Source organism: Micromonospora sp. DT63 (assembly GCF_049841615.1).
Taxonomy (GTDB): domain Bacteria; phylum Actinomycetota; class Actinomycetes; order Mycobacteriales; family Micromonosporaceae; genus Micromonospora.
This window is the reverse complement of sequence record NZ_JBNCKQ010000002.1, coordinates 1-55,684: the sequence shown is the minus strand read 5'-3', so window position 1 is coordinate 55,684 and position 55,684 is coordinate 1. Positions and strand designations below refer to the sequence as shown.

Annotated in this window: 53 protein-coding genes and 2 tRNA genes (1 of these 55 cut by a window edge); 40 read left to right on the top strand and 15 right to left on the bottom strand. The window is 71.9% G+C overall.

Features of this window, described 5'->3' with window-relative positions; all coding sequences use genetic code 11:
* The 3 genes in view from cobC to cobA are tightly spaced (at most 31 nt apart) and all read left to right on the top strand, a layout consistent with a single transcriptional unit that may run on beyond the window.
* On the top strand, window positions 1-636 hold the 3' portion of the coding sequence (gene cobC / locus ACLQ27_RS06960) for an Rv2231c family pyridoxal phosphate-dependent protein CobC (RefSeq protein ID WP_357575712.1). The gene continues 447 nt to the left of window position 1, outside the view; the window shows 636 of its 1,083 coding nt (coding positions 448-1,083); the start codon falls outside the window, past its left edge; the stop codon is at window positions 634-636.
* On the top strand, window positions 636-1,715 hold the full coding sequence (gene cobT / locus ACLQ27_RS06955; protein ID WP_357496269.1) for a nicotinate-nucleotide--dimethylbenzimidazole phosphoribosyltransferase: 1,080 nt from the start codon (window positions 636-638) through the stop codon (window positions 1,713-1,715). The genes cobC and cobT overlap by 1 nt, the downstream gene beginning before the upstream one ends.
* A 31-nt stretch (window positions 1,716-1,746) precedes the next feature.
* On the top strand, window positions 1,747-2,979 hold the full coding sequence (gene cobA / locus ACLQ27_RS06950; protein WP_357496174.1) for a uroporphyrinogen-III C-methyltransferase: 1,233 nt from the start codon (window positions 1,747-1,749) through the stop codon (window positions 2,977-2,979).
* A 323-nt stretch (window positions 2,980-3,302) separates the two neighbouring features.
* Here cobA and otsB read toward each other — a convergent pair whose 3' ends face one another.
* Window positions 3,303-5,864 (bottom strand): trehalose-phosphatase, encoded by a 2,562-nt coding sequence (gene otsB, locus ACLQ27_RS06945; protein ID WP_425866795.1) that lies wholly within the window; start codon window positions 5,862-5,864, stop codon window positions 3,303-3,305.
* Window positions 5,865-5,905: 41 nt separating this feature from the next.
* The gene (locus ACLQ27_RS06940) at window positions 5,906-7,306 is read right to left on the bottom strand and encodes an alpha,alpha-trehalose-phosphate synthase (UDP-forming) (RefSeq protein ID WP_030488230.1); all 1,401 of its coding nucleotides are present in this window, start codon (window positions 7,304-7,306) and stop codon (window positions 5,906-5,908) included.
* Between the two features lie 308 nt (window positions 7,307-7,614).
* Here ACLQ27_RS06940 and ettA point away from each other — a divergent pair, with 308 nt between their 5' ends.
* The 4 genes from ettA (at window position 7,615) to ACLQ27_RS06920 (ending at window position 11,182) form a co-directional block, all read left to right on the top strand.
* Window positions 7,615-9,291 carry an energy-dependent translational throttle protein EttA gene (gene ettA, locus ACLQ27_RS06935; RefSeq protein ID WP_234582137.1) on the top strand — a complete coding sequence of 559 codons (1,677 nt, stop codon included), beginning with the start codon at window positions 7,615-7,617 and terminating at the stop codon, window positions 9,289-9,291.
* The gene (locus tag ACLQ27_RS06930) at window positions 9,291-9,737 is read left to right on the top strand and encodes an acyl-CoA thioesterase (RefSeq protein ID WP_357496178.1); all 447 of its coding nucleotides are present in this window, start codon (window positions 9,291-9,293) and stop codon (window positions 9,735-9,737) included. Before ettA ends, ACLQ27_RS06930 begins: the two co-directional genes overlap by 1 nt.
* A complete protein-coding gene (locus ACLQ27_RS06925) occupies window positions 9,734-10,465 on the top strand; it encodes a hypothetical protein (RefSeq protein ID WP_357575711.1) in 732 nt (243 codons plus the stop codon). The genes ACLQ27_RS06930 and ACLQ27_RS06925 overlap by 4 nt, the downstream gene beginning before the upstream one ends.
* Window positions 10,466-10,597: 132 nt before the next feature.
* Window positions 10,598-11,182, top strand: a complete 585-nt coding sequence (locus ACLQ27_RS06920; protein WP_234582140.1) for a YbjN domain-containing protein — start codon at window positions 10,598-10,600, stop codon at window positions 11,180-11,182.
* A 33-nt stretch (window positions 11,183-11,215) separates the two neighbouring features.
* On the opposite strand, the gene ACLQ27_RS06915 is transcribed toward ACLQ27_RS06920, so the two are convergent.
* From ACLQ27_RS06915 to ACLQ27_RS06905, 3 genes are all read right to left on the bottom strand, one after another.
* Entirely contained in the window at window positions 11,216-11,605 is a 390-nt protein-coding gene (locus tag ACLQ27_RS06915) for a globin (RefSeq protein WP_357575710.1), read from the bottom strand.
* Between the two features lie 108 nt (window positions 11,606-11,713).
* Window positions 11,714-13,093 (bottom strand): MFS transporter, encoded by a 1,380-nt coding sequence (locus ACLQ27_RS06910; RefSeq protein ID WP_357575709.1) that lies wholly within the window; start codon window positions 13,091-13,093, stop codon window positions 11,714-11,716.
* 234 nt (window positions 13,094-13,327) lie between these two features.
* Window positions 13,328-14,386, bottom strand: coding sequence for a mechanosensitive ion channel family protein (locus ACLQ27_RS06905; protein WP_425866793.1), 1,059 nt, complete (start codon window positions 14,384-14,386; stop codon window positions 13,328-13,330).
* 266 nt (window positions 14,387-14,652) lie between these two features.
* On the opposite strand from ACLQ27_RS06905, the gene ACLQ27_RS06900 reads away from it, so the two are divergent.
* Window positions 14,653-15,189, top strand: coding sequence for an HNH endonuclease (locus ACLQ27_RS06900; RefSeq protein WP_074313833.1), 537 nt, complete (start codon window positions 14,653-14,655; stop codon window positions 15,187-15,189).
* 282 nt (window positions 15,190-15,471) lie between these two features.
* On the opposite strand, the gene ACLQ27_RS06895 is transcribed toward ACLQ27_RS06900, so the two are convergent.
* Complete coding sequence (locus tag ACLQ27_RS06895) at window positions 15,472-17,058, bottom strand: DUF6194 family protein (RefSeq protein WP_425865983.1); 1,587 nt, start codon at window positions 17,056-17,058, stop codon at window positions 15,472-15,474.
* Window positions 17,059-17,113: 55 nt separating this feature from the next.
* Here ACLQ27_RS06895 and ACLQ27_RS06890 point away from each other — a divergent pair, with 55 nt between their 5' ends.
* Entirely contained in the window at window positions 17,114-17,893 is a 780-nt protein-coding gene (locus ACLQ27_RS06890; protein ID WP_357496191.1) for a MerR family transcriptional regulator, read from the top strand.
* On the opposite strand, the gene ACLQ27_RS06885 is transcribed toward ACLQ27_RS06890, so the two are convergent.
* From ACLQ27_RS06885 to ACLQ27_RS06875, 3 genes are all read right to left on the bottom strand, one after another.
* A complete protein-coding gene (locus ACLQ27_RS06885; protein ID WP_425865980.1) occupies window positions 17,839-18,675 on the bottom strand; it encodes a class F sortase in 837 nt (278 codons plus the stop codon). The genes ACLQ27_RS06890 and ACLQ27_RS06885 overlap by 55 nt on opposite strands.
* Window positions 18,676-18,687: 12 nt before the next feature.
* On the bottom strand, window positions 18,688-19,209 hold the full coding sequence (locus ACLQ27_RS06880) for a hypothetical protein (protein ID WP_374109245.1): 522 nt from the start codon (window positions 19,207-19,209) through the stop codon (window positions 18,688-18,690).
* A gap of 319 nt (window positions 19,210-19,528) precedes the next feature.
* Window positions 19,529-19,972, bottom strand: a complete 444-nt coding sequence (locus ACLQ27_RS06875) for an Lrp/AsnC family transcriptional regulator (RefSeq protein ID WP_234582146.1) — start codon at window positions 19,970-19,972, stop codon at window positions 19,529-19,531.
* Window positions 19,973-20,120: 148 nt separating this feature from the next.
* Between ACLQ27_RS06875 and ACLQ27_RS06870 the strand changes: the two genes are divergently transcribed.
* The 14 genes from ACLQ27_RS06870 (at window position 20,121) to ACLQ27_RS06805 (ending at window position 33,209) form a co-directional block, all read left to right on the top strand.
* Window positions 20,121-21,023 (top strand): tryptophan 2,3-dioxygenase, encoded by a 903-nt coding sequence (locus ACLQ27_RS06870; RefSeq protein WP_234582147.1) that lies wholly within the window; start codon window positions 20,121-20,123, stop codon window positions 21,021-21,023.
* A 14-nt stretch (window positions 21,024-21,037) separates the two neighbouring features.
* Window positions 21,038-22,318 carry a kynureninase gene (kynU, locus tag ACLQ27_RS06865; protein ID WP_357575706.1) on the top strand — a complete coding sequence of 427 codons (1,281 nt, stop codon included), beginning with the start codon at window positions 21,038-21,040 and terminating at the stop codon, window positions 22,316-22,318.
* On the top strand, window positions 22,315-23,652 hold the full coding sequence (locus tag ACLQ27_RS06860; protein WP_357575705.1) for an FAD-dependent oxidoreductase: 1,338 nt from the start codon (window positions 22,315-22,317) through the stop codon (window positions 23,650-23,652). Before kynU ends, ACLQ27_RS06860 begins: the two co-directional genes overlap by 4 nt.
* Window positions 23,653-23,675: 23 nt before the next feature.
* The gene (locus ACLQ27_RS06855) at window positions 23,676-25,157 is read left to right on the top strand and encodes a 2-hydroxymuconic semialdehyde dehydrogenase (RefSeq protein ID WP_425866791.1); all 1,482 of its coding nucleotides are present in this window, start codon (window positions 23,676-23,678) and stop codon (window positions 25,155-25,157) included.
* A gap of 20 nt (window positions 25,158-25,177) precedes the next feature.
* Window positions 25,178-25,975 (top strand): 2-keto-4-pentenoate hydratase, encoded by a 798-nt coding sequence (locus ACLQ27_RS06850; RefSeq protein WP_425865977.1) that lies wholly within the window; start codon window positions 25,178-25,180, stop codon window positions 25,973-25,975.
* Window positions 25,972-26,904: an acetaldehyde dehydrogenase (acetylating) gene (locus ACLQ27_RS06845; protein ID WP_234582151.1), complete on the top strand. Its 933-nt coding sequence runs from the start codon at window positions 25,972-25,974 to the stop codon at window positions 26,902-26,904. Before ACLQ27_RS06850 ends, ACLQ27_RS06845 begins: the two co-directional genes overlap by 4 nt.
* Window positions 26,901-28,025 carry a 4-hydroxy-2-oxovalerate aldolase gene (dmpG, locus tag ACLQ27_RS06840; protein WP_425865975.1) on the top strand — a complete coding sequence of 375 codons (1,125 nt, stop codon included), beginning with the start codon at window positions 26,901-26,903 and terminating at the stop codon, window positions 28,023-28,025. The genes ACLQ27_RS06845 and dmpG overlap by 4 nt, the downstream gene beginning before the upstream one ends.
* Window positions 28,022-28,795, top strand: a complete 774-nt coding sequence (locus ACLQ27_RS06835; protein WP_357496202.1) for a 2-keto-4-pentenoate hydratase — start codon at window positions 28,022-28,024, stop codon at window positions 28,793-28,795. Before dmpG ends, ACLQ27_RS06835 begins: the two co-directional genes overlap by 4 nt.
* On the top strand, window positions 28,792-29,214 hold the full coding sequence (locus ACLQ27_RS06830) for a RidA family protein (protein WP_357496204.1): 423 nt from the start codon (window positions 28,792-28,794) through the stop codon (window positions 29,212-29,214). Before ACLQ27_RS06835 ends, ACLQ27_RS06830 begins: the two co-directional genes overlap by 4 nt.
* Entirely contained in the window at window positions 29,211-29,735 is a 525-nt protein-coding gene (locus tag ACLQ27_RS06825) for a 3-hydroxyanthranilate 3,4-dioxygenase (protein ID WP_425865972.1), read from the top strand. The genes ACLQ27_RS06830 and ACLQ27_RS06825 overlap by 4 nt, the downstream gene beginning before the upstream one ends.
* Window positions 29,735-30,742 carry an amidohydrolase family protein gene (locus ACLQ27_RS06820; protein WP_425865970.1) on the top strand — a complete coding sequence of 336 codons (1,008 nt, stop codon included), beginning with the start codon at window positions 29,735-29,737 and terminating at the stop codon, window positions 30,740-30,742. Before ACLQ27_RS06825 ends, ACLQ27_RS06820 begins: the two co-directional genes overlap by 1 nt.
* A gap of 240 nt (window positions 30,743-30,982) precedes the next feature.
* Entirely contained in the window at window positions 30,983-32,446 is a 1,464-nt protein-coding gene (locus tag ACLQ27_RS06815; RefSeq protein WP_425865968.1) for an amidase, read from the top strand.
* A 72-nt stretch (window positions 32,447-32,518) separates the two neighbouring features.
* On the top strand, window positions 32,519-32,815 hold the full coding sequence (locus tag ACLQ27_RS06810; RefSeq protein WP_112584149.1) for an aa3-type cytochrome oxidase subunit CtaJ: 297 nt from the start codon (window positions 32,519-32,521) through the stop codon (window positions 32,813-32,815).
* Entirely contained in the window at window positions 32,802-33,209 is a 408-nt protein-coding gene (locus ACLQ27_RS06805) for a DUF5130 family protein (RefSeq protein ID WP_234582158.1), read from the top strand. Before ACLQ27_RS06810 ends, ACLQ27_RS06805 begins: the two co-directional genes overlap by 14 nt.
* 145 nt (window positions 33,210-33,354) lie before the next feature.
* Here the strand turns inward: ACLQ27_RS06805 and pepN are convergent, their stop codons facing one another.
* A complete protein-coding gene (gene pepN / locus ACLQ27_RS06800; protein WP_357575701.1) occupies window positions 33,355-35,904 on the bottom strand; it encodes an aminopeptidase N in 2,550 nt (849 codons plus the stop codon).
* A gap of 221 nt (window positions 35,905-36,125) precedes the next feature.
* Between pepN and ACLQ27_RS06795 the strand changes: the two genes are divergently transcribed.
* The 4 genes from ACLQ27_RS06795 to ACLQ27_RS06780 all read left to right on the top strand — a co-directional run bounded on the left by ACLQ27_RS06795 (window position 36,126) and on the right by ACLQ27_RS06780 (window position 39,381).
* Complete coding sequence (locus tag ACLQ27_RS06795) at window positions 36,126-36,752, top strand: disulfide bond formation protein DsbA (RefSeq protein WP_234582160.1); 627 nt, start codon at window positions 36,126-36,128, stop codon at window positions 36,750-36,752.
* 224 nt (window positions 36,753-36,976) lie between these two features.
* Window positions 36,977-37,537, top strand: a complete 561-nt coding sequence (locus ACLQ27_RS06790) for a hypothetical protein (RefSeq protein WP_425865965.1) — start codon at window positions 36,977-36,979, stop codon at window positions 37,535-37,537.
* Window positions 37,538-37,625: 88 nt separating this feature from the next.
* A complete protein-coding gene (locus ACLQ27_RS06785) occupies window positions 37,626-38,825 on the top strand; it encodes a DUF1015 family protein (RefSeq protein ID WP_234590971.1) in 1,200 nt (399 codons plus the stop codon).
* An 88-nt stretch (window positions 38,826-38,913) separates the two neighbouring features.
* Window positions 38,914-39,381 (top strand): ribose-5-phosphate isomerase, encoded by a 468-nt coding sequence (locus ACLQ27_RS06780; RefSeq protein WP_234590968.1) that lies wholly within the window; start codon window positions 38,914-38,916, stop codon window positions 39,379-39,381.
* Between the two features lie 16 nt (window positions 39,382-39,397).
* On the opposite strand, the gene ACLQ27_RS06775 is transcribed toward ACLQ27_RS06780, so the two are convergent.
* The gene (locus ACLQ27_RS06775) at window positions 39,398-39,739 is read right to left on the bottom strand and encodes a hypothetical protein (RefSeq protein WP_234590962.1); all 342 of its coding nucleotides are present in this window, start codon (window positions 39,737-39,739) and stop codon (window positions 39,398-39,400) included.
* A 183-nt stretch (window positions 39,740-39,922) separates the two neighbouring features.
* Between ACLQ27_RS06775 and ACLQ27_RS06770 the strand changes: the two genes are divergently transcribed.
* Complete coding sequence (locus ACLQ27_RS06770; RefSeq protein ID WP_234590960.1) at window positions 39,923-40,468, top strand: hypothetical protein; 546 nt, start codon at window positions 39,923-39,925, stop codon at window positions 40,466-40,468.
* 227 nt (window positions 40,469-40,695) lie between these two features.
* Here the strand turns inward: ACLQ27_RS06770 and ACLQ27_RS06765 are convergent, their stop codons facing one another.
* Entirely contained in the window at window positions 40,696-42,843 is a 2,148-nt protein-coding gene (locus tag ACLQ27_RS06765) for a M14 family zinc carboxypeptidase (RefSeq protein WP_425865962.1), read from the bottom strand.
* A 260-nt stretch (window positions 42,844-43,103) separates the two neighbouring features.
* Here ACLQ27_RS06765 and ACLQ27_RS06760 point away from each other — a divergent pair, with 260 nt between their 5' ends.
* From ACLQ27_RS06760 to ACLQ27_RS06740, 5 genes are all read left to right on the top strand, one after another.
* Window positions 43,104-43,610, top strand: coding sequence for a SigE family RNA polymerase sigma factor (locus tag ACLQ27_RS06760; protein WP_234590953.1), 507 nt, complete (start codon window positions 43,104-43,106; stop codon window positions 43,608-43,610).
* Window positions 43,607-44,452: a hypothetical protein gene (locus ACLQ27_RS06755; RefSeq protein ID WP_357496222.1), complete on the top strand. Its 846-nt coding sequence runs from the start codon at window positions 43,607-43,609 to the stop codon at window positions 44,450-44,452. The genes ACLQ27_RS06760 and ACLQ27_RS06755 overlap by 4 nt, the downstream gene beginning before the upstream one ends.
* Window positions 44,453-44,530: 78 nt before the next feature.
* Window positions 44,531-46,102, top strand: a complete 1,572-nt coding sequence (locus ACLQ27_RS06750) for a hypothetical protein (RefSeq protein ID WP_425865960.1) — start codon at window positions 44,531-44,533, stop codon at window positions 46,100-46,102.
* 434 nt (window positions 46,103-46,536) lie between these two features.
* Window positions 46,537-47,148 (top strand): hypothetical protein, encoded by a 612-nt coding sequence (locus ACLQ27_RS06745; protein ID WP_425865958.1) that lies wholly within the window; start codon window positions 46,537-46,539, stop codon window positions 47,146-47,148.
* A 93-nt stretch (window positions 47,149-47,241) separates the two neighbouring features.
* The gene (locus ACLQ27_RS06740) at window positions 47,242-47,592 is read left to right on the top strand and encodes a tyrosine-type recombinase/integrase (protein ID WP_425865956.1); all 351 of its coding nucleotides are present in this window, start codon (window positions 47,242-47,244) and stop codon (window positions 47,590-47,592) included.
* A gap of 92 nt (window positions 47,593-47,684) precedes the next feature.
* Here the strand turns inward: ACLQ27_RS06740 and ACLQ27_RS06735 are convergent.
* Window positions 47,685-47,758 (bottom strand) — tRNA-Gly (locus tag ACLQ27_RS06735).
* 225 nt (window positions 47,759-47,983) lie between these two features.
* Here ACLQ27_RS06735 and ACLQ27_RS06730 point away from each other — a divergent pair.
* From ACLQ27_RS06730 to clpX, 5 genes are all read left to right on the top strand, one after another.
* Window positions 47,984-48,057: transfer RNA gene (locus ACLQ27_RS06730), tRNA-Pro, on the top strand.
* A 118-nt stretch (window positions 48,058-48,175) separates the two neighbouring features.
* Window positions 48,176-49,522 carry a trigger factor gene (gene tig, locus ACLQ27_RS06725; protein ID WP_234590946.1) on the top strand — a complete coding sequence of 449 codons (1,347 nt, stop codon included), beginning with the start codon at window positions 48,176-48,178 and terminating at the stop codon, window positions 49,520-49,522.
* Window positions 49,523-49,718: 196 nt separating this feature from the next.
* Window positions 49,719-50,360, top strand: coding sequence for an ATP-dependent Clp protease proteolytic subunit (locus ACLQ27_RS06720; protein ID WP_007464111.1), 642 nt, complete (start codon window positions 49,719-49,721; stop codon window positions 50,358-50,360).
* Between the two features lie 10 nt (window positions 50,361-50,370).
* Window positions 50,371-51,033 (top strand): ATP-dependent Clp protease proteolytic subunit, encoded by a 663-nt coding sequence (locus ACLQ27_RS06715; protein ID WP_088988028.1) that lies wholly within the window; start codon window positions 50,371-50,373, stop codon window positions 51,031-51,033.
* A 210-nt stretch (window positions 51,034-51,243) separates the two neighbouring features.
* Window positions 51,244-52,539, top strand: coding sequence for an ATP-dependent Clp protease ATP-binding subunit ClpX (gene clpX, locus ACLQ27_RS06710; protein WP_234590933.1), 1,296 nt, complete (start codon window positions 51,244-51,246; stop codon window positions 52,537-52,539).
* Window positions 52,540-52,566: 27 nt separating this feature from the next.
* On the opposite strand, the gene ACLQ27_RS06705 is transcribed toward clpX, so the two are convergent.
* Window positions 52,567-53,187: a helix-turn-helix domain-containing protein gene (locus tag ACLQ27_RS06705; protein ID WP_357496227.1), complete on the bottom strand. Its 621-nt coding sequence runs from the start codon at window positions 53,185-53,187 to the stop codon at window positions 52,567-52,569.
* Window positions 53,188-53,228: 41 nt separating this feature from the next.
* Between ACLQ27_RS06705 and ACLQ27_RS06700 the strand changes: the two genes are divergently transcribed.
* Window positions 53,229-54,062 (top strand): DMT family transporter, encoded by an 834-nt coding sequence (locus tag ACLQ27_RS06700; RefSeq protein WP_357496229.1) that lies wholly within the window; start codon window positions 53,229-53,231, stop codon window positions 54,060-54,062.
* Window positions 54,063-54,101: 39 nt separating this feature from the next.
* On the top strand, window positions 54,102-54,899 hold the full coding sequence (locus ACLQ27_RS06695; RefSeq protein ID WP_357575691.1) for a carbon-nitrogen hydrolase family protein: 798 nt from the start codon (window positions 54,102-54,104) through the stop codon (window positions 54,897-54,899).
* Between the two features lie 4 nt (window positions 54,900-54,903).
* Here the strand turns inward: ACLQ27_RS06695 and ACLQ27_RS06690 are convergent, their stop codons facing one another.
* Window positions 54,904-55,128: a hypothetical protein gene (locus ACLQ27_RS06690; protein ID WP_007464098.1), complete on the bottom strand. Its 225-nt coding sequence runs from the start codon at window positions 55,126-55,128 to the stop codon at window positions 54,904-54,906.
* Between the last annotated feature and the right edge of the window lie 556 nt (window positions 55,129-55,684).

The window sequence follows — 55,684 nt, the reverse complement described above, 5'->3', positions numbered from 1 at the left end:
GTGATGATCGGTAACCCGACGAATCCCACCTCGGTGCTGCACCCCGCGCGGACGGTGGCCGCGCTGGCCCGCCCGGGTCGGGTGCTGGTGGTCGACGAGGCGTTCGCGGACACCACCGGCGGTGCGCACTCCGGCGAGCCGGAGTCGCTGGCCCAGCGGCGGGATCTGCCCGGCCTGCTCGTCCTGCGCAGCCTCACCAAGACGTGGGGCCTGGCCGGCCTGCGGATCGGCTACCTGCTCGGCGCCCCGGAGTTGCTGGCCCGCCTGGCCGCCGTGCAGCCGCTGTGGGCCGTCTCCACGCCCGCGCTGGCCGCCGCCGAGGCCTGCGCCACCGCAGTCGCGGTCGAGGCCGAACGCGCGATCGCCGCCGACCTCGCCGCCGACCGCGACCACCTGGTCGCGCGCCTGGCCGACCTGCCCGGCGTACGCGTCGCGGGGCGTCCGGCCAGCGCGTTCGTCCTGCTGCACCTGCCCGACGCGAACCGGGTCCGGGAGGGCCTGCGCGATCGGGGCTGGGCGGTACGCCGGGGCGACACCTTCCCCGGGCTCGGCCCGGACTGGCTGCGCGTCGCGGTACGCGACCGAAACACCACCGACGCGTTCATCGAGGTGCTGCGCGAGACCATGGAGGCATGATGCTGGAGACCACGATTTCGGCCATCCGGCCACTCGACGAGGCGGCGATGGCCGCCGCCCGCGAGCTGCACGGCCGGCTGACCAAGCCGGCGGGCTCGCTGGGCCTGCTGGAGGATCTGTCGGTACGCCTCGCCGGGCTGGCCGGGGTCTGCCCACCGCCGGTGCCCGAGCCGGCGGCCGTGGCGATCTTCGCGGGCGACCACGGGGTGCACGCCCAGGGGGTCAGCCCGTGGCCGCAGGAGGTCACCGCGCAGATGATCGGCAACTTCCTGGCCGGCGGCGCGGTCGTCAACGCGTTCGCCCGCCAGGCCGGCGCCTCGGTCACGGTTGTCGACGTCGGGGTGGCCAACCCGCTGCCCGTCCCCGAGGCTTCCGGGCCGGTCGACGCGTCCGCGCCCCGACTGGTCGCCGCCTCCGTGCGCCGGGGCACCCGGGATCTCACGGTGACCGCCGCGCTCACCCGGGACGAGGCGTTGGCCGCGGTGTCGACAGGCATCCGGATCGCCGACGAGCTGATCGACGCCGGGGCGGGCATCCTGCTCACCGGGGACATGGGCATCGGCAACACCACCCCGGCCGCCGCGCTGATCGCCGCGTTCACCGGCGTCGACGCGCTCGACTCCACCGGCCGGGGCACCGGGATCGACGACCCGACGTACGCCCACAAGGTTGCAGTCGTGCGGGCCGCGCTGGCCCGGCACACGCCCGATCCGGCCGACCCCCTGGGCGTGCTCGCCGCCGTCGGTGGCCTTGAGCACGCCGCGCTGGCCGGGCTGATCCTGGGCGCCGCGGCCCGCCGTACGCCGGTCCTGCTGGATGGTGTGATCGCGGTGTCGGCGGCGCTCGCCGCCGCCGCGTTCGCACCGGACGCGGTCGGGGCCATGGTCGCCGGGCACCGCTCGGCCGAGCCGGGCGCGACTGTGGCACTGCGCCACCTCGGCCTCGACCCGCTGATCGACCTGGGACTGCGCCTCGGCGAGGGCACCGGCGCGCTGCTGGCGCTGCCCGTGGTCACCGGGGCGGTCCGCGTGCTGCACGACGTGGCCACCTTCGACTCCGCCGGGGTGGCCGAGAAGTGACCACGTTCGGCGGTCGGTCGGGTGGCGCCGGATGAGCGCCAGCCCGTACCCCCTTGGTCTGCGGCTCGACGGCCGGCGGGTGGTCGTGGTGGGCGGCGGCGCGGTCGCCACCCGGCGGGTGCCGGCGCTGCTGGATGCCGGCGCGGACGTCCTGCTGGTGGCCCCGGAGCTGACCCCGGCGCTGCGGGCCCGGGTGGACGCGGGCCGGCTGCACTGGGTGCCGCGCCGGTTCGTGCCCGAGGACCTGGACGGGGCCTGGCTGGTCCAGGTGGCCATCGACGATCCGATGGCGGCGGCTGCGGTGAGCGCCGTCGCCGCCGAGCGGCGGATCTTCTGCGTCCGGGCTGACGACCGGACCGCCGCCACAGCCTGGACGCCGGCGGTGACCCGACACGGCCCGGTCACCGTGGCGGTGCTCGGTGGCGGAGACCCCCGCCGCGCGATGACCGTCCGCGATGCCATCCGCGACCTGCTCGCCGTGCGCGACACCGCGCCCACCCGGGCCCGCCCCGACGTCGAGGCCACTACCGGTGCGACAGCCGGGCGGGTGGCGCTGGTCGGGGCGGGGCCGGGAGACCCGGAGCTGATCACCGTACGGGGCTGGCGGTTGCTCACCGAGGCCGACGTGGTGGTCGCCGACCGGTTGGTGCCCGGTCTGCTCCTGGACGAACTCCGCGCCGACGTCGAGCTGGTGGACGCCTCGAAGATCCCCTACGGCCCGTCCCGGGCCCAGGAGGAGATCAACCGGATCCTGGTCGACCGTGCCCTGGCCGGCGCGGTGGTGGTCCGGCTCAAGGGCGGCGACCCGTACGTCTTCGGCCGCGGCGGCGAGGAGTTGCTCGCGTGTGCGGAGGCCGGCGTGCCGGTCACCGTCGTTCCGGGAGTGACCAGCTCGATCGCTGCGCCCGCGGCGGCCGGGATCCCGGTCACCCATCGGGGGGTGGCGCACGAGTTCACCGTCGTCTCCGGGCACGTGGCACCCGACTCGCCGGCCTCGCTGGTGCGCTGGGACGCCCTCGCGGGCCTGCGCGGCACCCTGGTGATCCTGATGGGGCTGAAGAACCTGGCCGCCATCACGGCCACCCTGATCGCGCACGGCCGGCCGCCGCAGACACCGGCCGCCGTCGTCCAGGAGGGCACGACGGGCGCCCAGCGCGTGCTCCGCGCGACCCTCGCGACGGTCGCCGCCGACACGCTGGCGGCCGACCTCCGTCCGCCGGCCGTCGTGGTGGTCGGCGACGTGGTGGGTGCCCTCGACCGGTGACCGGCAGCACGCTCCACGCAGGTGCTTCGCGGCCCTGGTAGAGCGGCGCGCAGCGGGCCCTTCGGATGCTGCGGGCGGCAGGGACCGACTGGTCCCCGCGCGTCCTTTGCTCTGCTTCAACCGAGGAAACACGGAGAAGGCGTTTGTGTTGCCTGGAGTGAAGCAGAGCAAAGGACGCGCAGGGGGTGGCGGGCGCGAGGGTGGTGACGGCGGCGCTCGGGTGACCGGCGCCGTCGACGCGGTCAGACCGTGGCGCGGCACCGGCCACTACGACGACGGGCCGGAGCAGCGCTGCTCCGGCCCGTCGTCGTAGTGAAGAACAGTTACTGCTTGAGCATGTTGTCCAGCAGCAGGGCGCAGCGGATCAGCCCGAGGTGGCTGTACGCCTGCGGGTGGTTGCCCAGACCGCGCTCGGCGAGCGGGTCGTACTGCTCGGGGAGCAGGCCGGTCGGGCCGGCGGTGAGCACCATCTGCGCGAACAGTTCCTCGGCGTCGGTGCGGCGGCCGGTGCGCAGATACGCCTCGATCAGCCACGCCGTGCAGATGTGGAAACCGCCCTCACGCCCGGGCAGGCCGTCGTCCCAGTGGTAGCGGTAGACGACCGGGCCGCTGCGCAGGTCCGCCTCGATCTTCAGGACGGTGGACAGGAAGCGCGGGTCGTCACCCGGGAGCAGGCCGGAGAGGCCGATCCAGAGCGACGAGGCGTCCATGTCCTCGTCCCCGTACGCGACGCTGTACGCCTCGACGTCGTCGTGCCAGCCGTGCTCCAGCACGTTGGCGCCGATCCGGTCGCGCAGGTCCTTCCACTCCGGCCGGTCCTCGCCGCCGTGCTGGCGCATCACGTGCAGCGCCCGGTCGACTGTCATCCAGCACATCACCTTGGAGAAGACGTGGTGCCGGGGTGGCAGCCGCGCCTCCCAGATGCCGTGGTCGGGCTCGTGCCAACGGCGGCGGACCGCCTCGACCATGTTCTCCAGGACCCGCCACTCGTCGTCGCGGACCGAGCCGCGCGCGTCGGCGACCGCCGCGATCAGGTCGGCGATCGGGCCGAACACGTCGAGTTGGAGCTGGTGGTTGGCGAGGTTGCCGACCCGGACCGGCCGGGAGCCGGCGTACCCGGGCAGCGTGTCGATGACCGCCTCGGCGCCCAGCTCGTAACCGTCGATGGTGTAGAGCGGGTGCAGCCGCTCCGGGTGACCGCCGGTGCGCTCGATGCAGCCGTCGACCCAGCGCAGGAACGCCTCGGCCTCGTCGATGGACCCGAGGTCGACAAGCGCGCGGGCGGTCAGCGCTGCGTCGCGCAGCCAGCAGTAGCGGTAGTCCCAGTTGCGGACGCCGCCCAGCTCCTCGGGGAGAGAGGTGGTCGCCGCGGCCAGGATCGAGCCGGTCGTCTCGTGGCAGAGGCCGCGCAGGGTGAGCGCGCTGCGGGCCACCAGGTCGCGGGAGGTGGACGGCAGCCGCAGCGAGGCCACCCAGTCCTTCCACGGCTGCTCGGCCGCGGCCTGCCGCTCGTGGATCGGCACCCGGTGGTGCTCCAGGCTGTGCGTGCCGAAGCGCAGCTCCAACACGACCTGCCCGCCGGCGGCCGACAGGTCGACGGTCGCCTTGGCGGTCTCGTATCCGCCGTCGTTGTTGACCTGCCACTCGACCCCGGGGGAGTAGAGGGCGACCGGCTCGTTGGAGCCGAGCACCAGCAGGCCGTCGCCGAGCGGCTGCAACTGCACGGCGACCTGACCGAACTCGGGGCGCGGGGCGAACTCCACCCGGACCCGACCGCTGCCGGTGAGCACCCGGACCAGGGTCGAGTCGCCGGTGACCACCGCCGGGCCGTCGGGGGTCGTCTCGCGGGCCGGCTTGTCCAGCCAGTCGGTGACGGTGAGCCCCGACCACCGGGTCTCGACGGTCATCGTGCCCGAGCGGTAGCGCTGGCCCAGCGGGATGCCTCCACGCTCCGGGGCGACGCTGAAGTGGCCGGCGGGGCTGCCGCCGACCAGGTCGGCGAAGATCGCCGCCGAGTCCGGCTTGGGGTGGCAGAGCCAGCTGACCTTCGCCTCGGGCGTGAGCAGCGCGACCGTACGACCGTTGGCGAGCATGGAGTGCCGCTCGATAGGCACCGCCCGCTCGCCGAAGAGCCAGTGGCGGCGGGTCTCCAGCAGCAGCCCGAGCGCGCGGGCGGCCTCGATGGGCTCGGCCACCCGGAAGCCGGCCTTGGTCTCGCCGGGGCCGATCTTGATGCCCAGGTCCGGCCCGTGCAGGTTGCCGAAGGCGTTCTCGTCGGTGACGTCGTCGCCGATGAAGAGCACCGCGCTGGCCGAGAGCTGGGTCCGGAGCTGGTCGACTGCGGTGCCCTTGTGGGTGGCCACCACGGACAGCTCGATGACCTCCTTGCCCTGCGTCACCGTGACGCCGTCGAAGGTGGCCGGGCCGTTGCGGACCGCCTCGATGGCCGCGGCGGCGACCTGCGGGTCGACGCCCCGGGTGTGCACCGCGACGCTGGCCGGCTTGCGTTCCAGCCGGATGCCGGGGTGGTCGGCGGCGATCTCCCGCAGCGCGTTGCGCACCTGCTGACGCACCGCGACCAGCTCGGGGGAGAGGCGCTCGACGAAGCCGATGTCGAACTCGGAGCCGTGACTGCCGACGAGGTGCACCTCGCTGGGCAGCCGGGAGAGCGCGGCCAGGTCCCGTAGGGCCCGGCCGGAGACCACTGCCACGCTCGTCTGCGGCAGCGCGGCGAGCGCGCGGATCGCCGCCACCGACTCGGGCAGCGGTACGGCGGTGCTCGGGTCCTCCACGATCGGCGCGAGCGTGCCGTCGTAGTCGCAGGCGATCAGGAGCTGCGGAACCCGGGCGATCCGGCCGATGGCGGAGCGCAACTCGGGGTCCATCACCCCGGTGGTGATCGCCGCTCCGTCGTTGACGGACGTGTTCACTCGGCCTCCGCCTCGGGAACTCCGAGTTCGGAGAGGAAAGACTTGGCCCAGTGCCCCACGTCGTGGGTACGCAGGTGACGTTGCATTGTCCGCATCCGGCGGCGTGCCTCGGTTTTCTCCACGTGCACGGCCCGGAGCAGGGCGTCCTTGACCGCGTCCGGGTCGTGCGGGTTACACAGGAAAGCCTGGCGCAGCTCCGTTGCGGCGCCAGCGAACTCGCTGAGCACGAGCGCACCGCCCTGGTCGGCGCGTGATGCGACGTACTCCTTGGCTACCAGATTCATACCGTCTCGCAGCGGGGTCACCATCATCACGTCCGCAGCAACGTACATCGCGGCCAGTTCACTGCGACTGTACGACTGATGGAGGTAATGCACGGCCGGCACGCCGACTCGGCCGAATTCGCCATTAATCCGACCAACTTCGCGCTCTACCTTGACCCGTAGTGCCTGGTAGTGCTCGACGCGCTCGCGGCTCGGCGTGGCCACCTGCACCATAACGGCGTCCGGAACTGTCAACTTTCCGTCAGCGAGCAACTCGCGGAAGGCCTTGAGCCGCAACTCGATGCCCTTGGTGTAATCCAGCCGGTCCACGCCCAGGATGATCGTCTTCGGGTCGCCCAGCTCGGCGCGGATCTGCTTGGCCCGCGCCTGGATCGCCGGGTCGGCGGCCATCCGTTCCATCTCCTGCGTGTCGATGGAGATCGGGAAGGCGCCGGCCTTCACCTGCCGACCGTCGACCTGGATCATCTGCCCCTCGTAGCGTAGCCCGAGCAGGTGCCGGGCCAGCCGAACGAAGTTCTGCGCGGCCAGCCGCTGCTGGAAACCCACCAGATCCGCGCCGAGCAGACCCCGCAGGATCTCGGTGCGGAACGGCATCTGCATGAACAACTCGATCGGCGGGAACGGGATGTGCAGGAAGAAACCGATCCGCAGGTCCGGACGCAGCTCGCGGAGCATCGCCGGGACCAGCTGAAGCTGGTAGTCCTGCACCCAGACCGTCGCGCCCTCGGCCGCCACGTCCGCGGCGGCCTCCGCGAACCGGGCGTTGACCAGGCGGTACGCCTCCCGCCAGCGCCGCTTGTACGCGGGCGTCTCCACCGCGTCGTGGTAGAGCGGCCAGATCGTCGCGTTCGACTGGCCCTCGTAGTAGCGCTCCAACTCCTCGGCGCTGAGCGGGACCGGGTGCAGCCGGATGCCCTCCAGGTCGAACGGCTCGGGGGCGGCGCCGGTGCCGCCGGCCCAGCCGACCCAGGTGCCCTGGTGTTCGGCGAGCACGGGATGCAGCGCGGTGACCAGCCCGCCGGGGCTGCGTCGCCACTGCCGTCCCTCGGGTGTGCTCACCTCGTCGACCGGCAGACGGTTCGCCACTACGACAAAGGAGCTACGGACGGTCACGATCGGCCACCTCCGGGTGCTGACGGGTCCACCGCGATGAGCGTACTGAGCGTAGCTGCGGCGTCTTGTGCCCCGTGCCGGAGTCTCCTACCCGCCTCGCCAGCGCCGAATCCTAACGGTGATCTTGTCGACAGCCGCCGCCGTCGTACTCCTCGGGCGGGGTGATGTGGGCGAAGCGCGCCGTACCTGTCAGGATTGACGATGGCGTGCGCGCGGCCGGCTCCCGGCCGGCGGCGGCGGGTGCAGGTCCCAGCCCGCGCCGCGCCGCCGACTCAGGCGACAGCAAACCGACGGAGGTAGCCCGCACCGTGGCCCAGTACATCTACGTCCTGGAAAAGGCGCGCAAGGCGCACGGCGACAAGGTCGTGCTCGACAACGTGACGCTGAGCTTCCTGCCGGGCGCCAAGATCGGTGTGGTCGGCCCGAACGGCGCCGGTAAGTCCAGCCTCCTCAAGATCATGGCAGGGCTGGACAAGCCGAGCAACGGCGAGGCCCGGCTGATGCCCGGCTACACCGTCGGCATGCTCGCCCAGGAACCCCCGCTCAACGACGCCAAGACCGTCCTCGGCAACGTCGAGGAGGCGGTCGCCGAGACCAAGGCCAAGCTGGAGCGGTTCAACAAGATCGCCGAGCAGATGGCTACCGACTACTCCGACGAGCTGATGGAGGAGATGGGCCGGCTCCAGGAGGAGCTGGACCACGCCGACGCGTGGGACATCGACTCCAAGCTCGAACTCGCCATGGACGCCCTGCGCTGCCCGCCGCCGGACGCCGACGTGACCCAGCTCTCCGGTGGCGAGCGCCGCCGCGTCGCGCTCTGCAAGCTGCTGCTGGAGGCGCCCGACCTGCTGCTGCTCGACGAGCCCACCAACCACCTGGACGCGGAGAGCGTCTCCTGGCTGGAGCAGCACCTGGCCAAGTACGCCGGCACCGTCATGGCGATCACCCACGACCGGTACTTCCTGGACAAGGTCGCCGGTTGGATCCTGGAGCTGGACCGCGGCCGGGCCATCGGGTACGAGGGCAACTACTCCACCTACCTGGAGAAGAAGGCCGCCCGGCTCGCCGTCGAGGGTCGCCGCGACGCCAAGATGAAGAAGCGCCTCACCGAGGAACTGGAGTGGGTCCGCTCCAACGCCAAGGCCCGCCAGACCAAGTCCAAGGCTCGCCTGGACCGGTACGACGAGATGGCCACCGAGGCGGAGAAGACCCGCAAGCTGGACTTCGAGGAGATCCAGATCCCGCCGGGCCCGCGCCTGGGCAGCACGGTCATCGAGGCGAACGGCCTCAGCAAGGGCTTCGGCGACCGGCTGCTGATCGACAACCTGTCGTTCTCGCTGCCCCGCAACGGCATCGTCGGCATCATCGGCCCGAACGGCGTCGGCAAGACCACGCTGTTCAAGACCATCGTCGGGCTCGAGGAGCCGACCGGCGGCGAGGTCCGGGTCGGCCCCACCGTCTCGCTGTCGTACGTCGACCAGAACCGGCAGGGCCTCGACGGCGACAAGACCGTCTGGGAGGTCGTCTCCGACGGGCTGGACTACCTGATGGTGGGCAAGGTCGAGATGCCGTCGCGGGCGTACATCGCCGCGTTCGGCTTCAAGGGCCCGGACCAGCAGAAGCCGACAAAGGTGCTCTCCGGCGGCGAGCGCAACCGGCTCAACCTGGCGCTGACCCTGAAGATCGGCGGCAACGTCATCCTGCTCGACGAGCCGACCAACGACCTGGACGTGGAGACGCTCTCCAGCCTGGAGAACGCCCTGCTGGAGTTCCCCGGCTGCGCCGTGGTCATCTCCCACGACCGGATGTTCCTGGACCGGGTCGCCACGCACATCCTGGCCTGGGAGGGTGACGACCAGGACCCGGCCAAGTGGTTCTGGTTCGAGGGCAACTTCGAGGCGTACGAGAAGAACAAGATCGACCGCCTCGGCGCGGAGGCTGCCCGGCCGCACCGGGTGACCTACCGCAAGCTGACCCGCGACTGATGTCCGACCGGTTCGTCTACCACTGCACGTTGCGCTGGTCCGACCTGGACGCGTACGGCCACGTCAACAACTCGCGTTTCCTCACGCTCTACGAGGAGGCGCGGGTGGCGTTGATGTTCGCCGGCGGCCGGGCCTGGGGAGTGGGCTCGTTCGCCGACGGCGTCGTGATCCGTCGGCACGAGGTCGACTACCTGCGCCCGGTCGACTACGCGCTGGGTCGGGCCACCGCGGAGGCCGCGCCCACCGTCCGCATCGAGCTGTGGGTGGAGGAGATCAAGGCATCGCGGTTCACCGTCGCGTACGAGCTGTACGACGGCGACGTGCTCGCCAGCCGGGCCCGCTCGGTGCTGGTGCCGTTCGACCTGACCCGCCAGGTGCCCCGGCGGATCACCACCGAGGAGCGGGACTTCCTGCTCACGTACGCCCCGCAGGGCGGCGGCGCGTGACTCGGCCGGGCACCGCCGGCCCGGACCGCGTCGCGGCGTCACCGTCCGGGCACGGCCTGACCGGCGTGGCCGACGCGGGTGCGTTCCTGGCCCGGCTGGTCCGGCTGGACCCGACGGCGCCGGTCCGGCTGCGGCCGGCCGGCGCTCCCGGCCGGGTCGCGCTGTTCGCCCGGCTGCCCTGGCAGGTGCTGGTGGCCCGGACGGTCGCCGGAGCGGCCGCCGGTGACGTCACAGTGGGCGCCGCCGACCTGCTGGCCGAACTGGAACGCGGTGGGGCGACGCTGCCGGCCCGCCGCGACGCGCAGTGGCGCTGGCCGCTGCCACCGGTGCGCAGCGAGCCGGTGGAGGTGCTGCCGGCCGTCGAGGTGCGGCGGATCGCCGACGCGGCGGCGGGCACCCTGCGCACCGCGAGCGAGCAGGGGGTGGCGGGCCGCGCGGTGGGTCAGCGCGCGCTTCGCGACGCGCTGCTCGACCACGTGGCCGTCCTGGTCACGCCGGACGATCCGCCGGGCCCCGCCGTCGAGGTGTCGCAGCGGCTCGTGCAGGGGCTGGTCCGGATGGGCTTCCTCGGCGCGGTCGACGAGCCGGCCGGGCCTGGCGGTCGCTCCGAGGTCCAGGTGCGGGTGGCGGGCCGTTGGGTGGGCCTGGTGGGACCATACGGAGCGGCCTGGTTGCAGAAGGCCACCGACCTTGCCGTGACACCCCTCGCTACTCGTCCGAACGGCTGACCCCTGCTCATTCTTCTGGGCCGGTGCGGTCGTTGGGGGGGTGCTTCAACCCGGCTGTCCGGGTACCGTCCATCCTCGGATCCAACGCACCGTAGGCGGCTGGATCCGCTGGGGAGTGAGGTGCGACGAGCGATGCCGTGGTGGTCATGGCGCCCCGGTCCCGCCGACGGCGGCGATCCGGAAACCCGAAGCGGGATCACAGTGGAGAGCGCGGTCCGGGTCGGCCCGCCGAGTCCTCGCCAACCGGGGGACGACTGCCCCGGCAGCGACCGTCCCGTCCTGACCGAGATGCCGGCGACAATCGAGCCGGTGAGCCTGCGCCGTGTCTGTGACGCACTCGACCTGCTCGACGTGCGCTACCTGGCCGACGGCGACGGCAACCTGCTGGCCATGTGGGAACGGCACGCCGTGCTGGTGACCCTCGAAGGCCCCGAGGACGAGATCCTGGTGATGCGGGCCCGCCCGCACGCCACGGTTCCGCCGGACTGGGCCGACCGGGCCTATCGGGTGGTCAACGAGTGGAACCACACCCGCCGCTTCTGCAAGGCGTACATCGGCGACCCGACCGAGCGCGGGCAGCTGCCGATCTACGCCGAGTTGCAGGTGCCGCTGGGCGCCGGCACCCACGACGCTCTGCTGGTCGAGATGCTCGACTGCGGCGCGGCGGTGGCCGCCAGCTTCGTGGACTGGCTGCACGACGAGGGCGCCCTGCTCTGAGGCGCCCCGCGGCGTCCGTGCCGGAACGCGCCGTCAGGCGCGCTCGGCCGGGTCCTCCATGACGTTGACCATGAAGAACGCGGCCCGCTCCAGATAGTCCCAGAGGGCGACGGCGAGCTGCGGCTCCAGGTCGAGCCGGTCGACCGCCTGGCGCATGTGCCGCAGCCAGGCGTCCCGCTCGGCCACGCCGATCCGGAACGGCGCGTGCCGCATGCGCAGCCGGGGGTGCCCGCGCTGTGCGGAGTACGTGTTCGGCCCGCCCCAGTACTGCATCAGGAACAGGGTCAGCCGGTCGGCAGCCGGGCCCAGGTCCTCCTCCGGATACATGGGTCGCAGCAGCGGATCGGTGGCGACGCCGACATAGAACTCGTCCACCAGCCGGCGGAAGGTGGGTTCGCCGCCGACCGCCTCGAAGAGGGTCATCGACGCTTCGGGACTGTCGGATTCACCTGCGGGGTTCACCGTTCCATCCTGCCAGGTGCCCCGGCCGCCGACCCGACCCGGAGGCCGTGCGCCGGCTCACGCCGTGGATCAGGTGACCGCGTGCCGGCGGTGGCCGTCGGCGGGCCGGAGGTCGGCGCCGGCCGGCGTGCCGTCGGCGACGGTGGCGCCCCGACCGGGGCTCGGGTCGGCGTTGGCCGCGGCGGCCCTGGCTATGGCGTCGTCCACCGTCTGCCTGTCCGGCCAGCGCAGGGCGACGATCGTCATCAGCACCACTCCAGCGGCGCTCCAGACCCCGACCACCACCGGGATGGAGAACCGCTCGGCGAGCAGCCCGGTGACCAGCACCGCGAAACCCTGGATGACCTGGACGCCGGTGGCCATCACGCCGAACGCGCGGGCCCGGAACCCGTCCGGCAGCGCCTGGACGAAGAGCCCGTTGGCCATCGGCATCATCCCGGCGACCGCGAACCCGCACAGGGCGGCCAGCAACGCCACCACCAGCGGTGGCGGATCGAACAGCGCCGGCACCAGCACCAGCGGGGAGAACACCGCGAGGGGTCGCATCAGGCTCAGGCGGCGGGTCGGGCCGAACAGCCGGCTCACCAGCAGCCCACCCAGGACGTAGCCCACCGGGTTGGCGACCATGATCACCGCCTGCGCGGTGCCCGCGTCCATGCCACCGTGGGAGCCCTTGTTGGCCCAGGCGGCGGCCAGCCCCTCCGGGATGATCGAGAACAGCAGCGCGCTGAACACCAGCACCGCGATGGCCCGCAGCACCGGGGTGCCGAACACGATCTGGAACCCCTGAGCGGTCTCCCGGAGCAGGTGGGAGCGGTGCGCGATGGTCATCGTCGCCGGCCGGTTCCGCACGCCGACGCGGACCAGCAGCGCCGAGAGGCCGAACGTGGCCGCGTTGAACAGCAGTGCGACCGTCGGGTTGATCGAGGCGACGGCGGCACCGAGCAGGTAGCCGACGACCTGGGCCGCCTGACCGATGCTGGCGTTCAGCGACAGCCCGACCACCAGCCGGTCCCCGGCGAGGATCTGCGGCATCAGCGCGGACTTCGCGGCCTGGCTCGGCGGATTGGCCAACGTGGCGGCGAAGATGAGCACCAGCAGCGCCGGAACCGGCAGGTTGGGGAGGGCGATGAGCAGCATCAGCGCCATCCGGATCACGTCGCACGCCACCATCACCCGGCGGTACGGATGCCGCTCGGCCAGGGCGGCGAGCAGCGGGCCCCCCAGCAGCCACGGCAGGTAGCTGACCGCGAACGCGGCGGCGGAGAGCGCGACGGACCTGGTCTGCTGATAGACGAGCAGGGTGACGGCGGCCTTGGCGACGTAGTCACCGACCCAGGACAGAGCCCCGGCCGTGAAGACAACCCGGAACTCGCGCTGGGCGAACACTTCGCGAAAAGTGGCCGGGCCTTCCGCGGAAGGTCGCTCGTCAGGCACCGTCGCCTCCATCGGCCCCCGGAACGACAGCTCGTGGCGGCCGGGCCGGGAACACTCGTCAGATCTCCGGATCAGCGAGGATGTGACCACGCTCCGGCGGGAACGCGTGCTCCGGATTCTGCCCGATCGTCTGACAACTAGCTAGGGCGAACGGATCGTTCGTCGCATCCCCGACTGAACGAACGGACGATACTCCAGGGGCCGGGCGGCTCGCGACCCCTGTATTGCCGGCCAGTCTCGCCGGGGTCAGGTGGCGCCGCCCTGGCCGGTCTCACCCTCGGGCAACGGCCGGCTCGACAGACCGGGATAGATGCGGGCGGCGGCGATCTGCGCGGTGATCCCCGAGTTCTCCAGCGCCTCCGCCAGCCTGCGGCGCAGCTCCCGGCTCACCGCGAACTGGCCGTCGGCAGTCGTCTTCACCACCGTACGGATCACGGCGCCATCCACAGTCACCTGCTCGACGCCCAGCACCTCCGGGGCCTCCACGATCTCCGGCGACAGCTCCGGGTCCAGCGCCACCGAGGCCGCGGCCGTCCGCAGCACGGCGGTGGCCTCCTCCGTGCCGCTGAAGCCGATCGGCAGGTCCACGACCACGAGCGCCCAGCCCTGGCTCTTGTTGCCCACCCGGATGATCTCGCCGTTGCGGATGTACCAGAGCACGCCGCGTCCGTCCCGGACCGTGGTGACCCGCAGCCCGACCGACTCCACGACACCTGTCGCCTCGCCCAGGTCGACGTTGTCGCCCACGCCGTACTGGTCCTCGATGAGCATGAAGAGCCCGGCGATCAGGTCCTTGACCAGGCTCTGCGCGCCGAAGCCCAGGGCGACGCCGGCGATCCCGGCGCTGGCCAGCAACGGGGCGAGGTCGAAGCTGAACTCGCGCAGGATCATCAGCAGCGCGATGCCGAAGACGAACGCGGTGGTCAGGCTGCGCAGCACCGAGCCGATCGCCTCGGCCCGTTGCCGGCGGCGCTCGGGCACGAACTCGGCCGGGTCGACAGCGGCCGTGGGCACCCGCTCGCGCAGCGGCCGCAGCATGGTCGGCACCGCGCCGTCGGTGGTCGTGCGGACCAGCCGGTCGATCGTCCGGTGCAGCGCCCAGCGGGCCACCATCGCCAGCGCCACTATCACCAGCACCCGCAGCGGCTTGAGCAGGATCCAGTAGCTGCCCTCCGCGAACCATTCCGACCTGGTGATCCCGTAGATCCACTCGCAGGAGGTGCTGCCCTGACAGTTCACCGACACGGCGTCGGGCAGGGCAAGGGGCGTTCCGCTGGCGGCACTCACCCTGTCTTCGTACCGCAACGCCCCGGACCGGTCGCCGCCGACCCACCGGCCGGGTGAGATGCGCCCGAGCGGCGGGTCGGACCGGGGCGAACCGGCCATCGTGACAGGTGCGGGAAAGAGCTTCATGTCCGACCCCGGATTAGTACGTGCAATCCGGGGTCCGATCAGGGACTATTGGCGCAACGGACGTCGGTGATCGAACGGGCGTCGACGGTGCGGGCCCTCGTGCCCGGCCCCGGTCGGCGGCGTTTCGCAGCAGCCGCTGAACCGGGAGGGTGAGCGCGATGCCTGACATACGACCCACGGTGGGCTCCGGCGCGCTGGTCCTCAACGCCACCTACGAGCCCCTGTGTGTCGTGTCGGTGCGTCGCGCCGCGATCCTCGTCCTCTCCGCCAAGGCCGTCTGCGTCGCCGATGGCGACGGCATCCTGCACAGCGCCCGGGACGCGCTGCCCGTGCCGTCGGTCGTGCGCCTGACCCGCTTCGTCCGGGTGCCCTACCGCACCCACGTGGGGCTGTCCCGCCGAGCGATCTTCGCCCGGGACGGCTGGCGGTGCGCCTACTGCCGAGGGCCGGCCGAGACCATCGACCACGTCTTCCCGCGCAGCCGGGGTGGGCGGCACGCCTGGGAGAACGTGGTCGCCGCGTGCGCCCGGTGCAACCACACCAAGGGCGACAAGACCCCGGCCGAGCTGGGCTGGCGGCTGCACGCGTTGCCGGCCGCCCCGAAGGGCACCGCCTGGCGGGTCCTCGGGCACCGCGCTCCGGACCCGCGCTGGGCCGACTGGCTCGACCTGCGCGAGCCCGAGGCAGCCGCCTGACCGCACCTGCGCGGCCCCGATGCGGCCGCGCGACCTGACCTCCCGCGCTGACCCCGAGGCGGCCGCCCGACCCGACCTACGCTGGCCTGATCCGACCTGCGCTGGGCTGAGGCGGCCGCCTGGCCCGACCCGACCTGCGCTTGGCCTGACTCGACCTGCGCTGGGCTGAGGCGGCCGCCCGACCCGACCTGCGCTTGGCCTGACCCGACCTGCGCTGGGCTGAGGCGGCCGCCTGGCCCGACCGGGGCCGCGGCGGCCGTCAGCTCGGGAGCGTCGTCGGGCTCAGTCCCGCTGGTCGGTCGCTCGACGGGTCGCGCGCTCGTGCCGCTCGACCGCCCGGGCGTGCGCGACGGCCAACAGCCGGTCGATCTCGGGCAGCATCTGCGGCCCCGGCATCACGATGCTGGCGAAGCCGTACAGCGCGTACCCCGGATGCGGCGTGACAGTGTCCAGCCGGGCGAAGTCGAAGGCGTCCCGGTGCTCCTCGAACGCCTTCGGTGCGAAGCCGAACATCCTCTCGAACTCGGCCCGGCCCAGGTCCAGGTTGAGGCGGAAGACGCCGGGGCGGTCCAGCTGCCCGGCTTCGTCGAAGCCGGGCACGTCGTGCTCCACGATGGTGGCGAACGGCTGGCGGCGGTCCGGGCCGACGTGGAAGAACCGGTCGCCCCAGGCGCCCTCGGGTGAGCCGTCCTCCTCGCTCGCCACCACCTGCTCGACGTCGGGCAGCGCGCTGATCCGGTCGGCGAGCACTGTCGCGTCGAGGCCGGTCGGGATGTGCAGTACCGCGTCGGCGTGGTCGATGGCGGCCTGGTCCAGCGGGAAGTAGCGGTAGTCGTGCGTCCTTCGCTCGGCCGGCTCGATCTCGGCCGCCCGGACGTACCCGGGGAGGGTGAGCTTCTGTGAGAGCCGGCCCTCGTAGGTCGTCGCGGCGGGTACGTCGATGCCGAGCGCGGGGCTCGCGCCGAGGCTGCCGACGATCACCGCGTACCGCTCGCCCAGCAACGCTCCGACGATCGCGCCGGCCCCGGCCCACGACACCTCTGTCGCGCCGATCGTCATCGTGCTCGGGTGGCGCTGGAGGTGCGTGTTGTGCGCGAAGACCAGCGTGGGTCCACGGTGTGCCTCGACCGCCCGGATCGCGAGCAGGTTCTCGGCCATCAGCGCGTCCCGGACGGCGGCCAGGCGGGCGAAGCGTTCCTCCTGGACCAGTGGCGCCGCGGCCGCCGCGTGGTAGCGCAGCACCGCTACCGCCGACGTGGCGTGGACGAAGGCTGCCTGCCAGCCCTCGGGCCGTAGGTGTGCCCGCAGGTACAACTCGGTCAGCAGGTCGTCGGCGAGCACCCGCAGCCGCTGGGCGTCGGACGAGCGTCCAACCGAGCGGCCCGGCTCCCAGATCGCGGCCGTGTCGCTCCAGCGGGCCTCGTCCCCGACGAGGTCGTCGATCTCGGCCGACCTGTCCAGGTCGAGGAATTCGCACACCCGCACCAGGTGACGCCGGGGGCTCGGGACGCCCTCGATCTCCAGCGGGGCGTCGAAGCCGTGAAAACTCAGGCGCTCGGCGGCGGGCCGTCCGTCGTTCCACTCGCGCATCCGCAGCAGCAGGTCACGGTTGGCCGGCGCGGCGCCGAACCCGTGGCTGAAACCCTCGGCGAGCACGCGGTCGAGCGGCACGGCCGCGCCCTGCACGAACGCGTCGGCGAGCAATCCCGCGGCCCGGTCGCTCTCCAGGGCGATCGACCGGTAGCCGTGCTCGGCCAGCGTCAGGAAGGCGTCGTTGCGGATCTGGAGGAACGCGGATTCACCGTGCGTCGGCTCACCGAGCGCGAGCAGCGCCGGCGAGCCGGCAAGCACTTCAACAAGAGTGGTCATTGCATCAACCGTATCGTTGCACCAGCGGTGGAGACTTCAGAGCGAGGGAGCGCAGGTGACAACCACAAAACCCTCAAACCCGGGGGTACGCCGACCGGTCGACCTCGCGCGCCGGCACGGGCTGTCGGCGCAGGCCGTCCGCAACTACGAACGGGACGGCGTGCTGCCACCCGCCGAGCGCACCGCGACCGGGTACCGCCGGTTCACCGAGGTGCACGCCACCGCACTGAGCGCCTACCTCGCGCTCATCGTCGGGCACGGCCACGCGGCCAGCGGCGACATCATGCGGGCCGTCAACCGGGGTGAGATCGACACGGCGTTGCGCACGATCGACAGCGGTCACGCGCTGCTGCAACGCGACCGGGAGACCCTGGACGCGGTCGAGGCGGCCCTCGCGACCCTCACCGCGTCGGAGCCCGCGCCGCAGGGCCGGAAAGCCGTGCCGATCAGTGTGCTCGCCCACCGGCTCGGCGTACGACCCGCGACCCTGCGCAAGTGGGAGTCGGCAGGCATTCTGCGCCCGGAGCGCGATCGGGTGACCCGCCACCGCGTCTACTCGCCCGACGACGTCCGGGACGCCCAACTCGCCCACCTGCTGCGTCGGGGCGGATACCGGCTCGACCACATCGCCGACGTGCTGCGTCGGGTCCGCGACGCCGGTGGCGCAGAACCGCTCGCCGCGTCGCTCGGTCAGTGGCGCCGACGGCTCACCGAGCGCGGCCGGGCCATGCTCACCGGGGCCGCCCGGCTCGCCGAGTACCTCGACGCCGGCGCCGGCGATCAACCACCACGGGCCTTGACCAGCGAGGCGAACACCACCAGGTTGTCCGAGTAGCCCCGCTCGCCGCCCACCCACCGGCCGCCGCAGGTGATCAGCCGCAGGCTGGGGCGGCTGAAGTCGCCGTACACCTCGTCCACCGGCAGTCGGTCCTTGTCGAACCGCTCCACCGAGTCGACCTCGAAGACCGCGACCCGGCCGTCGGAGCGGGTGACCTCGATCTGGTCTCCCGCGCGCAGTTCCCGGAGCTGGTGAAAGACGGCCGGGCCGGTCGTGGTGTCCACGTGTCCCACGATCACCGCCGGCCCGTACTGGCCGGGGGTGGGGCCCTGGTCGTACCAGCCGGCCTCCTGGGCGCGGCCCACGTCGGGCACGGCGATGGTGCCGTCCGGGGCGATGCCCACGTCGTGCAGCGGCGCCCGCAGGTCGATCTTGCTGATCGAGAGAGCGGTCGGGCGGCTGGCCGGCAGCACCGGGAACTTCTTCGGCGGCGGTCGCAGGCCCGCGCTGATCCGGTCCGGCAGCAGACTGACCCCGGTCACCTGCTCGATGCCCAGCATCGCCACGATCAGCACCATCAGCGTGGCCACGGCCAGGACCGGCAGTCCCGGCCCGGTGCCGAGCCGACGCCGGGTCAGCGGCGACCCGACGGGACGGCTCGGCGGCAGCGGGCGGGCGTCCGGATCAGTGGTGGCGACGCTTGCGGACACCGCCTGCCCGGCGACCCGGCGCAGCCGGACCGAGGCCCGGGCCACCAGCCGTCCGGTGGCGCGCAGGGCCGCCGCGGCCCGGACGCGGGCACGGTGGTCCGACCGCGCACGCGCGGATCTGCGGGTCATGGCAGCTCCGGCTCAGGAGCCGGCTCCGGTCCGACGCCGACCGCCCGCCATGCCGAGCGCGACCGCGGCGGCCACCAGGGCCACGCCGCCGAGGACCAGGACCGAGCCGGTGCCCCGGCCGCCCGCGGTGCCGCCGCCGCCCGTCGCCGGTCCCTTGCTGGGCGAGGCCATGTTGAGCACGGTCAGCATCGTCTGGGCCGTCTGGTTGTTCTGGCAGCGCAGGTCGACCTGGTAGTCGCCGGGTTCCTTGTTGCCCGGAACGGTGACCTCCCCCTTGAGGAAGCCGTTGTCCGGTCGGAGCATCACGTGCCCGAACGCGTCGGATTGCACGTTGGCCTGTCGATCGTTGTTGTTGTCGCAGCTCGCGCGGATCGTGACGCGGCTGCCCGCCGGGACGCTGTTCGGCGTCACCTCGACGAAGGTGTTCTCACCGGCACGCGCCGGTGCGACCGACAACAGGACGAACGCCCCGATGAGCCCCACCAGTGTCAGTGCGGACGAGAGTGCGCGGTTGATCGTGCGAAGTCCCTGCATGATTTCCCCCCAACCGGCGACGACCGCCGGAACCCTCCCCTGGGCACGCGCGTTGAGTTCCCGCCACCCCAACGACAAACCCCACCCCCGCGCGCCCCCGCCCCCCGCGCCCGCCCCCCAGCCGGCGTCGATCATGGAGTTGTGGCGCTCCGCAAAAGGTGCATAGCACCCTCATCTACCCACCACGACTCCATGATCGACCCGGGGTGGTGGCAGGGCTCCCGCGATCTTGCACTTACTGTCGCGGCATACGGGGCATTCCTCGCACTTGGGCGACAGGAAGTGCAAGATCGCGCAGGCGGGGGCGGGGGCGGGGGTCTTAGGGGAGGGGCTGGGGGGTTATGGGGTTGTAGGGGAGGGGGGTGGACAGGACCATGGTGCTGGACGGCTGGCCGTACGGGGCTAGGCGGTCGATCACCCGCTCGAAGTCTCCGATCGAGCCGGCGGCCACCTTGAGCATGCTGCACGCGTCACCGGTGATCCGGTGGATCTCCAGGATCTCGGGCCAGTCGGACACGTCGGGGTCGTGCAGGATGCACCGCGCGCCGTAACAGGACATCCGGATCAGGGCGACCACCGTACGGCCGGCTCGGGTCAGGTCCACGTGGGCGTGGTAACCGGTGATCACCCCGGCCTCCTCCAGTCGGCGGACCCGCTCGGCCACCGCTGGTGGGGACAGGTGCACCCGGCGGGACAACTCGCTGAAGGAGAGCCGGGCGTCGGCCTGCAACTCGCGCAGCAGCGCCCAGTCCATGTCGTCCACGCTCGAACCTTACTTTCGTGAACTGGATTCGCCCAGCTGCCTTCGGTTCGTCAACTCAGGCCGGCAAGTGCCGTTGATGCGGCATTCCGCAGGCCGATCCAACCGCGAGATCATGACGTCGGCAGCTTCGGGGGAAGGGAGACGACTGGTGGATCAGACGGACCGGCGGGCGCCGAAGCGCGTCGCCACGGTACGACCGGTGACCCCGCGCCAGCGGGCGGCCCGCGCGGCGCGCAACGGCGGCGAGCCGACGCTGGAGTTCGCCGAGCTGGTGCCCTACGACGCGTACGTGCGGGCCAGCGCCCTGCACCAGTTGCAGCAGCCCCTGAGCGACGACCCCGGCGAGATGTCCTTCCTCATGGTCAGTCAGATCATGGAGTTGTACTTCGGGCTGACCTGTCACGAGCTGCGCGAGACCCAGCGTCTGGTGCGCGCCGACCGGATCTGGGACGCGCTGGCCCCGCTGCGCCGCGCCACCCTGCACCTGGAAGGGCTCAACGCCGCCTGGCAGGGCCTGCGCTGGATGACCCCGGCCGACTTCAACAGGTTCCGCAACCTGCTCGGCGAGGGCTCCGGCTTCCAGTCGGCGATGTACCGGCACCTCGAGTTCCTGCTCGGGCTGCGCGACCCGGCGCTGATCCGGCCGTTCCGCCGGCAGAGCGAGGTGCACGGCGCGCTCAGCGCCGCGCTGGCCGCCCCGAGCCTCTGGGACGACGTGGTCGCGCTGCTCGCCCGGCGCGGCTTCGACATCCCCGCCGACCTGCTGAACCGGGACGTGGCGGTCGAGCACGACCCGCAGCCGGCGGTCGAGGCGGCCTGGGTGCGGATCTACGCCGACGGCGGGCCGGACAACCACCTGCGGCTGCTCGGCGAGGCGCTCAGCGGCGTCGCCGAGGAGTTCGGCGACTGGCGGTGGAACCACGTCAAGGCGGTGCAGCGGACAATGGGCGCCAAGGTCGGCAGCGGCGGCTCCGCCGGGCTGGCGTGGTTGCAGCGCAGCATGGCCCGGGTGGTCTTCCCGGAGCTGTGGTCGGCCCGCACCGCGATGTGACCGGAGAGCGAGACATGCACACCCCAGAGAGCGAGGCCCACCGCCTCGACCAGGCCGACCCGGGCCACCGACACCTCTTCCACGTGCCGCCCGCCGACGGCGGCGACCACCCCGAGTCGGCGTACCTCGCCGGCAACTCGCTCGGCCTGCAACCCCGGGCCACCCGCGACGAACTCCTGGCCGACCTGGACGCCTGGGGGCGGCTCGGCGTCGAGGGGCACCTGGAGGCCGAGCGCGCCTGGCTGCCGTACCACGAGCTGTTGACCGCGCCGGCCGCCCGACTGGTCGGCGCCCTCCCCGCGGAGACCGTGGTGATGAACTCGCTCACGGTCAACCTGCACCTGCTGATGGTCAGCTTCTACCGCCCGGCCGGCGCGCGCACCCGCATCGTCATCGAGGACAGCGCGTTTCCCTCGGACAGCTACGCGGTGCGCAGCCAGGCCCGCTTCCACGGGCTGGACCCGGACGACACGGTGGTCCGGCTGCGCCCGCGTCCCGGCGAGGATGCGCTGCGCACCGAGGACGTCACCGACTACCTGGCCGCCGAGGGTGACCGGGTGGCGCTGGTGCTGCTGGGTGGCGTCAACTACCTCACCGGCGAGCTGCTGGACATTCCGGCGATCACGGCCGCCGGGCGGGCGGCCGGCGCGGTGGTCGGCTGGGACCTGGCCCACGCGGCGGGCAACGTGCCGCTGCGCCTGCACGACTGGGACGTCGACTTCGCCGCCTGGTGCTCCTACAAGTACCTGAACTCGGGGCCGGGCGCGCTGGCCGGCGTCTTCGTGCACGAGCGGCACCTCGGCGATCCCGACCTGCCGCGCTTCGAGGGGTGGTGGAGCACCGCGGCGGCCACCCGGTTCGAGATGACGCCGGTGTCCCGGCCACCGTCCACGGTGGAGGCCTGGCAGATCTCCAACCCGCCGATCTTCGCGATGGGTCCGGTGCGTACCTCGCTGGAGCTGTTCGACACGGTAGGCATGCCGGCGTTGCGCGCCCGCAGCCTCCGACTCACCGGCTGGCTGGAGGCACTGCTCGACGAGGTCACCGCCGACCGGCCGCTGCGCGTGGTCACCCCGCGTGATCCGGCCCGCCGGGGCTGCCAGTTGTCGGTACGCGTAAGCGCCGGCAACGCCGCCGAGCTGACCAAGCGGCTGCGGCACGAGCACGGCGTCATCGCCGACGCCCGCGAGCCGGACATCATCCGCTTCGCCCCGGTGCCGCTCTACTCCACGTACCTGGACTGCTGGCGGGCCGCCGCGGCGCTCACCGCGACCGTGGGGCAGGTGAACCCATGACCGCCCGGCGCGACGAGATCGCGATCATCGGCGCCGGCCTGGCCGGCTGTCTGGCCGCCTGCTTCCTGGCCCGGCGCGGCTATCCGGTGGCCCTCTACGAGCGTCGGCCGGACCCGCGTGCCGGCGCGGCCGAGCGGGGACGCTCGATCAACCTGGCCCTCTCCGAGCGCGGGTTGGACGCGCTGCGCCGGATCGGGCTGGCCGAGCAGGTGATGACCGACGCGCTGCCGATGCGCGGCCGGATGATCCACCCGGTGGAGGGGGAGCAGCAGTTCCAGTCGTACAGCGCGGCCGGTGACCGGGCGATCAACTCGATCAGCCGGGGCGCGCTCAACAACGCCCTGCTGGACGCCGCCGCCGCGCTGCCCGGGGTCCGGATCGTCTTCGACCACCGGCTCGTCGGGCTCGACCCGGCCGACGGCACCCTGAGCTTCGACACCCCGCAGGGCACGGTCGGCGCGAAGGCGTCGGTCGTGTTGGGCGCCGACGGCGCCGGCTCCGCGGTACGCGGACAACTGCTGGCGTACGGGCTGCTGCGCGAGAGCGTGGACTTCCTCGACTACGGCTACAAGGAGCTGACGATTCCGCCGCTCGGCGGCGACTTCGCCCTGGATCCGGACGCGCTGCACATCTGGCCGCGCGGCACCTCGATGATGATCGCGTTGCCGAACCCGGACCGTTCCTTCACCTGCACGCTGTTCTGGCCCAACGAGGGCGTCGGCAGTTTCGCGGCCCTGGACAACCCGGCCGCGATCAGGGCGCACTTCGCCGAGCAGTACCCGGACGTGGTCCCGCTCGCCCCGAACCTGGTCGACGACTACCAGCACAACCCGGTGGGCGTGCTCGGCACGGTGCGCAGCACCCCCTGGCAGGTCAACGGCACTGTCGGCCTGCTCGGCGACGCGGCCCACGCCATCGTGCCGTTCTACGGCCAGGGCGCCAACTGCGCCTTCGAGGACGTCGTCGAGCTGGACCGCTGCCTCGACGAGTGTGCCGACGAGTGGTCGGCGGCGTTGCCGCTGTTCCAGCGCCGCCGGCAGGAGAACGCCGAGGCCATCGCGCAGATGGCGCTTACCAACTTCGTGGAGATGCGCGACAAGGTCGCCTCGCCGGTGTTCCAGACCCGCCGGCGGGTGGAGCACGCACTGGAACGGGCACTGCCCGGCCGGTACGTTTCCCAGTACGAGCTGGTGTCCTTCTCCACCACCCCGTACGCCGAGGTGCGCCGCCGGGTCCGCCGGCAGCACCGGGTGCTCGGCGCGGTCGTGGGTGGGGCCGCGCTGCTGCTGGTGGGCGCGATCACGGCGGGGCTCAGCCGAGGGAGGCGTACATGACCGGCACCTGGGACGCCACGCTGATGACCGGCCGCGCGCCGGCCGGGCCGTCGCGGCTGCGCAACTTCGTCGGCGGCGAGTTCGTCGACGGCGGGTCGACGTTCACCAAGGTGAGCCCGGTGACCGGCGAGCCGGTCTTCGAGGTCGTCGAGGCGACGCGGTCCACTGTGGACGACACGGTTGCCGCAGCCCGCGCGGCGCTGCGTGGGCCGTGGGGCCGGATGGGGGAGCGCGAGCGCGCCGAGGTGCTGCGCCGTGTCGCGGACGAGCTGGAACGTCGCTTCGACGATCTGGTCACCGCCGAGGTCGCCGACACCGGCAAGTCCATCGCCCAGGCCCGCACGCTGGACATCCCGCGTGGCGCGGCGAACTTCCGGGCGTTCGCGGAGATCGTCGCGACCGCGCCCACCGAGTCGTTCACCACTGTCACCCCGACCGGCGGCCGGGCGCTGAACTACGCCGTCCGCAAGCCGGTCGGCGTGGTCGCGGTCATCGTGCCGTGGAACCTGCCGCTGCTGCTGCTCACCTGGAAGGTCGCCCCGGCGCTCGCCTGCGGCAACGCCGTGGTGGTCAAGCCCAGCGAGGAGACGCCCGCCTCGGCGACGCTGCTCGCCGAGGTGATGGCCGCCGCCGGCGTACCGGACGGGGTGTTCAACCTGGTGCACGGCTTCGGACCGGACTCGGCCGGCGAGTTCCTCACCCGCCACCCGGGCGTCGACGCGATCACCTTCACCGGCGAGTCGGCCACCGGCGGCGCGATCATGCGGGCCGCCGCCGACGGCGTGAAGGCGGTGAGCTTCGAGCTGGGCGGCAAGAACGCCGGCCTGGTCTTCGCCGACGCCGACCTGGACGCGGCGGTGGCCGGCTCGATGCGCTCCAGCTTCACCAACGGCGGCCAGGTGTGCCTGTGCACCGAGCGCATCTACGTGCAGCGGCCGGTCTTCGACGAGTTCACCGCCCGGCTGGCGAAGCGGGCCGGCGAGCTGGCGTACGGCTGGCCGACCGACGAGGCCACCGCCACCATGCCGCTGATCTCCCCGCAGCACCGGGCGAAGGTGCTCGGCGCGTACGAGCTGGCCCGCGCCGAGGGCGCCGAGGTGCTCACCGGCGGCGGCACGCCCACTTTCGGTGACGCCCGCGACGGCGGGTCGTACGTGCAGCCGACGGTGCTCACCGGCCTCGGCCCGGACGCCCGCACCAACCGGGAGGAGATCTTCGGCCCGGTCGTGCACGTGGCGCCGTTCGACACCGAGGACGAGGCGTACGCCCTGGCCAACGGCACCGAGTACGGCCTGGCGGCGACGGTGTGGACCCGGGACGTGGGCGTCGCGCACCGGGCCGGAGTCCGACTGGACGCGGGCATCGTCTGGGTCAACACCTGGTTCCTGCGGGACCTGCGCACGCCGTTCGGTGGGGTGAAGGCCTCCGGGATCGGTCGCGAGGGCGGCGTGCACTCGTTGAACTTCTACTCCGAACTCACCAACGTCTGCGTGGACCTGTCGTGAGCCGTAGCGAGGGAGCGGGCATGGAAGCCGACATCGAGGCCGCCAACCGGGAGCTGGCCGACGCCCGCAGCACCGGCAAGCCCTGCCCGCCGCTGCGCGGTCGGCTGCTGCCGGAGGGCGACGTCGAGTCCGCGTACCGCGTGCAGCAGCTCCAGACGCGGGCCTGGCAGGGCCGTGGCGAACGCCGCGTGGGCGCGAAGATCGGGCTGACCTCCCGGGCGGTGCAGGAGACCTTCGGGGTGTTCCAACCGGACTTCGGGCTGCTCACCGACGAGATGGCAGTCGGCGACGGGGTCGAGGTGCCGATCGACAGGCTGCTCCAGCCGCGGGTCGAGGCGGAGATCGCGTTCGTGCTCGACAAGGATCTCCCCGATCCGCAGGTCACGACAGTCGACCTGATCCGCGCGGTGGATCACGTGCTGCCGGCGATCGAGATCGTCGACTCGCGGATCGCCGCCTGGGACATCTCCATCGTGGACACTGTCGCCGACAACGCCTCCAGCGGGCTGTTCGTGCTCGGCACCACGCCACGCCGCCTCGCCGACGTCGACCTGCGCCTGTGCGGAATGGTGCTGGAGCACGGCGGTGAGCCGGTCTCGGTGGGCGCCGGCGCGGCCTGCCTCGGCAACCCGCTGCACGCCCTGCAGTGGCTGGCGAGCACCCTCGCCCGCGCCGGTGACCCGCTGCGCGCCGGGGACGTGGTGCTCTCCGGGGCGCTCGGCCCGATGGTGCCGGTCACCCCGGGGGCCGCGTACGAGGCACGGATCTCCGGGCTCGGCTCGGTGCGTACGGCCTTCACCCGAGGGGAGTCAGCGTGAGCGTCGGCGTGGCGGTGCTCGGTTCCGGAAACATCGGCACCGACCTGATGATCAAAGTTCTCCGGCTCAGTGACAGCCTGCGGATGGTGGCGATGGCCGGCATCGACCCGGCCTCCGACGGCCTGGCCCGGGCCCGCCGACTCGGCGTGGCCACCACCGCCGATGGCGTGGACGGGCTGGTCGCGATGCCCGAGTTCGCCGACGTCGAGCTGGTCTTCGACGCGACCTCGGCGGGCGCGCACCGACGGCACGACGAGGTGCTGCGCGCGCACGGCAGGACGCTTGTCGACCTGACCCCGGCCGCGCTCGGCCCGTACGTGGTGCCGCCGGTCAACCTCGACGAGCACCTGCACGAGCCGAACGTCAACATGGTGACCTGCGGCGGGCAGGCGACAGTGCCGATCGTCGCCGCCGTCCGCCGGATCACCCCGGTGGCGTACGGGGAGATCGTCGCGTCGATCGCGTCGAAGTCGGCCGGGCCGGGCACCCGGGCCAACATCGACGAGTTCACCGAGACCACCGCTCGCGCCATCGAGGTGGTCGGCGGGGCGGAGCGGGGCAAGGCGATCATCGTGCTGAACCCGGCGGACCCGCCGCTGCTCATGCGCGACACCGTCTACTGCCTCTGCCCGGACGTCGACGCCGACACCGCAGCCATCGCCGCCTCGGTCGCCGAGATGGTGGCGACGGTCCAGGAGTACGTCCCCGGCTACCGGCTCAAGCAGGACGTGCAGTTCGACCGCGTCGAGGCGTACGTGCCGACGCTCGGGCGGCAGCTCACCGCGTTGCAGGTGTCGGTCTACCTGGAGGTCTCCGGAGCGGGCCACTACCTGCCCGCGTACGCCGGGAACCTGGACATCATGACCTCCGCCGCGCTGCGCACCGCGGAGCGGCTGGTCGCCAGGCGTTCGACGGGAGCGGTGGCATGACCGACCTGTACATCCAGGACGTGACGCTGCGCGACGGCATGCACGCCATCGCCCACCGGTACACGGTCGACCAGGTACGCACCATCGCCGCCGCCCTGGACGCCGCCGGGGTGGCCGCGATCGAGGTGGCGCACGGCGACGGGCTCGCCGGGTCGAGCGTCAACTACGGCCACGGCGCGGCCAGCGACGCCGAGTGGATCTCCGCCGCCGCCGAGGTGATGACGAACGCGAAGCTCACCACCCTGCTGCTGCCCGGCATCGGCACGATCGCCGACCTGAAGGCGGCGAAGGCGCTCGGGGTGACGAGCGTCCGCATCGCCACCCACTGCACCGAGGCCGACATCTCCGCCCAGCACATCTCCTGGGCGCGGGAGAACGGCATGGACGTGTCGGGCTTCCTGATGATGTCGCACATGAACGATCCGGCCGGGCTCGCCGGGCAGGCCAAGCTCATGGAGTCGTACGGGGCGCACTGCGTCTACGTCACCGACTCCGGCGGCCGGCTGCTGATGTCCGACGTGGCGCAGCGGGTCGACGCGTACCGGCAGGTCCTCGACCCGGCGACGCAGATCGGCATCCATGCCCACCACAACCTGTCGCTCGGCGTGGCCAACAGCGTGCTGGCGGTCGAGCACGGCCGGATCACCGGGTCCGCGCCGGCCGGTCCCGACGCACCCCACGGCCGGACGGTCCGCGTGGACGCCTCCCTCGCCGGAATGGGCGCGGGCGCCGGAAACGCACCGCTGGAGGTCTTCGTGGCGGTCGCCGAGCTGCACGGCTGGAAGCACGGCTGCGACGTGTTCGCGCTGATGGACGCCGCCGACGACATCGTCCGCCCGCTGCAGGACCGGCAGGTCCAGGTGGACCGGGAGACGCTCTCCCTGGGGTACGCGGGCGTCTACTCCAGCTTCCTGCGGCACGCCGAGCGGGCCTCGGACCGCTACGGCGTCGACGTCCGGTCGATCCTGGTTGAGCTGGGCCGCCGTCGGATGGTCGGCGGCCAGGAGGACATGATCGTCGACGTGGCACTCGACCTGGCCGGCAAGGAACAGGCTGTGAGCGCGAGGAGTGAGCCGGGTTTGCGAGCCCCGCAGTCGCGAACGGAAGGTGACGCAGCATGATCGGCGTGGACATCACCGGGATCGCCGACAAGCTCGGCGCGGCGGCCGACACGGCCACCGCGATCGGTCAGCTCGCCGCCGAGACCGGTCTCGACGTGGACACCGCGTACGGCGTCCAGGCCGCCCTGGTGCAGCGCCGACTGGAACGCGGCGAGCGGCTGGTCGGGCTGAAGATGGGGCTGACCAGCCGGGCGAAGATGGCCCAGGTCGGCGTGGACGAGGTGATCTGGGGGCGGCTCACCGACGCGATGCGGGTGCCCGACGGCGGCACGGTCGACCCGGCCGCGTACATCCATCCCCGGGTCGAGCCGGAGGTGGCGTTCCTGCTGGATCGGCTGCCGGAGCCGGGCGAGCCGGTCGGCGACTTCACCACTGCGGTCCGCGCAGTCGCCCCGGCCATCGAGCTGATCGACTCCCGGTACGCGGATTTCCGCTTCTCGCTGCCGGACGTCGTCGCCGACAACACCTCGGCCGCCGCGTTCGTGATCGGTCCGTGGTCGCCGGTGCCGTCGGGGCTGGACAACCTGGGCGTGCTGCTGGAGGTCGACGGTCGGGTGGCCCAGGTCGGTTCGACGGCGGCGATCCTCGGCGATCCGCGTCGGGCGCTCGACGAGGGCATCCGGCTGGCCGGCCGGCACGGGGTGCGGTTGCAGTCCGGCTGGGTCTTCCTGGCCGGTGCGGCCACCGCCGCGGTGCCGCTGCGTCCCGGCGCGCACATCCGCGCGGTCGTCGAGAAGCTCGGCACGGCGTTCCTGCGGGCGTCGTCATGAGCGGGGTCGTCGTCGCCGGCAAGGCCGTCCCTCGGGGAGCATTTCCGCACGTCAAGGTCGCCGGTGGGTTCGTCTTCGTCTCCGGTACGTCGTCGCGACGCCCCGACAACAGCTTCGCCGGTGTCGAGGTCGACGAGTTCGGCACGACGAACCTCGACATCCGGGTGCAGACGCGGGCCGTGATCGACAACATCGGCGATCTGCTGCGCTCGGTCGGCGCGGACCTCACCGACCTCGTCCAGGTGACCACGTATCTGGTCAACATGAACGACTTCGGCGGTTACAACGAGGTGTGGGCGGAGTTCTTCGACGCGTCCGGGCCGACCCGCACCACTGTGGCGGTGCACCAGCTGCCGCACCCGCACCTGCTCATCGAGATCCAGGCCGTGGCCCTTCTTCCCTCGGGAGGTCAGTCGTGAGTGAGATCGCCGAGCCGTTCAGCTTTCCGGGCTGGATCGCCGACAACCAGCACCTGTTGAAGCCGCCGGTGGGCAACAAGGAGATGTTCCCCGGCGGGGACGACTTCATCGTGATGGTGGTGGGCGGGCCCAACCAGCGCACCGACTTCCACGTAGACCCGTACGAGGAGTTCTTCTACCAGGTCAAGGGCAACATGCACATCAACCTGATGACCCCGGAGGGTCCGCGTACGGTGCACGTGCGCGAGGGTCAGATGTGGATGCTGCCGCGCAACACCCCGCACTCGCCGCAGCGCCCCGAGGCCGGCTCGATCGGCGTGGTCGTCGAGCGGGTCCGCGAGGAGGGCACCCTGGAGACGTTCCAGTGGTACTGCCCGGAGTGCGGCAACAAGGTGCACGAGGTGGAGTTGCAGGTCCGCGACATCGCGGCCGACCTGCCACCGGTGTTCCAGGCGTTCTACGCGGACGAGAAGGCACGCACCTGCGCCAACTGCGGCACCCTGCACCCGGGCAAGGGCTGATGCCCGCAGGTGTCGTCGACGTGCACACGCACGTCGTACCCAAGGGGTGGCCGGACCTCGGCGCGGCGTGCGGCGGGTCCGGCTGGCCCTGGTTGCGGGTCGACTCCGAGCGCGCCGCCATGATCATGGTGGGGGAGACGGAGTTCCGTCCGGTCGGCGCCGAGTGCTGGGACGCCTCGACGCGGCTGGCCGACATGGACGCCGACGGCGTGGCCGTGCAGGTGGTGTCGCCGACGCCCGTCTTCTTCAGCTACGACCGTCCGGCCGACCAGGCGGTGAAGGTCGCCCGGATCTTCAACGACCTCACCCTGAAGGTCACCGCTGCCGGTGGCGACCGGCTGGTGCCGTTCTGTCAGGTGCCCCTTCAGGACCCGGACGCGGCCTGCGCCGAGTTGGATCGCAGTCTGGCCGCCGGGCACGTCGGCGTGGAGATCGGCAACCACGTCGGCGACCGGGACCTGGACGACGCCGGGGTGGTCACGTTCCTCACGCACTGCGCCGAGGTGGGTGCGCCCGTCTTCGTCCACCCGTGGGACATGCCGAACGGCCCGCGCCTGGACCGCTGGATGGCCCGCTGGCTCACCGGGATGCCCGCCGAGACGCACCTGTCGGTGCTGGCGATGATCCTGGGCGGCGTCTTCGACCGGGTACCCGAGACGCTGCGGATCTGCTTCGCGCACGGCGGCGGCAGCTTCCCGTTCTGGCTCGGCCGCGCCGACAACGCCTGGCACCGCCGTGGTGACCTGGTCCGTGGCGCGTCCGTCGCCCCGCCCAGCAGCTACGTCGACCGGTTCAGCGTCGACTCGGTGGTCTTCGCGCCGCCCGCGCTGCGGCTGCTTGTCGACACGATGGGGGAGGACCGGGTGCTGGTCGGCAGCGACTACCCGTACCCGCTGGGCGAGCGGCCGGCCGGTGCGGTCGTCGACGCGGCCGACTTCCTCACCGACGCCCAGCGCGACAAGCTCCGATCCACCAACGCGCTGCGCTTCCTGTACGGGCAGCGCTGACGGCGTACCCCTGGTAGCGCCCCTCGGACGACGGACGGCTGCGACGGGCCGACGGACCTGTTCTGTTGCCTTTGCTCTGCTTCAATCCAGGCAACACCACGTGTCCGATAATCGGACATCGGCTGTTTCCTCTGTTGAAGCAGAGCAAAGGACGCCGGCAGGGTGGTGCGGTCGACCGCAGTCCGACGCCGACGCCGTGTCGGTCCGCTGGCAGCCGCTCCCAGCGGGCAGGATGAGGGCATGGCCGAGCCGCACGACCTGACGGCGCTGGAGCAGGCCGCCGCCATCGCCCGCGGCGAGCTGTCCAGCGTCGAGCTGGTCGAGCACTCCCTGAGCCGGGTGGCGGCGCTCGGCGACACCGTGGGCGCGTTCGTCACCGTCACCGAGGACCTCGCCCGGCAGGCCGCCCGCGCCGCCGACGCCGCCCCGAGCGAGGCGCGTGGCCCGCTGCACGGCGTGCCGACCGCCATCAAGGACCTCACGCTCACCGCGGGGGTGCGCACCACCTTCGGCTCGGCGGCGTTCGCCGACTTCGTCCCGCCCGTCGACGCCGACGTGGTCCGGTTCATCAAGGCCGCCGGCCTCGTCAGCCTCGGCAAGACGACCACCTCCGAGCTGGGCTGCTCGCTCTACTCGGAGGGCCGCGTCGCGCCGCCGGCCCGCAACCCGTGGCAGCTCGCGTACACCGCCGGTGGTTCCAGTGGCGGCGCGGCGGCGGCGGTCGCGGCCGGCCTCGTGCCGATCGCCCAGGGGTCCGACGGCGGCGGCTCCCTCCGCATCCCGGCGTCGCTCTGCGGCCTGATCGGCTACAAGCCCAGCCGCGGCCTGGTCTCCGGCGGGCCGCTCGGCTCGGGCGCCTTCGGGCTGCCCACCAGCGGCCCGCTCGGGCGGACCGTCGCCGACATCGCCGCACTGCTCGACGTCATGGCCGTGCCGGTGCCGGGCGAGCCCTACCTGCCGCCGCCTGCGCCGCCCGGTGGATACCTGGCCGCGGCCCGCCGGGCCGAGCCCGGCCGGTTGCGGATCGGCCGGTTCACCACACCGATGCTCGCCGACGAGCCGGTGCATCCCGACTGCGTGGCCGCCGCCGAGCGGGCCGCCGCGCTGCTCACCAGCGCCGGCCACGAGGTGGTCGAGGTGCCGCCGCCGCTCACGCCCGCGGTGTGGCCACTGTTCGAGATCCTCTGGTACGTGTTGGCGCTCGCCCCGGTGCCGCCGCAACGGGAGGCGGAACTGCTGCCGTTGACCCGGCTGATGCGTGCCCGGGGTGCCGAGATCAGCGCCGGCACGCTCGCCGCCACCCTGGGGGAGTTGCAGTCGCAGGTACGTCTCGGCGCCGCCCGTACCGCCGGCTGTGACCTGCTGCTCTGCCCCACCCTGGCCGCGCCGCAGGCACCCGTCGGCTGGTTCACCGCCGACGGCGACCCGGCGGCCGATTTCGACAGGCAACGCCGCTTCTCGCCCTACTGCGCGATCTTCAACGTGACAGGCGATCCCTCGGTGTCCCTGCCGGTGGGCGCCACGGCCGACGGCCTGCCCGTCGGGGTGCTCCTCACCGGCCGGTACGGCGACGACGCGCGGCTCATCGCGACCGCTGCGCAACTGGAGCACGCCAGTGACGGATGGGATCGGCACCCCGCAATCTGGCGGGCCGTCGACTCCGCTAACGTGAATGGCGACGGAGTTGGCCGGTCGCCATCATGATCGTCCATCCGACCCGATTGTTCGAGGTCCTTCTTCCGCCTGGGGGCGTTGGGATTGTCTGTTACCGAGACGTTGCTGGTCTTCGTCGGCATCCCGTTGGCCGCGGTGCTGGTCATCGCCGGCCTGTCGTACGCCGGTAGCCGTGGTGGTGCCACCGGCGGCGGCGGTGGCGCCAAGCGCTACCGGCCGGGCCGGCCCTTCGACTTCACTCCGGTCTGGTTCCTGGGCCGCCCGGAGCAGCTGGCCGACTCGGCCGGCACCGCGCTGACCGCGGGGGCGCAGGCGCCCGCGCTGACCAGCCACAAGCTAGAGCAGGCCAGCGTCGAGGCGCCGGCCGGTGGAACCGGAGGCGCAAGTGACCGTTGGTGAGAAGCAGGCCGGGACGGACAACCCGCCCGAGGTGCTGGACGGGCCGTTCTCGACCCGCCAGCTGCTGCGCATCGACGAGGCCCTGCGCCTGGCCGACAGGGGCACCGGCCTGGTCTTCTCGGTGTTCGTCGGCGGCCTGGACGAGCCGATCCGTGAGCACGCCCAGCGGCTGCACCGCCAGCTCGCCGAGCCCGACAAGTCGGTGCTGATCGCCGTGTCGCCCAACCAGCGCCAGTTGGAGATCGTCACCGGGCGGCACGCCCGCAAGCGCATCCCCGACACGTACGCCAAGCTGGCCGCGCTCTCCATGGTCGGCGCGTTCAGCGGCGGCGACCTGGCCGGCGGCATCATCAACGGCCTCGACCAGTTGGCCAGCCACGCCGGCAAGGGCTGAGCCCTTCTCGTACGTCGAAGCCCGACCCGCCGCACGGCAGGTCGGGCTTCGTCGCGTCACGCCGCGCCAGGTCAGCGCGCTGCCCCTGCTTCAGGTCAGCGACATGGGGGTGGCCGCGCGGGCGGCCACCCCCATGTCGGCGATGTCAGTGCTGCTGGGCGTCCTTCGCGCGGGCCTTGAGGGCCCGCACCACACCGTCGCGGCCCTCGGCGACCAGTCGACGCAGCGGACCGGGGTTGCCCTCACCGGCCAGCCACGTGTCGGTCGCCGCCACCGTGTCGTCGTCGACCAGGTAGGTCGGGTACGCCAACTGGGCGAACTCCTGCGCCGGCTCGCTGTCCCGCGTGGCCCACACCTGGCCGATCGCCGCGAAGTACTTCTCCCGGTACGGGGCGACCAGCTCCACCTGCGCCGGGTGGGCGAAGCCCTGCAACAGCGCCCGGTGCCGCCAGTTCGGCAGCGCGTCCGGGCCGGTCAGCAGCGCCCACACGGCCGCCTTGTTCTCCGCCGTCGGCACCAGCGCGTGCGCGTACGCGGCCTCCCGCTCGCCGCTGGCGGTACGGTCGCCGGCCAGCTCGGCCTCGATCTCGGCGGCACCTGCCGCGCCGTTGGCCACCAGCGCCCCGAGCACCGTCCAGCGCAGCTCGGTGTCCACGGTCAGCCCGGCCGGCACGCCGGTGCCGTCCAGCCAGCCTCGCAGCGTGGCCAGGTCCTCTTCGGACCGGGCGGCCGAGGTGTACGCCCGCGCCCAGGCCAGCTGGAAACCGCTGCCCGGCTCGGCGGAGGCCAGCGCGTCCTTCGCCGAGCGAGCCAGCCCCGCCCAGCCGGTGGGCGCCCACTCCGGGTCGGCGTAGAGGGTGAGCGCGGTGGTGGCCTGGCGCAGGGTGGCGGTCACCAGGTTGATGTCGGTCTCCGCGGAGAGCCCCGCCAGCACCAGCGCCACGTAGTCGCGGGTCGCCAGCTCGGCGTCCCGGGTCATGTCCCACGCGGCCGTCCAGCAGAGGGCGCGGGCCAGCGACGAGTCGAAGCCGCCGATGTGCTGCACCACAGTGGCCATCGAGCGGTCGTCGAGACGCAGCTTGGTGTAGCTCAGGTCGTCGTCGTTGAGCAGCAGCACGTCGGCGGCTCGGACGCCGCGCAGGTCGGCGAGGTCGGTCCGCTCGCCGGTCACGTCCACCTCGTGGCGTTCGCGGCGGACCAGCTGCCCGTCGGTCAGGTCGTACAGGCCCACGCCGATCCGGTGGGTGCGCAGCGTCGGGTACGCCGTCGGCGCCTCCTGCCGCACGACCACCTGCTCGTACGTGCCGTCGGCGGCGATCGTCACCTCCGGGCGCAGCGTGTTGACCTGCGCGGTCTCCAGCCACTGCGCGGCGAACTTGCGCAGTTCCCGGCCCGAGGCCGCCTCCAGCTCGGTGAGCAGGTCGTCGAAGGTGGCGTTGCTCCAGGCGTGCTTGCCGAAGTACGCCCGCAGCCCGGCCACGAACGGCTCCTCACCCACGTACGCGACGAGCTGCTTGAGCACGCTCGCGCCCTTGGCGTAGGTGATGCCGTCGAAGTTGACCTCGACGGCCTCCATGTCGGGCATCTCGGTGTAGACCGGGTGGGTGGAGGAGAGCTGGTCCTGCCGGTAGCCCCAGTTCTTGCGGATCGACAGGAACGTCGTCCACGCCTCGGTGAACCGGGTGGCGTGGGTGTTGCACCAGTGGCTGGCCCACTCGGCGAACGACTCGTTGAGCCACAGGTCGTTCCACCAGCGCATGGTGACCAGGTCACCGAACCACATGTGGGCCATCTCGTGCAGGATCGTGTTGGCCCGCTGCTCGTACTCGAAGTCGGTGACCTGCGAGCGGAACAGGTAGTGCGACTCGGCGTGCGTGACGCAGCCGAAGTTCTCCATCGCGCCGGCGTTGAAGTCGGGCACCCACAGCTGGTCGTACTTGGGCAGCGGGTAGCGCACGCCGAACTTCTCGTGGAAGAAGTCGAAGCCCTGCTTGGTGATGAGGAACAGGTTGTCGGAGTCCAGGTACTGAGCCATCGACGCCCGGGAGAACACGCCGAGGTCGATGCCGTCGTGGCTGTCCCGCACCTCGTGGTACGGACCCGCGCACAGCGCCGTGATGTAGGTGCTCATCCGGGCCGACTCGGTGAAGTGGAGGGTCTTGAGCCCCTCGCCGGCCGGCTCCTCGCGCTGCACCGGCATGTTGGACACGACCCGCCAGTGCGCCGGCACTGTTGCGTGCCAGGTGTAGACGCTCTTCAGGTCGGGCTGGTCGAAGCAGGCGAACACCCGCTGCGCGTCGGCAGTCTCGAACTGGCTGTAGAGGTAGGTCTCGCCGTCCACCGGGTCGACCGTGCGGTGCAGACCCTGCCCACTGTTGGAGTAGGCGAAGTCCGCGTCGACGACAAGGGTGTTCTCGGCGGCCAGCCCGGTCAGGGTCAGGCCCTTCTCGGCCGACCAGTCGGACAGGTCCACCTGGGCGCCGTTCAGGGTGGCGGACCGCACCGTCTCGGCGGCCAGCTCGATGAACGTGCTCGCTCCCGGTTCGCCGCAGCGGAACCGGACCTCGGTCGTCGAGGAGAACGTGCGGCCGTCGGCCGCCAGCACGGCGGTCGACAGGTCCAGACTGATGTCGTACCCGGTCACCTCGAGCAGGCGGGCCCGCTCGGTCGCCTCGACCTGCGTCAGGTTACGCACTCCCGGCACTGTTCGTCTCCATCCCACGTCTCGCCGTACGCCCGGCGGCGCCCGTCTGCCGACCGCTCGTGACGTCCGGCCCGATCCGAGTCTTCCACGTACGGGCACCCGGCGGTGGGCGAGGTCACGCTCTCATTCGGGTGCCGGTCGATGCGCCGTGGGGTGAGGATCGAGGTGAGACGCCGGACTGCCGGCGCCACCCGTCGCGAAGGGACCTCACCGTGACCGATCGTGTCACCGCCGACATGTGGTTCGACCCGATTTGCCCATGGGCGTGGATCACGTCCCGCTGGCTGCTGGAGGTCGAGCAGGTCCGTGACGTGGACATCCGCTTCCACGTCATGAGCCTGTCCGTGCTCAACGAGGGCCGGGACGAGCTGCCCGAGGAGTACAAGGCTCTGCTGAGCACCGCCTGGGGCCCGGTACGGATCTGCATCGCCGCCGAGCAGCGCTACGGCAACGACGTGCTGGGCAAGCTCTACACGGCGCTCGGCACCCGCATCCACCTCGGCAAGGAGGAGCGGGGTCAGGAGCTCTACGTGGCCGCGCTGACCGAGGCCGGCCTGGACCCGGCGTTGGCCGCCGCCGCCGACAGCACCGAGTACGACGAGGCGCTGCGGGCCAGCCACGAGGCCGGCATGCGCCCGGTCGGGCAGGACGTCGGGACCCCTGTCGTCCACGCGCCCGGCCCGGACGGCAGCCCGGTCGCGTTCTTCGGCCCGGTGATCACGCCGCGCCCCAAGGGCGAGGCCGCCGGACGGCTCTGGGACGGCGTCCTCCTGGTCGCCGGCACCCCGGGCTTCTACGAGCTCAAGCGCACCCGCGAGCAGTCCCCGATCTTCGACTGACCACCACCGCCACGCGCCCCCGTCCGGACTCCGTCGGTTGTCCGGGCGGGGGCGCGTCGTGTCGCACGCGGTCCGGGCGGGGTGTCTCGCGTCGGACCCGGGGTGCGGCTGCGCGGGGTCGGGAACTGTCACAGCGTCACCGCTGGGCGGGCGGCGTCGTTTCCCTCGGTGTCCGCCGCAGCGACCCGCAGGGCCGCACCCCGCAGCTCGTGGAGGCAATCCCGATGGCCAAGCACCGTGCGTCCGGTGACGATCAGCTGACCCGACAGGGGGTGATCGAGACTCCCGGCGCGGCCTACTGGTCGGTCGACGACTCCCGCTGGCCGACGGTCCGCCCCGACCTTCCCGCAGACGTGGTGGACCTGCTCGCGCCGCCCATCGTGGTCGGCGTGGCCCGGGTGCCGGTCACCTCGCGGCTGACGCCCGCACCCGTCACGCCCGCACCTGTCACGCCGGCACCGGCGACGCCCGTCGTGTCGACGCCGGTGGTGCCGGCGGCGGTCGTACCGTCGGCCGTGGAACTGGTGGTGGTGGCGGCCGCGCCGGCCGAGCCCGCCCCACCCCCGCCGGCGCCCACCGCCCCGCGGCCGGTGCCGACGCCGCCGCTGAACCCGCGTCCCGTTCCGGCCCCACCGCCGGAACCGCGTCCCGTGCCGGGGCCGCCGGCCGCGCCCCGACGCAACGCCATCACCGGGCCCGTCGCCAACGGCCGGCGCGGCAACGCCGGACCGGTCGTGGCCGGCCGACACCGGCGGCACAACGGCGCGTCCGGCCGCGCCGGCTGACAGTCCGTCCGGGCCCGGCACTTTCATCTGGTGGACGCCGCGCGGGTCCCCGTCGCCGGTGACGTCGCCGCCGGTAGCGTCAGTGGGCATGACGGTCGTACATCCGATCGCCCGGGCCTGGATCACCACTGGCGGCACCGGCGCGCAGAACTACGACGAGTTCGCCGACGACGCGGAGATCACCGCGATCATCGAGGCGAACCCGCACAGTGCCCTCGGCATCGAGATGCCGCATCGGGCTCCCGGCAGCCTGGGCAAGTCGTTCCTCGACGCGCTGCCGGACTCGGTGGCCCGCCTCGCCGAGGCCAAGGCCGACGGCAGCTACACCCCCTCCGAGCAGGTGGTCGTGCTGTACCGGATCAGCGCCCCGGGCGAGGAGACTGCGTACGGGCTGTTCGCGATGGTGGACACCGACCAGATCTCCACCCGCGCCGACGAGCCGGGCCTGGTCATCCGCAACGAGGACGTCTTCATCGCCAAGGTGCGCGAGCGCGTCGCGCTGGCCGAGGCGCTGGGTCACCTGCTCTCGCCCGTACTCCTGCTGCAGACCGGGACCGGCGACGAGCTGCACGCCGCGCTCGCGGCGGCGACCGACGCGGCCGGGGCGCCCGCCGCGACCGACACCGACCAGGCGGGGCGCACCCACGCCATCTGGCTGCTCGGCCCCGGCCCGGAGCAGGACGCGTTGACCGCTCTCGCCGGTGGCGGCGAGCTGGTCGTCGCCGACGGCAACCACCGCAGCCTGGCCGCCCAGACCGGCGGGTTGTCGCGCTTCCTGGCCGTGGTGACCACCCCCGCGTCGGTGGCCATCCAGCCGTACAACCGGCTGGTCAGCGAGCTGACCACCACGCCGGCCGAGCTGCTCGACAGGCTGCGCGCGGCGGGGGCCGAGGTCGAGCCGATCGACGGCCCGGTCGAGGTCCCGGCGGCCGGCGGCACCGTCCATCTCCGGCTCGCCGGCCAGGGGTACGCGGTACGCCTGCCCGCCACCGCCGACGCCCGCCTGGAGAACCTGGACCACGCCCTGGTCGAGCGGCTGCTGCTGCGCGACGCCCTGGGACTGGATCCGGGCGACAAGCGGATCACCTACGTGGGCGGTGACTACCCGGCGAGCTGGCTCACCGGGGAGGTCGACGCCGGGCGGGCCGAGCTGGCCGTCCTCATCGCGCCGGTGACCGTGGCGGACTTCGTCGCGGTGAACCTGGCCCGGGAGAAGATGCCCCGCAAGAGCACCTGGTTCACCCCGAAGGCGCGCGGCGGCCTGGTGGTCGCCGAACTGCCGCGCTGAGTGAGCATCCGCACGACCGTGTGACGAACCCGGCTCTCCGACGCCGCCGCTGCGGCGTCGGAGAGCGCGGCCTGACAGACTGCCCGGTATGCGCGTCTACCTGGGATCCGATCACGCCGGTTTCGAGTTGAAGGTGCACCTGGCCAACCACCTGGCCAAGCAGGGGTACGACGTGGTCGACGTCGGCCCGCACAGCTACGACCCGGACGACGACTACCCGACGTTCTGCCTGCACACGGGTGACCGGGTGGTGGCCGACGAGACCTCCCTGGGGGTGGTCATCGGCGGCTCCGGCAACGGCGAGCAGATCGCCGCGAACAAGGTCGCCGGCGTACGCGCCGCGCTGGCCTGGAGCGTCGAGACGGCTCAGCTCGCCCGCCAGCACAACGACGCGAACGTCGTCGCGGTGGGCGCCCGCCAGCACACCCTGGACGAGGCCACCGGCATCGTCGAGGCGTTCCTGAGCACGCCGTTCTCCGGCAACGAGCGGCACGCCCGCCGGATCATCCAGGTCGCCACGTACGAGCAGACCCGGGAGCTGCCCGACCTGCCCTGACCCGGGGTCACCGCCCTCAGCGCGGCGAGCGGGGCAACTCCTCGCGGGGCACCCAGTTGCGGCGGACGACCACCACCCGGGCTTCTGCCTCGGCGAGGTCGTCGTCGGTGGGCCGGGCGGCGTCCCGGGCCCGCAGCGCGGCGCTCAGCCCCACCTGGGACGAGCCGGAGCCGACCAGCCCCCGTAACCCCCGCTCGCCGTCGCGGTCGTCGCCGCCGGACCCGCGACGTCGCGGCGGCGACTCCACGCCGTCGTGGACGCCGGCCGTGCTGGCCGTCGAACCGTCCGCGCCGCGCCCGGCCGGGTCGGAGTCGGACTGGTGGCGCAGCCGTCGCCTGCGTCGCTCCGGATCACCCATCAGCCGACCGTACCGCGCCGGGTGGGGAATTCGGCGCGTCGTGCCGGGTTCGCGCCGGACGGCGGTCGGCGACCGATTTGCCGGCTGGCTACCCTCGGATTCGGGCGGTGATCGTGCCGCCGGTCGGGTTCGCCGGCTGGCTACCCTCGAATGCGGGGTGCCGCCGGTCAGGGGGAGGACGAGATGGCAGACCAGACGCAGCCGTGGGCGGAGCGAACCGTGGAGGTCCCACCGCAGGCAGGCGTCGGGGTGCCGCCGCAGCGGGACGGGTTCCGCCGGGGCGTGGCGCCGGTGGGCCAGCCGCGCACCCCGCGGACCGAACCGTTCCCGGTCGTGGAGCAGGAGCCGACCGGTACGGGCTGGCCGGGGGAGCCGGCGCCACGCCGACCGTTGAGCTGGCGCCTGGCGCAGTTGCGTCGCGGCGGCGAGTGGAGCGCGGCGGGTGGCCTGTTCGCGTTCGTGTGCTGGGGGATCTGGGCGCTCTCCGGTGGAGGCGATCTGTCCGGCCCGCTGCTGGTGCTCGTGTTGAGCCTGCTGGTGGCGGTCGGCCTGTTCGCGTTGGCCCGGGTGATCGGTCGGTTGGTGCTGGAGCGGCAGCTCGGGCGGGTGCGGCGCAGCGCGTGGGGCGCCCACCTGGCCACCGCGGTCTTCCTCGTCGGTCTCGGCGTGGCCTGGCTGCAGCAGACCGAGTGGGTCGTCTCGGCCTGGAACTGGGTCACCTCGAACTGACCCGGCGCGCACGGGCGGGCCGGCCAGGCCGCCCGCCCGTGCTCGACGTCGCGGGACACCGCGACACCGGTCGTCTCCCCACCAGGCAAGGCCGCTGCTTACCCGGCCGGCCACGGTTCATCCGTGGCCGGCCGGTGCGTCCGTCGTTCGGGTCTGCCCGAACCGCGGGGTTAGCGGTCGTGGCCTCGCCCCTCGGCGTCGCCGCGGGGCGAGGCGACCCGGTCGGCTCAGCCGGTGGCCGCCTCGGCGGCGGCGTGGTCGCGAGCCACCCGGACCAGTTCGACCAGGCCGCCCGCGTACTCCTGGGACTCGCCGTGGGCCTCGTCGAACGGCGGCTGGAAGCCGACGCCCTCCCACTCGCCGGTGGTCGGGTTCCACCTGTCGTTGCCGACCTCGAAGTCCCAGGCGAAGATGCCCAGCTCGTAGTAGAGCTGGTCGGCGGAGTTGCCGGCGGCGGAGTAGAGCACGTCGGCGACCGGACCGGTCTGCGACGGCCAGGTGACGGTGCCGCGTTCCTGCGCGATGGCGCCGACGATCCGCCGGGCGCTGTTCAGGAACAGCGTCGACTCGTCGATCGACGGCCGGGGCAGGGTGATCCGCCCATCGGCCCGGTACGCCCCCGGCGGCCACATGAAGTACCCGCCGTAGGAGTGCACGTTCATCGCGAACCTGATGTTCGGGTGGGCCTTGGCCAGCGCGATGACGTTGCCGCTCTCCGCCTCGGACAGCTCTGCCGTGCCGGCGTAGGTGCCGGAGAGGCAGTTGTCGCTGGCACCCACGTACCCGTCGAAGTACGACCCGACCGTGTAGTTGCGGTTGACGTCGACGCCCCACGAGTTGCGGTAGCGCGGGTCGCGGGCCGGCCCGGTGCAGTGGTTGACCAGGTTCTTGCGCTGGAAGTTGTAGTCGTTGAACGAGTAGTTCGCGCCGTCCGGGTTGACCGTCGGGATGACGAAGATGTCGACCTGCTCCAGCAGCTCCCGGGTGGCCGGGTCGGTGCGGGCGTTGGCCAGCATCCGCTCCGCGAACTCCAGGGTCACCAGCGGCGTGGCCCACTCCCGGGCGTGCTCCTGGGAGTACGCCAGCACCCCGACCCGAGAGCCGTCGCGGTGCACGCCGAGGCGCAGCGCCTGGACCGTCCACGGCTTCGCCGGCACCTCGGTGCCCTGCAAGCCGTCGTCGAGGCGGGTCGGCCCGGCGACCGGCATCGGCAGCCCGGTCGAGCCGTCCTCGACGGTGGCCCGGAACCGGTTCGGTTGCCGGGCGTTGATCGCCGCGGCGACCTCGTCGGTGGTGCTCACCGTCTTGCCGCCGGTGTCCGTGGCCAGCGAGACCGTGAGAACCCGGTCGCGGTAGCCGACGGTCAACGGCCGGTTCCGCCGGCCCGGGTCGACGGTGCGCACCTGCACGCCGTTCATGCCCTGGTCGCCGAAGCGGACCGACTCGACGACCACGGCGGCGGCCGCCGGATCACCGAGGTACGCGACGGCGGTGCGCCGGTATCCCTGGGTCTTGTTCGGCAGGTCGATGACGTCCACCAGGTCCCGGTACTGGCGGCCGAGCCGCTTGATCCGCGCCTGGATGTCCACCGGCGTCAGGTACGCATCGATGAAGTCCTTCTGGTAGCCGGCGGGCAGCGACGGCGGGGTGGCGTTCGGCCACAGCGCCGGGGTGACCACCCGGCTGACTCCGCCGAGGCTGGAGGTGGCGGTCAGCTGGACCGGCCGGCTCGGCACCGGCTGGGGGAGGTTGTAGTGGTACTGGTATTCGCCCGCGTCCTCGAACCGGTAGAGCGGGAACGACCCGGTGGCGCCGTCGGCGGTCCGCCAACTGACGGTGATCTCCACGTCCGGGTCGTCGGTGGCGGTGGTGGCGACCTGCGCCTGCAGGAAGGTTTGCCCACCTGTCGTCCACCAGTACGCCTGCTGCACCGCGAGGGTGTCGACGGCGGCAGCGGTGGTGGTCCGCTGCCCGGCGCCCGGGGCGCGCAGCCCGGCGGCGGTACGGGCCTGCGCCGCGCGGACGCTCTCGGCGAAGTGCCGGCTGCCGTCCCCGGCGCGCTGCACGATCTGCGTCGCGGTGGCGCCCTGCGTGGTCAGGTCGGCGAGTTGGGCGCCGGTCAGCACCAGGTCGGCGAGGATCCGCCCGTCCCGGGCCCGGGGTCGGTTGGCCAGGTCGACGCCGGCGGCGACGAGCCTGTCGAGCTGGGCCTGATCGCGCAGCTGCACCCGGACCAGGGCGGTCTCGGTGGCGGTCAGGGTGATCGGTGTGGCATCGGCGGCGGGTCTCGCCGCCGCCGGACCGGGATGGGACAGCGCCGCGCTGATCAGGATCGCTGTGGTGGCGGCAGCCATCCACCGTCGTCGGACGATCATGTGCCCTCCTGTGACGGACGTTGATGTGCGTGGTCCTTACACCAGTGCACAGATCGACACCTGTCAAGGGATCTCGCTGACGACCGGCACCAGGCTCTGGCGGCTCGACGTGGGGTCGGACGTCACCGGGGAAGCCGTGCGCGGTCGCCGTCACGGTTTGACGCGCAACCGGCCTCGACTCCGGCGAGTTCCTCTTTGGCGATGCAACCCGCTGGGCCGGACCCGGCGTGACTATCTCGAATCGGGGATCGGAGGCCTGAATGAGCGATCGCGACGCGGCGTTCGCCGACTACTTCGCGGCGAGGTCGGACGCGATGCGCGGCACGGCGTACCTGCTGTGCGGTGACTGGCATCGGGCGGAGGACCTGGTCCAGACCGCGTTCGTGAAGCTCTACCTGGTCTGGAACCGGGTCTCCCGGCACGAGGTGCTCGACAACTACGTGCGGCAGATCCTGATCCGGACGTTCCTCGACGAGCGCCGCCGCGGCTGGTGGCGGCGTGAACGCGTGGGCGGCGACAACGCCGAGCAGGCCGCACCGTCGGACTCGCCGGAGACCCGTCTGGTGCTGCTGCGGGCGCTGGCTTCGGTGGCGCCGCGCCAGCGGGCGGTGCTGGTTCTCCGCTACTGGGAGGACCTTTCGATCGAGGACGTCGCGGCGCTGCTGGACTGCTCTCCGGGGACGGTGAAGAGCCAGGCGGCGCGCGGGCTGGACACGCTGCGCGGCCTCTTGGCAACCACACACAGCGGGATCGAGATGGGGCAATGATGAACGGAGAAGACCTGCGCGAGGCGCTGCGCCGCGAGATGGCGGACGCCACCTCGCCACCACCATTGAGTACGGCGGCCGCGCTCGGGGCGGGACGACGCGCCCGTGGTCGCCGCCGTGCCGCCTGGGCGTGCGCCGGGTCGGCGGCGATGGTGCTGGCGGTCGCCGGCCTCGCGGCCGTGGGCACACCCAAGGGCGACATCTACCAGCCGGCGGGCGGTCCGCAGGCCATCCCGAACCCGTCGACGTCAGACACCAAGAAGCCGTGGCCGGCCGGGCCGGACGGTCAACCACAGGAGGACCGGACCGCCCGGGCAGGGTCGAAGTACGACCAGGGGGTACGGCTGCTCGACGAGGTCGTCTCCGTCGTGCCCGCCGGCTACACCGCGCCGGCGGACCCGCCGAACCAGCCCGCCGACCAGAGGACGCTGCGGACCCACCAGGCGCAGTTCGAGGACACGGTGAACGGCGTCGACCTGTGGAGCTATTTGACCTCGGTCGCCGTTGCCCAGGGGCAGGACACCGGGCGTGTGGTCGTCGAGGTGCACGACGCTGGCAACCAGCTACCCGCTGAACCCTGCGCGCTGGCCCGCCAGTTCTGGGGCATGCAGGGAGAGTGTCAGGTCGAGGCCGTCGGGGCGGCGCAGGTCGGCGTGGTGGTCCGGCCGGGCGTCGACGACCGCCTCGACCAGTGGTCCGCCTATCGGCACCCCGACGGCGTGGTGGTGTTCGTCGCGCAGGGCAGGCAACTCACCGAGACCCGGCCGGAGTTGACGAAGCTGCCGTTCTCCGTGCCGCAGTTGGCGGCCCTCGCGGTCGACGAACGGTTCCACCTGAGGTGACACGGTGACCCGGCCCTCCTGGGCCACCCGCCGATAACTCGGAGGCGGGCCCCGCCGCCGGTGCGGCAGCATGATCACATGACGTGGACGCCGGGGCACTGCGGAGAAACCAGCGCGGAGACGAAAGCGGCGCTGGAGGTGGCGATCGCGGCGGCCACCCAGCGTTCCGCCGCCGGCCGGAAGACCGTGGAGCACCTCACCTTCCTGGTGAACGGTGTCGTCGCCAACGCCGACCACGACCTGGGCCGGGCGGCACTGCGGGCGCTGGCTCGTTCCCCGAAAGTGGTGGCCCGGCTCGACGAACACGCCCGCCAGGTGCTGTGGTGCCTGCCGGACCAGTCGCCACCGCTCGTTCGGCTGGTGGCCGGTCTGACCCGACCCACTGTCGACCCGCTCGCCGTGGCGATGGCCAGCACCCACCGCGACGGACGCGTCCGCGAGCGCGCGGTCCGGTCCATGCTGGACGATCCCCGCCCGGATCTGGTGCCGTTTCTGGTGCTGCGCACCGGCGACTGGGTCCAGCAGGTGCGGGACCGGGCCCGCGCTGGCCTCGCGCTGCTGCTGGCCGACGACCCCGCCACGTACCTTCCGGCGGCGATGCCGATGGCACTGCTGGTGGACGCCCGGTCGCGCGGCGGCTTCGCCGCCAACCAGGTCACGGCCACGCTGCTCAGCGCGCCGCCGGCCGTACGCCGGATGGTCGGAACCTCCGGCTCCGCGGCCCAGCGGCGGCTGGTCTTCGAGATGGAGGTGGCGCAGCGCTGGCTGCGGATCGAGGACCTGGTCGCCGCCGCGGAGTCCGAGACCGACGTACGTATCCGCTCGCTGGCTGCCGAGGCCGCCTGTCGGGAGGCGGTGTGGACCGGGCGGCTCCCGATCCTGCGGCGGCTCGCCCGCAGCCGCCGACCGGAGGTACGGGCGATCGCCCTCACCGGCCTGCTGCGGGTCGGAGAGCCGGCCGAGGTGGCCACCCGTCTCGATGACCCCGCGTCGCTGGTGCGGGCCATCGCCAGGGAGGCCGCTCGGCGCGTCGGCACCGACGCGCTGGCGCACTACCGGGCGGCGGTCACCGGCCCCGCGCCGACACCGGGTGCTGTCCACGGCTTCAGCGAAAGTGCTTCGGAGGCCGACGCGCCGCTGCTGAACGGGCTCCTCACCCACCCGGCCGCGACGATCCGCGCCGCGGCCGTACGCGGGCTTCGCCAGCTCGACGCCGTCGACAGCGGCCGGGTCCTGCCGTTGCTGACCGATCCCGCACCGTCGGTCGTTCGCGAGGCCACCACGGCCCTCCGACCCGTCGCGGCAACCCTGCCGGCGGAGCTGCCCTGGCAGTTGCTCACCGGCGCGCGGGTGGAACTGCGGCGCGCAGGCTATCGGCTGCTCGGCACGGCACCCGTAGCCGTGCGGTTGCGTGCCGCCCTGCTCCTGGCCGTCGACCCCGATCCGGGGTTGTCCCGACGCGGTCGTGCCGACGTGACCGGGCTCGTGCGGGACGCCAGCCGTACGACCTGGCGCCGCACGCCGCTGCCCACTCTCGATGTGACGACCGACCACCGTGCGGACCTTCTCGTGCTGGCCCGGCGCGCGGCGCCCGCCCTCGGCGAGGAGGTCAGCGACCTGCTCGCCGCCTGGCTCACGAGGTCTGCCTAGGCGCGCTTCAACCGGCCATGGTCGAGGTGGGGTCCGTCTTCATCGGCGGCCGGCAGGGCACGCTGCTAGCAGCCCGGCATCGGGCGGCCGGGCATTGAGCGGCCTGCAAGATCAGGGCGGGAAGTGACCGACCGGGCCCAGGATGGGGAGGCAGCCTCTGGCCTGGACCGGAGGTTGTTGGAGCGGGCGACGGGAATCGAACCCGCACCCGTCAGTTTGGAAGAGTGTGCTCAAGCGGCCGTGATTCCCGGAACGCCTGTAGGCGACGGCCGGTCCGGTGGCGTCTCGTGCCCGCTCGTGCCCGCTCCGCGCCACGGTTACTGGCCCGCAGATGGCCCATGCCGGCGTTCGAGTTAGAAGAAGATCACGGATGGTTGGTCGTTTGGTGATCGCATGGTGCACTATCGCGCATGACGTGGCGAAGGACCGGGCTGGTGTCGGCGGTCATCCTGGCGGTAGTGGCCTTCGTTGGCTGCCGCTGGTGGCACAACCACCCGCCGTACGGCCCGGAAGCCCTGGCCATTAAGTCCTCACTTCAGATCGTCAGCCACGAGGAGGCTCAGGCCGCGCTCGGCGAGAAGGTATACGCCCCGGTGTCCAACGGACGCGACCAGTTGGTGCTCGGGCGGGTTTCTTGGCAGATCCCGCCCAAGCCACTCGATGGCGGATACTTCGCGATCTTTCTCATTGACAAGCGCACCAACCTCAAACCGGGAAGCTTCAGCGCGTCGTCACCACTGCAGGAGGCCGTCGGCCTCGGGAGCGCCGGAGTCGAGAACAAGATTCCCGAGCGCTATCCCTGGCTACGGGGCGCAGGCGACGTCAAAGAGGGAAACACCTGGTGGAGCTACGGCTCCAGACTGGCTGTGTCCGACGGGAACGCTTCGCCGCTAACGTTCGTCGCGCCCTTTCCGCATGTGGAGGGGCCCCTACGGACGGCAGTTCGCGTGCCCACCGCCCCGGTTGCGATCTCGGACTTGCTGTTGGCTCTGGTTTATATGGGGCCGGACGGGCAGGTGTACTGGGCGCAACGGCTCCAAGGGTAGATAGCGGATCTCCTCGTCGGGCAGTCGTAGACCGTTCGGAGAGGCTGGTAGCCCTTGTGGTGCCCGGCGAGGTGAGCCGCGCGGCATCTGCGGGTGCACCTGGCCGAGTTCACCGCCGTCGACGCTGACGCCCTGGTCCTCACCGGCGACAAGGGCGCGCTGCTGCGATCCGGCAACTTCGGCCCTGCGGCCAAGTGGACGCGGACGGTCACAGCGCTCGGGCTGCCCGGCTTTCACTTTCACGACCTGCGCCATACCGGCAATATCCTCGCCGCAGCCTTTGGCGCGAGCACTCGGGAACTGATGCAGCGAATGGGGCACGCGAGCATGCGGGCGGCGTTGATCTACCAGCACGCGACCAGCGAGCGGGACCGTGAGATCGCCTCAGCCATGGACCGGCGGATCGCCAGGCAGACGCGGCGCAAGGGCGGCCAGAGCAGCTAGTGGCCCGCGGATGGCCCACAAGATCGGAGCGGGGGAGTGGCCGACCGGCCCAGGATCGGGGGAGGCAGCCTCTGGCCTGGGCCGGAGGTTGGTGGAGCGGGCGACGGGAATCGAACCCGCACCGTCAGTTTGGAAGACTGAAGCTCTGCCATTGAGCTACGCCCGCGCTCCGCCCCGCCGAAACGGGACGCGCCGACAGCGTACCCAATGGCCGTGTCCGGTGCGCAGCCGCGCCACCGCCGCGCGCTGCCGCGCGGTGGTGGCGCGGCCACCCGCCGTGGTGCGGATCTTGACGCGAGGGTGCACGGCGCGACTTTCGGGCGATGTGTCCGGGTGGGGGACGCCCCGGCACCGCTTGCGGGGCGGCGACGGCATAGACTGCACGTCGCCACGGGGTGTGGCGCAGCTTGGTAGCGCACTCGCTTTGGGAGCGAGGGGCCGTGGGTTCAAATCCCGCCACCCCGACTGTCGTCCGCGTCCGGGTCGCCCCGGGCGCTAGCAGCCGGCCGGGCCGGCTCGCCTACACTCGATGGGCCAATCGAAGGCCCAGAATCAAAACCCAGATCCGTCAAGGAGTACGCCTGTGAAGAGCACCGTCGAGACTCTGAGCCCGACGCGCGTGCGGCTCGCCATCGAGGTGCCGTTCGTCGAGCTCGAGCCGAGCCTCAAGAAGGCGTACCGGGAGATCGGTTCGCAGGTCCAGGTCCCGGGCTTCCGCCGGGGCAAGGTGCCGACCGCGGTGATCGACCAGCGGGTGGGCCGGGGCACCGTCCTCAACGAGGCGGTCCAGGACGCCATCCCGGAGAACATCATGGCCGCGGTGCGCGAGCACGACCTGAAGACGCTGGGGCGTCCCGAGGTCGAGATCACCGAGTTCAACGACGGTGACTCGCTGAACTTCACCGCCGAGGTCGACGTCCGTCCGGAGATCACGCTCCCCGACGCGACGACCATCGAGGTGACCGTCGACGAGCTGCAGATCGACGACAGCGAGATCGACGAGCAGGTGAAGAACCTGCGGGAGCGGTTCGCCACCCTCAAGACTGTCGAGCGGGCCGCCGCCGAGGGCGACTACGTGCAGATCGACCTGAACGCCACCGTCGACGGCGAGGACGTGCCGGGCGGCCAGGCCAGCAACATCTCCCACGAGGTCGGCAGCAAGCAGCTCCTGCCGGGCCTGGACGAGGCAGTGGTCGGCCTCGCCGCCGGCGACAGCACCACCTTCACCACCCAGCTGGTCGGCGGCGACTTCGCCGGCCGGGACGCCGACGTGGCGGTGACCGTGCGTACGGTCAAGGAGAAGGAGCTGCCGGAGCTGAACGACGAGTTCGCCCAGATGGCCAGCGAGTTCGACACGATCGAGGAGCTGCGCGGCGATCTGCGGGCGCGGGTCACGCAGGGCAAGCAGGTCGAGCAGATCTACGCCGCCCGGGACAAGGCGCTGGCGCAGCTGGTCGAGGCCGCCGAGGTGCCGGCGCCGGAGGGCGTCGTCCGCGAGGAGGTCGCGAGCCGCAAGCAGGCGATGGTCGACCAGCTGGAGCGGATCGGCGCCTCCATGGAGGAATACCTCGCGGCCGAGGAGAAGACCGAGGAGCAGATCGACGCCGAGCTGACCGAGGCGGCGACCGAGGGCGTCAAGGTGCAGCTCCTGCTCGACACGCTTGCCGACGCGGAGGACGTGCAGGTCTCCGACGACGAGTTCGGGCACGAGATCGTGCACCGGGCGCAGCGGGCCGGGATGGCCCCGCAGCAGTACTACGACCAGCTGGTGCGCTCCGGCGCGGCTGCCGCGGTCTTCGGCGACGTGCGGCGGGGCAAGGCGCTCGCGGCCGTCATGGAGCGCATCTCGATCAAGGACTCGGCCGGCAACGAGGTCACCCTGGACGCGCTGCGCGCCGCCAACGAGGCGGAGCACAACCACGAGCACTGATTCGTCGGGTGCGGCCGCCGTCTGCCGCTGTGCGGTGGGCGGCGGCCACATCCGTTTCCCGGGTACGCCCGGACGCCCGCGCCGCGGGTGCGCCCGACGCAACTGCGCTGAGAGCGAACAGTGCCCCGACCGGGACTCTGCCGCCCCGCACAGCGGTTAGTGTCGGGAAAGACGGTACGGAGAGCGAAGGGCTGCCATGACCGACATGCACATCCCCAAGAAGTCGCTCCGGGCGATTGACGCGCGCGGTGGCGACTCCATTGGCAACCTCGACGACTCGGTCTACAACCGGTTGCTCAAGGAACGCATCATCTTCCTGGGCAGTGAGGTGACCGACCAGGTCGCCAACCGCATCTGCGCGCAGCTGCTGCTGCTCGCCGCGGAGGACCCGGACCGCGACATCAACCTGTGGATCAACTCGCCGGGTGGCTCGGTCTACTCCGGCATGGCGATCTACGACACCATGCAGTTCATCGACAACGACGTGTCGACCGTGGCGATGGGCATGGCCGCCTCGATGGGCCAGCTGCTGCTCTGCGCGGGCACCAAGGGCAAGCGTTACGCCCTGCCGCACGCTCGGATCATGATGCACCAGCCGTCCGGTGGTCTGGGCGGCACGGCGTCGGACATCGCCATCCAGGCGGAGCAGATGCTCTACACGAAGCGGATGTTCCAGGAGCGCGTCGCGCACCACACCGGCCAGAGCCAGTCGCAGATCGAGGCCGACTCGGACCGGGACCGTTGGTTCACCGCCCAGGAGGCCATGGACTACGGCTTCATCGACAAGGTGATCATCGGGGCCGCTCAGGTTCCGGATGGCGCCGGGACCCTGAGCTGAGGAGCTGACGATGACCGATCTGAGCTTGCCGCCCCAGTTCGCGGCCGTGCACAACCGGTACGTGCTGCCGTCGTTCGTCGAGCGCACGTCGTACGGGGTCAAGGAGTCGAACCCGTACAACAAGCTCTTCGAGGACCGGATCATCTTCCTCGGTGTCCAGGTGGACGACGCGTCGGCCAACGACGTGATGGCCCAGCTGCTGACGCTGGAGGGCACCGACCCGGACCGCGACATCATCATGTACATCAACTCGCCGGGTGGTTCGTTCACCGCGATGACGGCGATCTACGACACCATGCAGTACGTCCGTCCGGACATCCAGACGGTCTGCCTCGGGCAGGCCGCCAGCGCGGCGGCGGTGCTGCTGTCGGCGGGTACTCCGGGTAAGCGGATGGCCCTTCCGAACTCGCGGATCATCATCCACCAGCCGGCCACCGAGGGCGGCTACGGGCAGGGCTCGGACATCGAGATCCAGGCCCGGGAGATCCTGCGGATGCGGACGCAGCTGGAGGACATGCTGTCCCGCCACTGCAACCGCCCGATCGAGCAGGTTCGCAAGGACATCGACCGTGACAAGATCATGACGGCCGAGGAGTCCAAGGAGTACGGGCTGGTCGACACGATCCTGACCAGCCGCAAGAAGGGTTTGCTGGCCGCTCAGGCCGCCAGCTGAGCACTACCGGGTCAGAGGTTGGCCGGGGCGCGCGTTCCCGGCCGACCTCTGACACACCCGTTTTGGGGGTCGGAGAATGCTCCGCCAGCGGGTAACGTCGGGTCCGTACCGCTTCGCCGGTTGGGCCGGTGGGGTGAACGAAGTCGGGCGGCAGGCAGCGCCCGCAGGTCAGGGCCGGGTCTCCGGCCGATGAGTGCAGGGAGAACGTAGGTGGCACGGATCGGTGACGGCGGCGACCTACTGAAATGCTCCTTCTGCGGCAAGTCGCAGAAGCAGGTGAAGAAGCTCATCGCGGGCCCTGGGGTCTACATCTGCGACGAGTGCATCGATCTCTGCAACGAGATCATCGAAGAGGAGCTGGCCGAGTCCGGCGAGGTGAAGTGGGAAGAGCTTCCCAAGCCGATGGAGATCTGCCAGTTCCTCGACAACTACGTCGTCGGGCAGGATCAGGCCAAGAAGGCGCTCGCCGTAGCGGTCTACAACCACTACAAGCGCATCCAGGCCGAGGCGGCCGGTGCGCCGGGCTCCGGCAGTGACGCCGTCGAGCTGGCGAAGTCCAACATCCTGCTGCTCGGGCCGACGGGGTGCGGCAAGACCCACCTGGCGCAGACCCTCGCCCGGATGTTGAACGTCCCGTTCGCGATCGCCGACGCCACCGCGCTGACCGAGGCGGGCTACGTCGGCGAGGACGTGGAGAACATCCTCCTCAAGCTCATCCAGGCCGCGGACTACGACATCAAGCGCGCCGAGACCGGCATCATCTACATCGACGAGGTCGACAAGATCGCCCGCAAGTCGGAGAATCCGTCGATCACGCGCGACGTCTCCGGCGAGGGTGTGCAGCAGGCTCTGCTCAAGATGCTGGAAGGCACGGTGGCCAACGTGCCGCCGCAGGGTGGTCGTAAGCACCCGCACCAGGAGTTCATCCAGATCGACACCACGAACGTGCTGTTCATCTGTGGTGGTGCGTTCGCCGGTCTGGATCAGATCATCGAGTCCCGCACAGGCCAGGGCGGCACCGGTTTCGGCGCCCGGCTCCGGTCGGTGTCCGAGCGGTCGACCGATGACATCTTCAGCCAGGTCATGCCGGAGGACATGCTCAAGTTCGGGCTGATCCCCGAGTTCGTCGGCCGGCTCCCGGTGATCACCAATGTGCGCAGCCTGGACCGCAGCGCTCTGGTGCGCATCCTCACCGAGCCGCGCAACGCGCTGGTCCGGCAGTACCAGCGGCTCTTCGAGCTGGACGGGGTCGAGCTGGAGTTCGACGAGCCGGCGTTGGAGGCGATCGCCGACCAGGCGATGCTGCGGGGCACGGGTGCCCGCGGTCTGAGGGCCATCATCGAGGAGGTCCTGCTCTCCGCGATGTTCGAGGTGCCGAGCAACCCCGACGCCGCCCGGGTGCTGATCACCCGAGAGGTCGTCCTGGAGAACGTCAACCCGACAATCGTTCCGCGCGAGTTCACCGGGCGTCGTGCCCGGCGGGACCGCGAGGAGAAGTCGGCCTGATCGTCCCCGCGTCACGCCGGCCGTTCGCTACTGACGCGGCCGGCGTGACCGTGTTCGGCGGTCCCACTCGCCCGACGGCGTGACAGTCACCATCATCAGCCGGGCCGGTTCCTCGGCGTCGTTGCGGTAGCCGTGCGCCCGGTCGGCGTGGAACTCGATCGTCTCGCCGGCCCGGACGGCGTGATCCTGCCCGTCGACGTGGACGATCACCGCGCCGGCCAGGACGTGCAGCACCTCGCGTGTGCCGCGCGGGTGGTCGGAGGAGCGGTGTCCTTCGCCGGGCTCCAGCCGCCAGTCCCAGAGCTCGACCAGGTCGGGCTCGCCCAGCCCGCTGAGCAGCTGGCCGGTGCCGCCGTGCTCACCCTGCCAGAGCACGGGCGCCTCGGCCGTGGAGCTGATCCGCACTGTCCGCTCCTCGTCCGGCTCGACAAGTCGGGCGATGTTGACGCCGAACGCGTCAGCGACCCGGCACAGCGTGCCGACGCTCGGGTTGGTGCGGGCGCTCTCGATCTGCACGAGCATCGCCTTGCTCACCCCGGAGCGGCCCGCGAGTTCCTCGAAGGACCAGCCCCGGGCGGCGCGCAGTTCCCGTACCTGCCGGGCGACGGCGGCGGTCACCGCGCCCACCCGGCCACCTGTGTCGGTCATCAAACTATCCTTCGCGGTCACTATTATGGTACGACAGTCGCATGCTACCCATTCTCCTGGCAGCGGTGTCCGCGATCGCCTTCGGCACCGCCGACTTCTCCGGCGGCAAGGCGTCCCGCCGGGCCGACCCGATCGCGGTGACCGTGGTCTCCCAGCTGCTGAGCGTCCCCCTGTTGGTCGCTCTGGTGCTGGTGGTGCCCGGGACGCCGACCGTCGCCGACATCGCCTGGGGGCTGCTCGCCGGGGTGGCGGGCGCTGGTGGCGTCATGCTGCTCTACCGGGCGCTCGCCGGCGGAATGATGGCCGTGGTGGCGCCGATCACCGCGATCACCGCCGCGGTGGTGCCGATCGTCGCCGGCCTGTTCACGTCGAGCTTCCCCGGAGCGCTGGCGCTCACCGGCGCCGGCCTCGCCGTGGTGGCGATCGCCCTGGTCAGCCTGGGCGAAGGGGGCAGCCGCTCCGGCGTTCCGACTCGGCTGGTCGGTCTGGCCCTCGCCGCCGGCGGGCTCTTCGGCGTCTTCTTCACGCTGCTCGGCCAGGCCAGTGAGAGCGCCGGCATGTGGCCGGTGGCGGCGGTCCGGGCCAGCTCGATCGCGTTCGGCCTGGTCCTCGCCGCCGCCACCGGGGTGCGGCTTCGGCTCGACCGGCGGGTGCTGGGTTGGGCGGCCGTCGCCGGTCTGCTCGACAGTGCCGCCAACGCGCTTTTCATGGCCGCCGCCGCGCGAGGTCACCTCAGCATCGTGGCGGCGATCGCCGCGCTCTATCCCGCCAGCACGGTGCTGCTTGCGCTCGCCGTCGACCGGGAACGCCTGCGGCCGGTCCAGATCGCCGGCCTCGGATTCGCCGCGGGGGCGCTGGTGCTGGCCAGCATCTGACGCTGTCCGCGCCGGCCGTCGCGGCCGTACTCTGGGGCCATGCGCGTCGCCGTCTGCCAGCTCAACGCCCGGGATGACCGCAAGGCAAACCTGGCCGCCGCCGAGGTGCTGCTGGAACGCGCCGCCGACGGCGGCGCGGACCTGGCCATCCTTCCGGAGTACGTCGACTATCTCGGCCCCGCGGCAGACCTGCCCGAACCGGAGCCGGTCGACGGTGAGGTGGGCACCTTCTTCGCGGCGGCTGCCCGGCGGCTGGGCATGTGGGTGGTGGCCGGGTCGTTCCACGAGGCCGGGCCGGACCCGGAGCACACCTGGAACACGTCGCTGGTCTTCGACCGTGCCGGCAGCCTGGCCGCGAGCTACCGCAAGATCCATCTGTACGACGTGGAGATCCCGGGTCGGGTCTCCTACCTGGAGTCGGCGAGCGTCGCGCCCGGCGTGCAGCCCGTCGTCGTGGACGTGGAGGGTCTCCGGGTCGGGCTGTCGATCTGCTACGACCTGCGCTTCCCGGAGCTGTACCGGCGGCTCGCCAGCGAGGGCGGCGCCCACCTGCTGGTGGTGCCGGCGGCGTTCATGCTGCACACCGGGCGGGACCACTGGGAGGTCCTGCTGCGCGCCCGGGCCATCGAGAACCAGTGTTTCGTGGCGGCCGCCGGTCAGACGGGCGACCACGAGCCCGGTCGGACGTGCTTCGGGCGCAGCATGGTGGTCGACCCGTGGGGGACGATCCTCACGCAACTGCCGGACGGCCCCGGGGTGGCCGTCGCCGACCTGGACCTCGACCGCCTCGCCGCGATCCGGGCCGAGCTGCCCAGCCTGGCCAACCGCCGGCTCTGAGCGCTCACCCCTCCAACAGGACGCCGATCGTCGCGAGGCCGGCGATGACGACCGCGGTGACCAGCAGAGCGGTGGTCATCCGGGATCTGCCCCGGCGGGCCAGCCGTCCCACCGAGAGCACGAGGACCACCAGCACGACCGCGCCGATGACCAGTTGCCAGAACGGCAGGAGGACGCCGAGCAGCGCTTCCTCGGCAAACACCGTGGCGTCCAGCCCGGACTCATCCATGCCTGACACTCTGGCACGCCAAGGTGCGCGGCGTCGCCGACCGCAGAGCAGACCGCGCCGATCCGTTCGGCCAAACCAGTGATGAACCCTGATTTGCCTTCTACCGGCCGGCCGCGTAACTTTCTCTCTGCACGGGGGAGGCCGGACAAACCGGCCGAGAACGGGCGCCAGGCTCGTGGCGGGAACGCCGAGCGAGACTGAGGATCGGGCGGTGCGGGACACTCCGGTAACGGGGTTGCGAACGCGAAGCCGACCGGGTAGAGTTCTGAAGCCGGCAGGAGCCGGGCGGAGAGCCGCGAAGCGGCGATCGGCCGGTCTGCGGCTTCCCACGACAGAAACGACCGCCGGGTACGGCGTGCGTCATCGTGGGTCCGGACGAACCAGATTGATCACCTCGGATACGAGGTTGACAATGAAAGTTCGACCAAGTAGGTTTGAGCGGTTGCCCCGAAATGGGGTTCCACGAATGTGGAGCTTCGGATCGGTGTGTGGTTGTTCTTTGAGAACTCAACAGGGTGCTTGTAAAGCCAGTGCCAATTATGATTTATACCCCGGA

Excerpts from the sequence above, each read along its gene's own strand:
- ACLQ27_RS06755 (WP_357496222.1), top strand. The coding sequence starts at position 43,607 with ATGATGAACGGAGAAGACCTGCGCGAGGCGCTGCGCCGCGAGATGGCG.
- cobT (WP_357496269.1), top strand. The coding sequence starts at position 636 with ATGCTGGAGACCACGATTTCGGCCATCCGGCCACTCGACGAGGCGGCG.
- ACLQ27_RS06695 (WP_357575691.1), top strand. The coding sequence starts at position 54,102 with ATGCGCGTCGCCGTCTGCCAGCTCAACGCCCGGGATGACCGCAAGGCA.
- ACLQ27_RS06895 (WP_425865983.1), bottom strand. The coding sequence starts at position 17,058 with ATGACCACTCTTGTTGAAGTGCTTGCCGGCTCGCCGGCGCTGCTCGCG.
- kynU (WP_357575706.1), top strand. The coding sequence starts at position 21,038 with ATGCACACCCCAGAGAGCGAGGCCCACCGCCTCGACCAGGCCGACCCG.
- ACLQ27_RS06820 (WP_425865970.1), top strand. The coding sequence starts at position 29,735 with ATGCCCGCAGGTGTCGTCGACGTGCACACGCACGTCGTACCCAAGGGG.
- ACLQ27_RS06835 (WP_357496202.1), top strand. The coding sequence starts at position 28,022 with ATGATCGGCGTGGACATCACCGGGATCGCCGACAAGCTCGGCGCGGCG.
- ACLQ27_RS06705 (WP_357496227.1), bottom strand. The coding sequence starts at position 53,187 with ATGACCGACACAGGTGGCCGGGTGGGCGCGGTGACCGCCGCCGTCGCC.
- ACLQ27_RS06900 (WP_074313833.1), top strand. The coding sequence starts at position 14,653 with ATGCCTGACATACGACCCACGGTGGGCTCCGGCGCGCTGGTCCTCAAC.
- ACLQ27_RS06770 (WP_234590960.1), top strand. The coding sequence starts at position 39,923 with ATGGCAGACCAGACGCAGCCGTGGGCGGAGCGAACCGTGGAGGTCCCA.
- ACLQ27_RS06700 (WP_357496229.1), top strand. The coding sequence starts at position 53,229 with ATGCTACCCATTCTCCTGGCAGCGGTGTCCGCGATCGCCTTCGGCACC.
- ACLQ27_RS06750 (WP_425865960.1), top strand. The coding sequence starts at position 44,531 with ATGACGTGGACGCCGGGGCACTGCGGAGAAACCAGCGCGGAGACGAAA.
- ACLQ27_RS06880 (WP_374109245.1), bottom strand. The coding sequence starts at position 19,209 with ATGCAGGGACTTCGCACGATCAACCGCGCACTCTCGTCCGCACTGACA.
- otsB (WP_425866795.1), bottom strand. The coding sequence starts at position 5,864 with ATGGACCCCGAGTTGCGCTCCGCCATCGGCCGGATCGCCCGGGTTCCG.
- dmpG (WP_425865975.1), top strand. The coding sequence starts at position 26,901 with ATGACCGACCTGTACATCCAGGACGTGACGCTGCGCGACGGCATGCAC.
- ACLQ27_RS06775 (WP_234590962.1), bottom strand. The coding sequence starts at position 39,739 with ATGGGTGATCCGGAGCGACGCAGGCGACGGCTGCGCCACCAGTCCGAC.
- ACLQ27_RS06720 (WP_007464111.1), top strand. The coding sequence starts at position 49,719 with ATGACCGACATGCACATCCCCAAGAAGTCGCTCCGGGCGATTGACGCG.
- ACLQ27_RS06785 (WP_234590971.1), top strand. The coding sequence starts at position 37,626 with ATGACGGTCGTACATCCGATCGCCCGGGCCTGGATCACCACTGGCGGC.
- ACLQ27_RS06920 (WP_234582140.1), top strand. The coding sequence starts at position 10,598 with ATGCCGTGGTGGTCATGGCGCCCCGGTCCCGCCGACGGCGGCGATCCG.
- ACLQ27_RS06760 (WP_234590953.1), top strand. The coding sequence starts at position 43,104 with ATGAGCGATCGCGACGCGGCGTTCGCCGACTACTTCGCGGCGAGGTCG.
- ACLQ27_RS06930 (WP_357496178.1), top strand. The coding sequence starts at position 9,291 with ATGTCCGACCGGTTCGTCTACCACTGCACGTTGCGCTGGTCCGACCTG.
- ACLQ27_RS06790 (WP_425865965.1), top strand. The coding sequence starts at position 36,977 with ATGGCCAAGCACCGTGCGTCCGGTGACGATCAGCTGACCCGACAGGGG.
- ACLQ27_RS06690 (WP_007464098.1), bottom strand. The coding sequence starts at position 55,128 with ATGGATGAGTCCGGGCTGGACGCCACGGTGTTTGCCGAGGAAGCGCTG.
- ACLQ27_RS06885 (WP_425865980.1), bottom strand. The coding sequence starts at position 18,675 with ATGACCCGCAGATCCGCGCGTGCGCGGTCGGACCACCGTGCCCGCGTC.
- ACLQ27_RS06850 (WP_425865977.1), top strand. The coding sequence starts at position 25,178 with ATGGAAGCCGACATCGAGGCCGCCAACCGGGAGCTGGCCGACGCCCGC.
- ACLQ27_RS06815 (WP_425865968.1), top strand. The coding sequence starts at position 30,983 with ATGGCCGAGCCGCACGACCTGACGGCGCTGGAGCAGGCCGCCGCCATC.
- ACLQ27_RS06910 (WP_357575709.1), bottom strand. The coding sequence starts at position 13,093 with ATGGAGGCGACGGTGCCTGACGAGCGACCTTCCGCGGAAGGCCCGGCC.
- ACLQ27_RS06915 (WP_357575710.1), bottom strand. The coding sequence starts at position 11,605 with ATGACCCTCTTCGAGGCGGTCGGCGGCGAACCCACCTTCCGCCGGCTG.
- ACLQ27_RS06780 (WP_234590968.1), top strand. The coding sequence starts at position 38,914 with ATGCGCGTCTACCTGGGATCCGATCACGCCGGTTTCGAGTTGAAGGTG.
- cobA (WP_357496174.1), top strand. The coding sequence starts at position 1,747 with ATGAGCGCCAGCCCGTACCCCCTTGGTCTGCGGCTCGACGGCCGGCGG.
- ACLQ27_RS06830 (WP_357496204.1), top strand. The coding sequence starts at position 28,792 with ATGAGCGGGGTCGTCGTCGCCGGCAAGGCCGTCCCTCGGGGAGCATTT.
- ACLQ27_RS06765 (WP_425865962.1), bottom strand. The coding sequence starts at position 42,843 with ATGATCGTCCGACGACGGTGGATGGCTGCCGCCACCACAGCGATCCTG.
- ACLQ27_RS06860 (WP_357575705.1), top strand. The coding sequence starts at position 22,315 with ATGACCGCCCGGCGCGACGAGATCGCGATCATCGGCGCCGGCCTGGCC.
- ACLQ27_RS06715 (WP_088988028.1), top strand. The coding sequence starts at position 50,371 with ATGACCGATCTGAGCTTGCCGCCCCAGTTCGCGGCCGTGCACAACCGG.
- ACLQ27_RS06855 (WP_425866791.1), top strand. The coding sequence starts at position 23,676 with ATGACCGGCCGCGCGCCGGCCGGGCCGTCGCGGCTGCGCAACTTCGTC.